This window comes from Chroococcidiopsis sp. CCALA 051 (genome assembly GCF_003015105.1).
GTDB lineage: Bacteria > Cyanobacteriota > Cyanobacteriia > Cyanobacteriales > Chroococcidiopsidaceae > Chroococcidiopsis > Chroococcidiopsis thermalis.
This window is the reverse complement of record NZ_PYCI01000041.1, coordinates 1-46,007: the sequence shown is the minus strand read 5'-3', so window position 1 is coordinate 46,007 and position 46,007 is coordinate 1. Positions and strand designations below refer to the sequence as shown.

The window sequence follows — 46,007 nt, the reverse complement described above, 5'->3', positions numbered from 1 at the left end:
CAACATTTCCTTAGCTAATTCTAGAGTTGCGATCGCTTGTTCGCGACTTACGCTAGGAAAGTGATCGAGAAATTCATCCAACGAGTCACCTGCCTCAAGATAATCGAGTAAGGTTTTAACTGGTACGCGAGTACCGATAAATACAGGTGTTCCTCCTAATATGTCGGGGTCGCTATGCATAACACGAAGTTTTGAAGACATAATTTTAAGATATTTAAATATAAGTTGTCCGTAGTTTCTCGATCCTAGCCGAGAATTACTCGAAATCAGTTTCAATAATTAAAATTGGGAGTGCGATCGTATTTCATAGATAATCTTTCATCATTTTCTCATCGATAATTCAGTAATTTAACGTTGCCCATCACCCGCCACTAACAGTCTCTCGGACTCAACCAGTAACCCTGATACGGTCGGGTTCACGGGCGTTGTTAGCTGGTGTTTCTATAATCGATTAAGCAGCAGATCGTATTCTGCATGAGAACCGACCCAGAACCAAATCACCGTATCATCTTCCAATTGACCAACAGCACGATAATCTTTGTCGATCCGTGCAGAATAGATGGGCAATTTTGGGTGAACTCTCTTGAATCGCAAGCCTGGATAGCTCGGATCTTGCTTAAATTGCCGATAAGCTTTGCGAGTCTGCTCTTGAATGGGTTCTGGAAGGTCAGCAAACAGTTCCCGAAATCGAGCAGTGGTACGGGATTTCACAATGTTTCCGGGTCTAATTCCTGAGTTCTACCTGCTCGATACTCTGTCATTGCTTCGGCTGCCAGTTTAGCCAACAAGTTTGGAGAACGGGCAAAGGATTCGTCCCATCGCTGTTCTTCTTCCAGTTCTTCCAAAATTAGGGTTGCGATCGCATCCTGCTCGTCCGTGGGCAAGGTTTTTAATCGCGCGATCGCCTGCTCAAGTCGCTCAGTCATATGAAAGATTTTTTACAAAGGACATTCTCATATTATTGCTTCTTCACCAGATCAAGTCGATCTTGCTCTGTCCATGTATCGCTTTGGTCAACAAGCTCGGCATCGTGTTGTACGAGATCGTTTAAAATCAGTGTTGCCAAGCGTAACCGCTCTGCTGGTGAAAAAGTACGAACAACCTGAGTATAAATTTCTTGAATGGTGGTTGACATATTAAATCTTCAATACCCCTCATCCTAATCTAAACTTGTAATCACTGCCTTACGGATACTCTTCAGGTCACTTGAGGCAGGCAAGCGACTATCTCCGAAGGCGAATTAGTCTACTCTCTCGTCTTTAATAAACTGCTTCAAGCGTCTTAGACCTTCGGGGAGATTAACTTCAAGGAATTTCCACAATTCAAACTTTTTAACTGATATCATATTGCCTACAAGTGCTTCCTTGTCATCTTTTTTTTGCTCGTTTTTTTGAATAGATTGAATCAAAATTTCTCCCGAATGTATGAGAGTCTGTTGCTGTTGAATAAATATGTCTTTTTACTGAATTATTGCACTGGCAAGTACTAATTGACCTCGTAAGTGATGAATATTAGCACTTAATCGCTGTTCTTCTATACTAGTCTCTAAAAATCCTGATGTGTTTAAAGTTGGGATGGAAGGGAGGCGTAAATACACTTCTAATGCTATTTTAATATTTTCTAGAGCTTTTTCTTTATCCCTTGGTATAACTGAGAACAGAACGCTATCCGCTTCTTCTTTAAGCTCGTCAGTAGCTTCTATTCCAACGTCGCGAAGAAATTGAGTAAAGTACGCCAGGTATTGTTTGCAAGCACTTTTAACTTCTTCGGGAAAATTGAATTGTACCGTGACAGTGTTAGAGTGCGCTTTTGAAGAGAGATTGAATAAGGTTTGCTCGTGAACTTTATTTAGAATTGATATAATTTCTTCAAGTTCAAATCTAAGGGGAGCAGATGAACTTTTAATATCAAAAAAGACTGAATATCCATTTAGAATTAGATCGTCTGCTCCTATCCTACATTCTGCATCTACTAAACTCTGAGTATCAAATACTAGTTTAAATTCTTTTCCATGCTCAACCATGCTCCAAGGTTGTTTCCAGTTGTCAAAATCAAACAAAAGTTCAATCTCTAATTTGTAGATATTATTAGTGTAATATATTGCAATGTAGTCTATATAAAAGTTATCGAATTCATGTTCCCAAAGGAAAGGATAGTAACAGCGAAATCTACTAAAATTGCTACTAAAAATTTCTGCGGGCGATAGTAATATCATGCGTTCGTATAATGCGGAAGTATTTAATACTGCACTACAACTTTCATCATCTGGAAAATAAAAAACATATCCTGCTTGAGGAGCTACAGCTACTTCGTCAAGAGTTAATATATATTCTCGACTATTTGTACGAATGTATCCAAACATTTTATTTTCTTAATGTGCTGCTCGCTTTATCTGAAGTATAGCTTAGAGAAACAAGATGACATCGATCTAATGGGACGGCGCACCCGATCGCTAAACTGTAGACAAGTATTAGGAATCGTACTTCAACTGTTTATTTATTAGTACGAGCGCATTCAATGCTAAGCGATTTTTATTGGTAGGTAAAGTTCGAGCGCAGGTGGAATTAAATCAATTAAAAAAGCGATCGCCCATCCTAAAAAAGACAGGCGATCGCATTTAAAATTTAGCTCAATTTTAGAAAGCTATAGCCTACACCGGAACCCCAATTCCTACTAACTTCTCGCTCAAATCCCACATTTTTCTTGCCTTTTCATCGTCGCGGGCTTGGGGCGAAACTTTTTGTACGAATGACTTGCCCTCTTTCTTCTGACGATTTCCCCAACTCCAATAAGCACCAGATTGCTTGTACTCAGGATCGATAACTACAGCAGCTACCCGTTCGCCAGCCAACTCCTGAGATACATATCCTCCCGTGATGTGTTTTTGAAACAATGGGAAGAGTTTTTGAAACAGCGGATAGTGGTTGCGGAACAGTGGTGTATCAGCAACGCAACCAGGATAAAGAGACGTAAAAGTAATTCCTGTAGAGTCATGATAGCGACGGTGTAGTTCCCGCATTGTCAACACGTTACACACTTTACTATCTTTGTAAGCTTTGACGGGTTCAAATTTCTTGCCGTCAATCATCGAAATTGGTGCTTTAAATCCAGCTGCAAAACCATCTAAATTCCCTAAATCTGGACGCGGTGGAATCTTCCCACCCAGTTCGTCTGGATTGTGGGTTACGGTTCCCAAAATGACAAGCCTTTTATCCGTAGCTGGCGAATTCTTCAAATCCTCTAACATGAGGTTGCATAGGAGAAAATGACCGAGGTGATTGGTAGCAACGTTTAACTCATATCCTTCTGGGCTGCGTAATGGCTCCTTGAGTAAGGGCATATAGATTGCTGCATTGCACACCAGAGCATCTAGGTGTCTGCCTGTTGCCCGAAAGTCTTTGACAAACTGTCGCACGCTCTCTAAACTAGCTAAGTCCAGATGGATGACCGTATAGCTATCTTCCGGTATGCTGACACTCTGAGCCGCAGCTTTTGTTTTGGGTATATCCCGACATCCCATAACGACATACCAACCTCGTTTAGCGAAGGCTTTTGCTGCATACAAACCAACACCCGAAGAAGTTCCTGTAATAACAACGGTCGATTGCTGTTGTGCCATTTTCTTAAATCATTATTAATCACGTTTTCTATTTTTTAGGATCTCATATCAGTGGATCGCTAGTGCTAATGTTTCTAAGTATTGCAATACGATCGCCACAAATATGAAAGCGATCGCCATACTTGTGAAAAATTGCTATTCTCTATTCATCCTGCCTAGTTGTTTTGGTTGAGCAACACGACTTTGTAGCTGCCAAAATTCTTTAAGATTTCTGTATGTGCCGTTAATTCTGTTAAAGCTGACTCCACAGCACTGTTATGAGAGTCACCTTCCAAGTCAATAAAATAGAGATATTCTCCTAGCGATCGCTTAGTCGGACGAGACTCAATCCGGCTGAGATTGATATTTCTTTGGGCAAATACCTGAAGTGGTTTTACCAATGCACCTGGAACGTTGGCGGGTAAACTAAAAGCTAGAGACGTGTGACTGCCTACGGTTGAGGACTGACGACTGAGTACCCAAAACCGCGTGCAATTATCAGGATAGTCAGAGATACCACTAGCTAACACGGGTAAGTTATAAAGTTTTGCTGCCCGTAGGGAAGATATTGCCCCCGCAGTTTTCTCCCGCTCTAAGTGCTGTAATGCTTCAGTTGTAGAATTTGTCGGAATCAATTGGACATGTGGCAAAAATTGTGTAAACCACAACTGACACTGTGCCAGTGCTTGAGGATGAGAATAGACGACTTGTAGCGTATCCAGACTTTGAGCGTGGGAAAGCAAAACATGGGCAATTGGCAAGACTAAAGCTAGTTGAATTTGTAGAGTATCCAACAGCCACATCATATCTAAGGTGACGGCAACACTGCCCTCAATCGAATTCTCGACTGGTACGACAGCAATCTGTGCTTCTCCTTGCGCCACAGCCTTGAGAGTTTGAGGAATGCTGGGGTAGGGATGCAAGACTGTCTCTTGTCCTTCCTGTTGCAATCGATTGCGATAGGCGATCGCAGCTTGTTCGGAATAAGTGCCACTGGGTCCCAAATGGGCGATCGATACGGTCATGTTCGCCTGCTAGCGCCGCTAAAAGTCATAACTCAATATAGCAGGGAGTAGGGAGCAGCTATCAGTGACCAGTGACCAGTGACCAGTGACCACGCACCACTGATAACTGACAACTGATTTGAGCAAAGAACTTCATAGTACTTTATAATCATTAACAAGTGTAAAGATTACCTTCATGATTCGTTCATCTTTTGGACTGAATTCCAGTAGGATGAACTCATGGGCTTAAAGAAACTATAAATTCTCTCTATAGGCAACATTGCAACCCATGTATACTCGGTTCACCGCCTCTCAGTCTGTAGAAATTGTTGTCCCAGAACAACCCGTACCGATCCAACACTACCTGCGTCAACCCCAACGTTTGGTAAAAGCTCTGGTAGACCCCAGCCGGATCGAGCAGTTAGATTGTGAAAGCTTTCGGTTGAAGATCCGTCCGCTCTCATTTATGACCCTGAACATTCAACCAACCGCAGACTTGAAAGTGTGGACGGAACCGAACGGTACGGTGAATTTGCGATCGGTTGCTTGTGAAATTTTAGGATTAGATTACATCAACCAACGTTTTGAATTAAATCTTCAAGGTCATTTATCTCCATATCAACATCAGAATATTACCCTACTGAAAGGTAAGGCGGATTTAGAGGTAAAGGTTGAACTGCCCTTTCCTTTGAATATGACACCCCAACCAATCGTAGAGACTACTGGCAATGGCTTACTCAAAAGCGTGTTGGTGACGATTAAGCAACGATTGCTACATCAACTTTTAACCGACTATCGCAGCTGGGTCAACGACAATCAGAATCAGTTACCAGTCACCAGTTACCAGTTACCAGTAAGCGAGGCTTAAAGCGAGTGGTGCGTGGGGAGAATTCGGAATTCCGAATTCGGAATTCGGAACTAATGCGTGAATTGCTCCTCTGCTCCTCTGTTCCCCTGCTCCCGACTCCCGACTTTCTTCAGTTGGCAGGGACGAAAAGTCAGCCGATGCAAGCGACAGGGACCGTGTTGTTGCAATCCCTCGATGTGTCGCTGAGTGCCGTATCCTTTATTTGTGACTAAATCGTACTGGGGATATTTGACTGCAAGGCGAGTAATTAGGGCATCGCGCCACACTTTAGCGACGATACTAGCAGAAGCGATCGCCAAAGATTGCTCGTCTCCTTTCACGATCGCCTGTTGCGGGATCAATAAATCTTTAATGGGTTGTCTGCCATCGACTAAGCATAGTTCGGGCTGAATTTTTAGTTTCAGGACTGCCCGTTTCATGGCTAGTAACGATGCTTGCAAGATATTAATGCGATCGATTTCGGCAGAGGTCGCAAAACCAATCCGCCAATCAAGTGCTACCTGACAAATATGGGCTGCTAATTTCAAACGGCGATCGCGCGATAGTTTTTTGCTATCTCTAATCTGGGCTGCTACTAATTCCTTCAAGGCTGATGGAGGTAAAACTACTGCCGCTGCTACCACTGGACCAAATAAAGCACCTCTGCCTACTTCATCCACTCCAGCTATGAGGATAGAGTATCGATCGCTTAACCCTGAGTCAAAGTCCTGGGTAATGCCATTTTGAATTTTAGATTTTTGAACTTTAGATTTCAGTTTTTGAATGGACGATGACTCAGGCATAATAGTCAATCGAAAAAAGTAGGTGGGCATCGCCCACCCTACACTATACACAAGCCCCCTTTTTAAGAGGGGTTGGAGAGATCTTTACACAGAATCTACTCGTCACCATCTGCCGAAGAACGACGGCGACGGCGACGGACTGGAGTTTTGCGATCGGTTTCGCTGTCTTCTAGCGCTGGTAGTTCCAATTCAGTGTTTTCAGAAATTGCAGCTATAACCGGAGGATCGGCAGCAGCCACGCTGTCAGTGTTAATGGTAGATACTTCTGAATCGGACGTTGTGCCATTTTCGCTTTGAGGCAAAGGAGGTGCTTGCCCGGGCAAAACGACTTGCACGATCGCAGATTTGGGATTTTTCACTTCCCTGTCTAAGCGTACTAGGGGCGATACGCCCATGACGGCGTAAATTTCCTGTTCCTCGGGTGTCATTTCCACCACAATTGTTTCTGGTGGATCGATCGCGACTTTGACGGGTTCCGGCTTTATGGGTTTAGACCGCTCTGGTTTTTCTACCCAGCCACGATGGTCGCGACTTAGCGTTCCGCCTGCAGCATCGCGGCGATCGCCATAGGAAACTTCAGTGGCAATTGCCCCTTCCGATTCTACATCTGGTTCTGTATCTCGGTCGTTGAGCAGGGTAAGCGAATTAGTCGCTGCCCGTGGATTTTCTTCTTTATAGCCCCCCTCGCCGATGCGCCGCCGCCGCCGCCGCCGATTATTTCCCGCGTCGCCAATTTCTTGATAATTAGGATGGTTGATCGGCATTAAGTCTTGGCGATCGCTATCGAAATCGTTACTAAAACTTTCTGCTTCCAATCCCCAACTACTACTACTACTAGTATTGCTTTCGCGGGGTTCTACTGACCGAGGGTTGGGCATGACGCGGTATGAGTCCCGCGCTGGCTGTGGGGCTGACCACTCGGGTTCTCGTGCTGCTGATGGCATTGATACTTCTCGTTCTTCCGATTCTCCTGGCAGGTGTACGACATGTCCTAAGCCGCCGCATGTAGGACAGGTGCGCCCAAAGAGTTCGTAAATATTTTGACCTTGGCGTTTGCGGGTCAGTTCGACTAAACCCAATTCTGACAGTTGGGCAATTTGCGGTCTGGCTTTGTCCGCTCTTAAGGCTTTATTAAAATGCTCTAAGACTTGTAACTGGTCGCGACGCGATTCCATATCAATGAAATCTACCACGATCACCCCTGCCAGGTTACGCAAGCGCAACTGTCGGGCAATTTCTGTTGCCGCTTCGCAGTTCGTCCACAGTACGGTTTCTCTTGCTGTAGCGGAACGAGTGAAGGAACCAGAGTTTACATCAATGACCGTTAATGCTTCCGTCGGTTGAATAATGATATAACCACCAGAGGGCAACTCAACTCGCGGTTTGAGGGCTTCGCGAATTGCGGCATTGATGCGGAAATATTCCAAAATGGGAATGCGATCGCGATGGTGGTCGATCAACAACCCTTGAGGCGGCTGTCCGCCACCCCAGTTCATCAAGTATTGCTTGACCCGCTTGAGTCCGGTAGCAGAGTCTACCACGATGCGATTTACGTCCGAGCCATACATATCTCGCAAGACGCGCTGAATAAAATCGTCATCGCGGTTAAGTAAAGAGGGAGCGCGGGTAGATTGCGCTTTCAATAACACCTCTTCCCACTGTTTTTGGATCGCCTCTAGGTCTTCAATAATTGCTTCTTCTGGCTTGCCTTCGGCTTCGGTACGAATTAACAAGCCCATGCCAGCAGGTTTAATTAAAATTGCTAAAGCCCGCAAGCGGTTGCGCTCGTTTTCATTTCTGATCCGTTGCGATAAGTTAACTCCCCGTCCAAACGGCATCAAAACTACGTAGCGACTGGGTAAAGTTATATTACCCGTGAGCCTGGGTCCTTTATTGCCCGTCGGCTCTTTCATAACCTGGACTAAGACTTTTTGCTGCGGTGCGAGTAGTTCTGTAATCGCTGCCGCAGTCCGTTTTAGCTTTAACGGTCCGAGATCGGTAACGTGGATAAAACCGTTTCGTTCTGAATCGCCAATGTTTACGAAAGCTGCATCTATACCTGGTAAAACGTTTTCTACGACACCGAGGTAAATATCACCAACTTGATGTCGTCCGGTAGCAACGACGAGTTCTTGAATTTGATCTTCTGAAAAAACAGCAGCAATGTGATGCTGCTCTGCTATGATAATTTGTTTTGGCATTCAATTCCCTCAAAAATTCGCAGCATCAGAAGCTTTGAGGTCTCCTCTCTCGCTTCGATTGACTGAAGGTAGGCGCTGCTGGAAATAATAGTGGCGCTCACCACGCTCGATCGCAACTAAATCTAAAGATGCTGGCAGTTTAAAAGCATAACAAAATGTTTTCAAAACTGCTGCATACATAAGTCTGCTCTGAGAACCGAGCATGTTTTGTAGTTTTAATCTTGTCTCCCTTCCTTGATTTGCGGACAGGAGCACAATATTAGTTCGCAGACACCTAATTCACAGACACCTAAAAAGCCTGTTTTGCCTGTCACTGGCTTCAAGAAACGCTCTTAGCGACTAATGAGACGACCACTCCGCTTCAAGTGCTATGCAAAAGAATCGTGGATGCTTCTCAATAATTCTCGCTAGTGTCCCATTTGGGAGAGCGAATCGGAAATCCAATGCAGCGCTAGAAAACTTCTGTTAGCTCAATTTTAACTCATGCTTGAGAAAAAGCAATTAATTAGAGAAGTCGTAAGTTGTAAGTCGTAATTCGTAAGTAACTGTTCCCTGTTCCCTGCTCCCTGATAACTGGTTACTGCTCACTGGTCACTGGTCACTGGAAAATGAGTTGCTGGCGATGGATGTGGAGCAGTTGGATTTCTTGGCGGGCAACTTGCTCTAGGATGAACGTGACGTGTTCTGGTTTCAGGTGATTGCCGTCTTGAGAGCAACTACCCGTATAGCGCAAGTTAAAGGTATTGTCTGGTTCTCCTGTATCTGGGTTGTGTGGTGGAACTAATTCTAATTCAAATAGGCGATCGCGCAAGTTCACCTGATAAGTTTTCTTAGATTTTGTTGTCTGCTCCCACCAAATTTCGGTTGAATTCTTAATAGTTTCTATCCATTCCTGCCGTTGTGTCGGTGTTGTCGTTTGAGTTGCCGCTATTGTCAGGATGTACTCTGCTCCCGTTAAAGTCTTCATTGCCGCAGGTGCTTTTAAATCGAGCGCGATCGCATCGTATATAGGTATGTCTATTGGTAACTGACTGCTCAGTTGTTGCCGAAAAACTGCTGGCTCGACGATTTGAGTTAGTTCAAAATCGACAATCTCTCCACTACTCGTTACGCCTAAAGGCAGAGCCAGCGCTACAGAAATCCTCGGGCTGGGACTAAATCCGGCTGTAAAGGATACGGGCAATGCGGCTCGTCGGACGGCGCGATCGAACAGGCGCATCAAGTCGAGATGGCTCACTAGCGCCATATCTCCCAGCTTGCCAAACCGGAGTCGCAGTCTTTGAACTTTGGTATTGTTAGGAACGTACTGTCCGGCAAATTGGGGAATTGGTGGTGGTTCGATGACAATGTTGTGACCGAAATCGATTCCACAAACGCCGCAGTGAGAACAACCATCAAAAGAGCAATCGGGGACGGTTGCAGCCTCCATAGCGCGTTGCAGATCTTCCTTGAGCCACTTTTTCTCGATCCCCGTGTCGATCCGATCCCAAGGTAAAGGACGATCTAGGGAGTCGGGAAAGAAAGTGGCTGGTGGCTGGTGGCTGGTGACTAGAATAGTTTCCTCGTCTCCCTCAGCCCCCTCAACTCCCTCAGCTCTCTTACCCTGCTCCCTTCTCCCTTGCATTAAATTCCACTCGCCTTGCTCGACTTGACGATACTTCCAGGTTAAGCCGGATTCGGCGATCGCTTGTCCCCAAGCGTTATACGCTCTCTCTACGCTGTCGTACCACGAGTCCATTCCCGCACCCAGTTCCCAAGCGCGACGTAATACAGCAGACAAACGGCGATCGCCTCGTCCGATGAAGTCTTCCATTGCCGAGATCCGCACGTCGGTAAAATTAACTTTGACTCCTCTCATGCGCCGAAACTCTTGGCGTAATAATTCTTGCTTGCGCTGGAATTCGCCTGTAGAAACAGAATGCCATTGAAACGGGGTGTGGGGTTTGGGTGTAAAGTTGGAAATTGTTAAGTTAAATGCTAAAGGTTTTCTACCTTGAGCGCGACATTCCCTTTGTAGCCATGCGACGGTTTCCGCGATCCCCAACACATCGATATCTGTTTCCCCAGGCAATCCAATCATGAAGTAGAGCTTGATTTTGTCCCAGCCTTGTTCCCAAGCTGTTTTTACGCCTCGCAATAATTCTTCATTCGTCAAGCCCTTATTTACGATATCTCGCATCCGTTGGGTTCCAGCTTCTGGGGCAAAGGTCAACCCGCTTTGGCGATAACCCCCCAAAATATTTGCGATATTTTCATCGAAACGGTCTACTCGCTGACTAGGAAGCGAAAGGGAAATATTTTCGTTTTGCAGGCGGTTTTTAATCTCCATTCCTACGGCAGGAAGAGATAAATAGTCGGAACAACTGAGGGAAAGTAGAGAAAATTCATTGTATCCCGTTGCCCTCATTCCCGTTTCGATCGCCTCGACAACCTGCTCCGGTTCTACGTCCCGTGCGGGACGGGTGAGCATTCCTGGTTGGCAAAAGCGACAGCCGCGAGTGCAACCGCGCCGAATTTCGATCGTCAGGCGATCGTGGACTGTCTCGACGTAGGGAACTAAGCCTGTAGAATACGCTGGGATGGGCGTAGCAACGCGCCGAATTATCTTCTCTGGAACGTCTGGACGATTGGGGTGAATGGAACCATCCATTGCCAGATCGTAAAATCGCGGCACGTAGACCCCTGGGATTTGCGCCAGATCTAGCAAAAGTTCTTCTCGATTTAACCCTGCTGCCTTGCCTTCTGCAACGACTAAACCAATTTCTGGTAACAGTTCTTCCCCGTCACCTAAAGCAATAAAATCGAAAAAATCAGCATAGGGTTCGGGGTTTGATGTTGCCGTCTGCCCGCCTGCAAAAATGAGTGGATAATTGGTAATTGGTAGTTGGTAATTGGTAATTGGTAATTGGTAGTTGGTATTTGAGTGGTGAGTGGCGCTTGGTTTTTCTCCCTCAGCTCCCCCAGCTTTCTTATCTCTCTTAGCTCCCTCAGCTCTTTCACGCCAAGTTAGAGGAATACCAGCTAAATCCAACATTTCTAAAATATTGGTAGCTCCTAACTCGTAACTGAGGCTGAAGCCTAAAATATCAAATTCTGTTAACGATCTTCTCGATTCAACAGCAAATAAGGGGGTGTGCGTCTCGCGTAGCTTTGCTGCTAGGTCGGGCGCTGGGAGGTAGGCGCGATCGCACATTTGGCGAGGCTGTGCATTCAAAATATTGTATAGAATGACGTGCCCTAGATTAGATGCACCAACTTCGTACAACTCAGGATATGTCAGTACCCAGCGTACATCTGCCGATTGCCAATTCTTCCGTATAGCTCCCAGCTCGTTACCTAGATAGCGAGCTGGACGTTGAATTTCAGCCGTTAGTAATGTTTCTACTGCAACTGCCACTTTGCGCCTCTCGTGCCAATCCCTGACTTATCACTCTAAAGCTAGCATCAATCGGCGATCGCGTCTGGAAGAACAGTACCTGCTGCTGCGAAACATCAGACAGTCATATATCAAATAGTCATAAATTGCTCGCACCTAGCTTCCCGCTAAGCTGCTGTAACCTCTATAGGTGTATCTAAAATTTCAAATACGCTATCTAGTTGAGTCAACTCAAAGATAATCCGAATTGAAGGTGCAACAGAGCAAAGGTGGAAACTTTTTCCGAGCGATTGTGCCACTCTCAAGCCATGAACTAATACCATCAAACCGGCACTATCCATCGACTCTACTTGTTCTAGGTTGACGACCACACAGTCGTGTGTTGCCTGTGTAACTTCTGCGGTCAGGTATTGCTGAAAGTCAGCGGCATTCGCTGCATTAAAGTGACCGTTAGGGCGAATTACTGTAGCTCTAGGAGCAGTCATTGTTTGCATCATTAACGCTTCCGTGCAAATTGGTGAAATCGAATGGGGTTAAATTGAATAGGATGAAATCGAAATTTAATGAAATCAAATGGGTCTATGATATGAAGTATTTTTCCTTTTGTCTTGCTTTTTCTATTTAGCTCTTTAGTTACTTAAATCTTAAATATTTATTAAATCATTCATTGTGATTCCAAGCTACCAGCGTTTATTCTAAAAAAAAAGTATTTAACTATACCAACGAGAACATCTTCATCAATTATTTACATAGTACTCGATTGATTCAAATTAGCGATTGAAATTCGTACCAACAGAATACCACTCAGCGGAATCATCCTACCGATCGACCAATTTCACGTGCAAAACAATCTTTTGCCAAGCGATCTCGTGCAGTAGGACTAACTTTTGCTGACTTTTTATTGAGGTCAATCTCTCGTACATAGCCAGGTTAAATGATTTCTAGATTCTACGCTACTGGCATGATACATCAACATCTACCAGATGGTAGAAACCGAGAAGAGCAAGCAGTTTGACTTGATTTTTCTAGTTTGTGTGACTGAGTATACAGTTGAGTCTAACTCACTAGATAGATAGCTTGAGATCCATAACGGTCAATTGTCAGTAGATACTAGTCTGAAGGTTAAATCCCCGCGACCGAAAAACAAGACAATTTGTTCCTCAAATACATATTAATTTTTGATAATTTCGATCCTGAAGCATCAGAATTCTGAATGTTATTAACCGTAAAGATCGCATTCTGATAATTCGATCTGATTTGCAAAAGACTTATGCAACAGCCGATCGCCAATTCTAAGCCATGAGAAATTAACGATAACAACCAAGTTCCCATCAATCGTTAGAAATTACTATAGATTGCATCAGAAATTCAAATGGAAATATCAGAAGTTTTTGAGCAGCAGGCAACGAGTGGCAACCAGCGATCGGTTTCCAACAACCAATAACTAACAACCTCTTCACTTCTCGTCAAGCAGCAAAGCCTGTTGAATGAATTGATGCAATCGTTTGAAGGCAACCGGATCGTGCTCTAATGGCGGTTCCCAAGCTGACAGTTGCATCAGCAACGGTATGACCTCAGTATCAATTGCCGGACGGAATAAAGAGGGAGGACAGAGAAGATCGGCTCCAGAACGGAGGTCGAGTAGTGTTGGTGAGATCGATAGCTGCTCATCGTCAAAAAATTCCACGAGTAGTAAAGGTCGAAACCACCCAATTTGGCGCGATTCCACTACTTGAATGACTTCAGCATATAGGTGAGTAGCTTGATGGGTTGTACAAACGATTTGTCGCGGTTGAAAGTCACATAAAGAGTTCGTCACAGCTCGCCTCCAGTTCTTCAGTCATGTGCGATCGCTACGGTCGTTGGATTTCGATGCTATAAATATTTAATAAGTTAATCAGTTTCAATCGAGATTTAAACCAAAAGTCGTTAGTCAGAACAAGAGGAGTAAGCAGTGTCCGTCGAAACCCTGGAGCAGCGTTCAACAGTTCGTAAACTCGCACCTCGGTATCGCGTGTTGCTTCATAATGATGACTTTAATCCTATGGAGCATGTGGTGCAGGTATTGATGCAGACTGTACCCAGCCTCACCCAGCCACAAGCAGTAGATATTATGATGGAAGCCCATACAAATGGCATCGCTTTAGTCATTACCTGCGCTCAAGAACACGCTGAGTTTTACTGTGAAACCCTCAAAAATCATGGTTTGACCAGTACGATTGAGCCAGATGAGTAAATAGGAAGTCATAAGTAGTAAGTCGTAAGTGTAGAATCTCTCACCACTTACTACTCCCCACTCACTACTCACTACTTGCTAATTGTTAAAATTCAATTTTGCCAGAATAGCCCTCTACCCAGCTCCCTTGAGGCTGGTCATTTTTATCTTAGTACTGCTGCTACTATGGTTGCCTGTAGCTGCACCGATTCATTGGTGGGTGGATGACAAAAACTTAGTGAATATTCTCACCTTGCCGTTCCTATATGGGATATTTATTATCCTGTTGCGGCTGTGGGGAAAGTCTATCTATCGTCAGCCACACGTGTTACAAGAATATGGTTTGGTTACAACTAGGCAGAATAGGCAAGAGCTACTGATAGGTTTGGGGCTTGGGGTCGCTAGTGTTTTGAGTTTATTTTTGCTAAAAGGATGGTTGGGTTTGCTATGGTGGCGACAACCCTCTATTTTTTTATGGCGATTTGTCGTTGAAGGGTTAATCGTTGCTCTAGCTTATGGTTTTGCGGAAGAGTTACTTTTCCGGGGATGGCTGTTAGATGAGTTACAGCGAGATTACCATCCTCGGACAGCACTCTGGGCGAATGCTTGCATATTTGCCGCACTGCACTTTATTAAACCACTAGCAGAAATTCGTCGAACCCTGCTGCAATTTCCAGCTTTGGTGTTGTTAGGCTTAACTCTTGTATGGGCAAGACGCTGTGGCAAAGGTCGTTTGGGTTTACCAATTGGTCTTCATGCTGGGTTAATTTGGGGTTATTACGCAATTAATGTCGGGCAAATGGTGCAATATAACGATCGCGTCCCAGAATGGTTAACTGGTATCGATCGCAATCCTCTCGCTGGTGGAATGGGAATGTTATTTTTAGGCGCGATCGCTTTGGGCATGAGAAGATTTAGCCACAAGTCGCGTTAATCGTTCTTCTCGTAGGCGCGAGCGCTTTTATATCTCTCGATCGAGCCCCAAGTTGTCTGGCATCAATCACGGCTTTTCTTTTGCTCGACTCGTTGTCTTTTTTCTAATAAACGTTGCTGAATTTCTTGACTAGCAAACAAGTTATTCACTTCGCGAAAAACTCGTTCGACGCGCTCATCATGTGTTGGTAAATTAAAGCAAGTTTGTAAATGTTGCTTTTGACTAGTCAGGATTCGAGGTTGTGGCGAGAATTCTGGAAACATAGGACGGTTCTGTATTTCTGTTTGAATACAGCATAAAGATTACACCCAATCACAACATTGCCACTACCTCCATAAGAATAAGAGTTTCTCTATCTAAAGAGTAGTTAGAGATAGTGGAATTCCGACTTACAACTTACAAGCAAGCGCTTAATTCTGAATTCTTATCCTAGTCCTTACTTTTTGGAAAATTGTTGTTGGCTGTCCGACTATGACCTCAAAATGAGCGCGCAAGCGGCGGGGAATGAGTAACAATAGGTAAGCCGCAATAAGTGTCATCACAGTTTGGCGTGGTGATTCTAGAACGATCCGCCAATAGGAAGCTATGGCTTGATGCATCAATTGAATCGCGATCGCGTCGGATTTCCAGCGAATCGCACTCCGAGCTAGATAGCGTAAGTGATACGCTCTCATCACCGCCTCCCAATTCCTATCTAGTTGGGTTGCGTAAGTATGAAATTTGGCAATTAATTGTTCTCCTGCTGCCAATTGTCGATCTAATTGAGCTGAGAGTCCGCTAGAGTGAACGCGATATAAAGTTAAAGCTTCGGGAATTCCTTCAATTTGCCATTTGGTTTGCAATAAGATTCGCAACCACAGATCGACATCGCCGCCAGAATAACGAAATTGTTCGTCAAAGTAGCAGTCTAATGAATATTGGCGAGGTGAAAATGCGATCGCGGCAAAGACTTCCCGTCTGACGACAGCAGCCGAACCGTTGCCTACAGGATTACACCGCATTAGATATGAGGGGGTAATTCCCTTAAGTTTCGGTGTTTGATACGAGCCTAAAAATTTACCTGCTTCGTCGATAAAAGCAGAACGGCTGAAACTAACTCCAACTTCTGTAGAATTAGCGAGATGATTGACGTGATGCTCTAATTTATCCCGTTGCCACAAGTCATCACCATCAATAAATGCTAAATAATCTCCTTTTGCTTGCCGAATACCTGCGTTTCTCGCTCCTGGCAAGCCGCGATTTTGTTGGCGAATAATTCTAATTCTTGGGTCGTTAAATTGCTGACAAATTTCTATACTTTTATCTGGAGAACCATCGTCAACCAGCAACACTTCAATATATTTATATGTCTGAGTCAACACGGATTCTAGTGTCGCAGCGATATATTTTTCGCTATCGTAAATTAAAACAATGACTGAAACTAGTTTCATTCATCCAGCAATCCTAGATTGGGTTGGTTGACAGCAAACGCTCCGCTACACTGCGCGAAGATGGTTAACAGTTGACAGTTGTTGGTTGAACGCTACTATGTGTCTTCCTTGTCCCTCGCTTGTGCCTCTCTTCTCACCCCTCATAGTGTCATGAGTCTGACTTGATGCTAGAACTTTTCTCACTGCTTGAATGACATCTAATTCATCTTGGCGAGTCAACTTTGCAGAAAGCGGCAGACTTACTGTCTGCCGCCCAATTCGCATTGCTTGAGGATAATCTTCTGGTTGCCAACCAAATCTTTGCTGATAGTAATCGTATTCTGGAATACTGAGATAGTGTACGCCCACGCCAATGTTTTCTGCTGTCATCGCATTGAGAAAAGTGTCGCGATCGCATCCAGTTTTCTGCTCGTCAATAAGTACCGGATAAAGATGATAGGCATGGCGAGTATGGGGTTCTGGTTTTGCTGGAAGTACCAAGGGGAGATCGGCAAAAGCGCAATTGTAGTGCTGCCAAATCTCTTGACGGCGCTGCCAGCGAGATTCTACTTGCTTCAGTTGATGGATGCCAAGGGCAGCTTGTAGATCCATCATGTTGTATTTAAATCCGCTTTCCAAAACTTGATAGTGTTTGTATCCTTCTTCGCCAAACCGCTTCCAAGCATCTTTACTAATGCCATGCAAGCTCAGCGCTCTGATTCGGGTGGCATCTTCGGAGTTACGCGCTAAAATCATGCCGCCTTCGCCCGTACAAATATTTTTGGTGGCATAAAAACTAAAACAGCCAAAATCGCCAAAAGTGCCTGTTTTTTTACCTTTATATTCTGTTTCAATCGCGTGGGCGCAATCCTCAATTATCTTCAAGCCGTAGCGCAAAGCAAGATTACATAAAGCATCCATATCACAGGGTCTACCTGCAAAGTGAACGGGTAGGATCGCCTTTGTTCTAGGGGTAATTTTTGCTTGAACTTGGACAGGATCGATATTCATCGTGACGGGATCGACATCTGCTAGCACGGGTGTCGCGCCCACATGAGTAATGGCGTTGATCGTGGCGCAAAACGTCAGGGGACTGGTAATGACTTCATCTCCTGGTTGTAAGGAAGCCGCGAGTAGGCTCAAGTGTAGTGCTGCGCCACAGGAATTCACGGCGATCGCATTATCTGCTCCTTTATATACCCCAAAATCTCGCTCAAACTGAGCTACCTTAGGTCCTGTTCCCAACCAGCCACTTTTGAGCGTTGCGATCGCTTCTTCTATTTCTGCTGCTTCAATAACAGGCGCGCCAAATACCAGAAACTCTTCTTGAGAACGAATAGGACTGTTTGTCATTCAATTTCTTCCATTTCCCAGATGAAATATGTTACTGATTCCTACAAACAAACGAATAAATCCTGCACGCATTGGCGATCGCTTTCTGTATCGACTCCTACTAAATAGGAGTCGTTTTGTTCGGGAACTTGTTCGGGAAATACTGCAATTCTGAATTGAATCAAATCCAGTCGGGCGATCGCTCATCCGAAAACGGCTGCTCGCCATTTCTATTTATTTTTTAAAAATATAAATCTATACTAGCAGCCATGCCAAGGCTACAGTACTAACACTGAAAAAGTCAATGCTTAATTGGTAAATAGTAATAGTTAGGTATCGGTTACTATTAGCTAGTCATCGATCGCTGGTCACTGATTACTGATAACTGGTTACTGTTTCACCACGGTTCCTAACAAGCAAGCACCAGCCAAATTAACTCCTACAAGATTAGTTCCTTCCAACTCCGCACACAGAAGATTAGCACCTGAAAGGTTAGCACCCGCCAAATTTGCTCCCCGCAAGTCCGCTTCTTCTAAATTAGCTTCATTTAACAAAGCGCCCTGTAAATCTGCCTGAGTGAGATTGGCTCCTTGTAAATTTGCATTAGAAAGATTGACACCCCGTAAGTCTGCACCCCTGAGATCTGCGCCTTGTAAGTTAGCACTCATCAGGTTTGCCCCACTCAAAAATGCTCCGGCGATCGCGCTTTGGGATAATTTCGCGCCCATCAAATTTGCGCCTCGGAGGTTACTGCCTCGCAGATCGGCACTTGTCATGTCAGCCTGCATCAAATTGGCTCCCAAAAAGTTAGCGCGTAAATCTGCACCGTACAGCTTGCTACCGAGAAGGTTAGCGCCTTCCAGACGCGATCGTTCTAACTTGGAGCCAGAAAAATCGGCTCCGACTAAATTAGCCCCCGCCAAATTCATTTCCGCCAGATTTAACCCTGCTAGATCTTCATCTTCTAAATTGGCTCCTGGTAATTGCTTAACTTTTCCTTCTCTAATTGCTGCAATCGAATCAATCATATTCAGTTATCAGTTATCAGTGAACGGAGAACGGCGGTGAGAAGTTTATTTAATTCCGAATTCCGAATTCCGAATTCCGAATTCCGAATTCTCTTCAATCAACCACATGCTGCTACTAATTTTTGTGGGGGAGACGGGTAAGGTTAAACCCTGTTGCATCCCGCGCACGAGTAATTCTAGGGTATCTACAAGTTTTGGTTCCCAAGCTTTGCCCTGTTCTTGCTGACATTGAGCGAAAGCAGTTGATAAAGCTTCCTCTCTGGTATGGGATTGGGATAGATGGGTAAAACGCTGCTGAAAATCTGTCACTAAGCCTAAAATTCGCGACTCTAACGGGATTGTCTCCCCAATTAAACCAGCTGGCTCTCCGCTACCATCCCAATGTTCTGAGAAATGGTTGATAATTTGAGCGATCGCGCTCAGGCGAGGCATGGTACGCAAAACTTGGGCGGCTGGGATGAGGGGACAACTGGGGGCTTCGCCATATTGCACGTTGACCGAATGGGGGGCGATGCGATGGAGTAGACTGGCTAGGCGCAGGCGCTTGACCTGCCAAGCAGGGAGATTGAGTAATTGCCCCATAATTTCGGCGATCGCGGCGACTTCTGCGGCGGCGAGGGGGTTGCCCGTATCGGCAAGATCGATCAGTTGTCCTAAGCGGAGGAAGGCTTGTAATTCGTTGGAAACTAAATTGCTATCTAATATCTGGTGATGTTCTATCTGCTTGATGCTATATTCGCTGGTTTGGAGGTAATCGACCACGCGAGAAACGATTGTATTCAAATCGTCCGGTTCTGCTTGGGAAGTCTCTTGAGCGATCGCCTGGACGTGAGATTTGAGCTGTTGGGCAAGTTCAGGGTTGTAACTATTAATGTGGGCGATCGCCAGTTCGACGGTTTTCTCTACCCTGGCTGGCTCAAACGTCCAAAATCCGTAAAATTTACGCTCCAGATCGGCTGTTGGTATACCTCCGACTCCGTAATCTGCTTCGGATAACTCTTGACAAAGTACCATTGCCGTGTAGCTAGGCGCAAGAATTATCAAATGCCATTCTTGCGCCACTGGGTCTTCAGGATTCAACGCTACTAAGTCTACATTTGGTAATTTGCTGGTAGGATGGTCGGCAAAGCCCGTATCTGGAGCTGCCATAATCGCCACATGGCGGGATTTTTGGGCTAAATCGTGGTATCGTTCTGCTTCTTGCAAATACCATTTACCCCGTTGAAAAGCCGTAATGACTAACGGTTGGCTACCAGAGACCAAAATGCAGTCTTCTAGGGCATGACACAGGGCGACCAAGGTGTTTTTATAGTAGACACCCAGGTTAAGGGGTCGATTCGTGTTTTCGAGTGCTGATTTGAGCTGTTGTAAGATGGAGCCTTTTAGCATGATTGGTCATTGGTCATTGGTCATTGGTCATCGGTCATTTGTCATTGGTAAAAGGTAATTTTGACTTCTAACTTTTGACTTTTGACTTTTTACGCTGTTACAAGTTGCTTTTTGTCAGTGGTTGTAATAGGAGCGGAAAGGGCTTCTTCGAGGGGGGCGCAGCCGAGGCGTTCCTCTAAGATTTTCATCACTTCCCGTCCGAAGTCGTTGGGATTTTGTCGCCATGCTTGTAGGCAAACTTCACCAAAGAAGGAACCGAGGGGTTCGGGGTTCCATAATAATTTTTGCACCGTCCAAGGTTTGAGATTCATCGGATCGTAGTCTGGTTTGAGTACGCCATTTTTAAAGGCGTATTCTTCTAAGTGGGTATGGGGTTGGAGTCCGATGAAGAAAATTGCTGGTTCCACTTTATCAGCACCGAAGATCCGTTCGAGTTCGCGGTGGTAGGCGATCGTTTGGCGAATGGTTTCGGGGCGTTCGTCAATGACGTTGAAGGAGTAATTGACGGAGACGAGATCGTTAAAACCTGCTGCTTTTAAGTCACGGCAGTTTTCCAACACCGTGCGCAGGTTATAGCCCATCCGCATTTTCCGTACGAGTTCCTGAGAACCGCTGGTAATGCCGATCTCGAAGTAATTCATCCCCGTTTTTACCATTAAGTCGCATAGTTCGGGGGTGAGGTTGTCGGCGCGGATGTATGCTGCCCAGTGGATATCAGTCATGCCTGAATCAACGATCTTTTGCAGCAATTCGATCGCATCATCGATGAATCTCCGGGCTGGGATAAACTGAGCATCGGTAAACCAGAAATTCCGAATGCCGCGATCGTATAGTTGTCGCATTTCGGCTACGACTTCATCGGCGGGGTTGATCCGTACCTGTTTGCCTTCTACTACGGTGTAAATGCAGTAGCAGCAATTGTGAGGACAGCCGCGCTTTGTTTGCACGCCGATATAAAAGTCGGAAGATTGCAGGTAATAGGAGAATTCCGCCCAAATCTTTTCAATATAGTCGTAGTTACAAGCAGATTTTTCTAGCGGTGTTGGCGCTTCGTGGATTAGGCGATCGCGTGGTTGAGTTTCGCCAACAACGTAGCAGCGTTCGTTGCTAAAATCTTCGTCTCGCAACAATTTTTCTAGCAGTGTTTCTCCTTCTCCGACAGAAACAACCGTTCCCTGGGGCAAATTATGCTGCAACTGCTCGTAAAATACACTAACTGCACCCCCACCAACTACGGCACGGGCATTTGGTTGGTGTTTCTGAGCGCGTTTTAACCCGCGTTTAATCAGTCCTTGATTGCGCCAGAGTTCCTTGTAATAGGAAACTGCCAATCGCAGCAATCCGGTTGCACCTCGAAATTTGACTAACGGATTGAAGGCGTAGAAAAACTCAAAGGAATGTTGCAAGGGATTACCACCCCTACCACCTACTGGGGCATAAATCTGAATATCTCGCCAAGAGAATACTAAAAGCGTCGGCTGAAATTCGTCGATACAAGTATCTAAGGCGGAATTAAAGTCGAGTGGTGGGACTGTCCCTAAGTCAAAAATTCGCTGTTCGATTTCGGGAAAAAGCTTGTGAACGTGATCTGCCAAGTAAACAACCCCAATCGGAAATATAGGGTTGCACGGAAGGCGAACGTAGAGAATACGGTTTTCCATCTCGATCGTTTGAGGTTAGAGTTTACCAAGGTTCGAGTAGCAGCGCTGCTGAGTGAAGCTGAGCCAACTCATGTCTAGATAGCTTCCAAGTTCGCCCTCACTCACGAGCCTAAGCGCCCCTATTAAAGAGATTTCTGAAAATAATTTTCATATAACTTTACGATAACATCGAGCTTGTCTTAGTGGTAGGTCGATCGGAGATAATGAGTTGTCGTAGCTAGAGGCGATCGCTGCCCGCTATAACGCGATCGCCTCTAGGATCGCTGGATTTGCGTTACCTCGGCACGATCCCTCAATTGCCGCTCGTGAATAAGTTGGTATTTTGCCCTAACGCATAAATCATTTACAGTCAACCAATTTTGTGCGGTAAAATGCAAAAATCAAATCAAAAATTTATCAGATAATTGGTTGCTAAATCGGAAAGCCAATAAGTTTAACTTCTACCAACTTCTATCTATAGATAGAGGCGACAACAAATTCGAGCTAAGTTATCAGTTGGTAGTAGGAGTTACAACACTCGGGGATCGCTAAGTGTTAGCTTATATGTGTAATCAAATAAAAGTGGCTTTCATGCCCTTAGCTGTTATGGCTCAAATATTAGATTCCCTACCACCCGAACAGTCCGACCGACTGCTTTGCTGCTATGTAAACGCAACTAGCAAGATTCAAATTGCTCGGATATCAAATATCCCTAACTGGTATTTTGAACGAGTTGTGTTTCCAGGTCAACGCCTTGTATTTGAAGCGCCACCTAAAGCAACACTAGAAATTCACACGGGCATGATGGCGAGTGCTATTTTGTCAGATCATATTCCTTGCGAACGCTTGTGCTTGTTAGAAGAAAGCAAAGCAGAAGCACAAATGGATCGTCCAGCAGCGCGATCGGTAGAACAAAAAGATAAACTAAGTCAAAGAAATTTTAAATCCCCTCTTTTAACGACTATTGATTAGATCATCGGTTTAACTAACATTGGAGTCGCTAACTTTAGCGGCTCTATTTTAATAAATGAAAAAATAGTGAATTGAAAAATAAACAAATTCTACCGAAAGGAAGAAAGTAAATCGCGCGATCGCTACATTTAGTAAGCTATTACTATGAATAGAATTGCTGCTATTGTATTGGGTCTAAAATAAATTGGATTTACCTTCTTTTTTGTGGTTGTGGAAAATAGCAGCCTGGTCGATGGGTCTGTCGCTACTAGCTTATCTGCTGTTGACCGTAACAGGCTGGCAGATGTTCCAGGCAAGAACAAATTTTCATCCCAGACCTAGTTGGCTGCATTTGCTGCACTATAGTATTGGTGGCAGCATGGTTTTGCTAGTGCTGCTGCTATTAGCAATTGGTGTTGTCGGTACGCTGGGTCATTTTGGTTCCCTGGGTCATTCCCAACACTTGACGGCAGGGCTAATCGTGGTAGCATTAACCCTAATATCGGCAGCTAGTGCAACTTTAATCAGTCCTAAGCGTCAGTGGGCGCGATCGCTCCACGTAGGCGCAAATGTAGTTTTATTCCTTGGTTTTCTCTGGGTGTCCCTCACGGGTTGGGTGGTGGTACAGAAGTATTTGCCATAGAAATTGTAGAGACGTTACATGTAACGTCTCTACACAAAATGTAGGTGCGATTATTGCCCTTGTAAGAAAGCTTCTATCGCCTCATTCACAAGTTGAGTCATCGGTTTACCTTGACTCTCAGCAGTAGCTTTTAGCTTTGCGTAGACTGGTTCGCGTAAAGTGATACGACGACGGGCTTTTGCCGCAGTTGCTGCATTAGCAGCTGCTTCCTGTTCGCCATTGCCATCATCTTGCAGGGCGATTTCTGGTTCCAGTGCGCCTTGAAACTCGTATTTGGAGGTAAACTCTCGTAAAGAGTCAAAGCCAATGCGATCGCAAAAATCGCCAAAGCTTTCATTAGGTTGCCGCGATTGTTTGAAGTAAACCAGCAATGGTTCTAATTCTGCCTCCAGGTTATCGAGAGGCAACTTCTCTATATACACTTGCGCCAGCCTCGTTTGGTTAGCATCTGCACCTAACCATAGTTGATACGTGCTAGGACCATTGCCGACAAACCCTAGTTCTGCCATGTAGGGTCTAGCACAACCGTTAGGACAACCCGTCATCCGCACGACGAAATGTTCTTGACTCAAGCCCAAGCGATTTAATAACACTTCAATTCGCTGGAGGACGCTTGGCATGATCCGTTCCGATTCAGTTGTTGCTAAGCCACATGTAGGCAAAGCCGGACAAGCCATAGAGTATCTAACTAACTGGCTGATGGCGTTGGGGTCAGGTTCTACACCGTGAGTTACGAGTAGATTTGCGATCGCCTGCTTTTGATCTGGGGCGATATCGCACAAAATAACATTATGGTGGGGTGTCAGTCGCATTGATAAGTTGTACTGCTGCACGATTTCCCGTAAAGCAGTCCTTAACCGAAACGAACCTTCATCCTTGATTCGACCGTTTTCGACCGAAATCCCCAAAAATAACTTCCCATCACCCTGTTCGTGCCAGCCGAGGAAATCTTCATATTTCCATTCTGGGAGAGGCTTGGAAGCTTCCAAAGGCTTGCCCAAATACTTTTCTACCATCGACCGGAATTTATCGACACCCCAGTCGTGTATCAGATATTTTAAGCGGGCGTGGCGGCGGTCGGTGCGATCGCCGTAATCGCGCTGAGTAGCTACAATTGCTTTGATAGCATCGTATACATCGGCTTTGGCTATATAACCAATTGGGTCGGCTAGTCGGGCAAAAGTTTCTTCCTTACCGTGCGTCCGTCCTAAGCCACCACCAGCATAGATGTTAAATCCTTCTACTTCTTGCTTGTCATTGGTTATGACTACCAAAGTTAAATCTTGAGAAAACAAATCTACGGAGTTATCACCAGGTACGGTGACGCTGCACTTAAACTTACGGGGCATATAGTGCGTGCCGTAGAGTGGTTCTTCGCTATCGTGAAACACCGTTCCCGTACCATTTTTCTGCCGTGCAGCTACAACTTCAGGGTTTTCTTCCGCACTAATGGCTTTTTCTCCATCTAGCCAGATTTCATAGTATGCCCCAGTTTGTGGTGAGAGCAACTGAGCGACATACTCGGAATATTGCCAAGCATGTTGGTATTCTGGCTTATTTTTAAACGGAGCCGGAGGAGCCATGACGTTACGATTAATGTCACCACAGGCTCCCAGCGTCGAACCCATACTTTTAATTATGGCTGCGATCGCGCTTTTGAGATTTCGCTTCAAAATGCCATGCATCTGAAAGCCTTGCCGCGTGGTGACGCGCAAAGTTTGATTGCCGTATTCTTCAGCCAGCTTGTCCAGAGTCAAATACAATTGAGCTGGTACGAACCCACCTGGGTTTTTTGTCCGTACCATAAATTGGTAGTCTTTCTCCTGACCTTTAATCCGGTTGTCGCGGTTATCTTGCTGATAAGAACCGTGAAACTTAAGAATCTGGATCGCTTCTTCGGTAAAATGAGTTGTATCTTGCAGAATTTCGGTCGCGACTGGTTCCCGCAAAAAATTGCTGCGTTCCTTAATCCCTTCAACTTTGGAAGGCTTGCGAGTTACGGGGGTGGGAGGAGTAGAAGATTTAACCATTAGAGTTGGATGCTGAGTTCACAAAAATATTTCACCGCCGCTCCGGTAAATTTTGATAACACCCCTACGGCTGTTTAATCTCCGGTAATTCCGTCGATTTTGTGATGAATAGATTAACTCTATAGATCCTATCACGATCGAAAAGCTGGGGCTGACTCCATTTATAAGAGTAAACAATCCCAGCTTTGACTTTGTAGGGGCGCACCACTGTGCGCCCCTACCTCAACTCATTAGTTAAAGCGGTAAGCCGCACCAGCTTGAATGCTGACAGCATCGGAATCGCTGTCTCTGTAGGAATCAATCCCCCACTTGGCATCACCGTAAACAACCACGTTGCTACCAACTTCAGATTCAGCACCAGCAGTTAGCACGATAGCATCTTTGTTACCTAGAGGCGAAGATTGACCTTCTTCAGTATTGAAGGAGTAACCGCCACCAAGGTAAAGGTTGGTGTTAGGAGCAACTGGAACATCATATGTTACCAACGGCATCAATGCGGTTGAATCGCCACCAAATAAGATTGCACCTCTGGCAGAAATAGGCGCGTTTGGAATCGCGAATCGTCCTTGAACGTTGCCACCAACTTTAGAATCATCATCGTATATGGGGCTATCACCATCGGTAACGCCTACGGAAATACCACCACCGAGATAGTTCGCATCCGTACCATTTGTGGTAAAAGTTTGAGCTGAGGCTTTTCCTACAGGAAGAAATGTAGGAATGATAGCCAATGCAGACACAGCAGAAAGAGCGAGGATAGACTTAATTGAGCGTTTCATAAGTAACTCTTGAGCCAACAAAAACTTGTGTATTGTGTGTCGTAAAGATGGCGTTTATGTATCAGACAATCAAATAACTTCTTTACCATTTATTACTGAGTTATTGGCTTGCCCGAAACCTTTGCCGTATCACCTTCACTACAACTAAGGTAGCGATCGCCAATCACAACTTGCAGTAGATGTAGACTGTTAATAAACTGTCATATTGTTTTTATAACAATTGTTCAAAATAAATTTTTTACGCTATAATACAGTCAAATAAGTATAGGCATGGGAACTTTTTGTCAAAGCTTTCGTCCCTGGTAGGGTACGTTATTTAACACACCCTACTATATAAATCCTAAAGCTCATCTCCAGGAATAATTAATTTGAGTATGTTGAAATAGCCAGATTCCTAAGGGGCGCACAGATGTGCGCCCCTACAAACATATTGCAGATGTATGGGCAACGCTACATTATTTAACAGAAGCAGAAATCCAGTCTAGATAAGATTGAGAACCTGCTAATATCGGAATGGCAATAATTTCAGGGACTTCGTAAGAGTGTAACTCGCGGATTTTAGCTTCTAAGTTAGAAAATTGAGCTAAATCTGTTTTAATTAATAATTGCCACTCTTGTTCTTTATTAATTTCTCCCTGCCACGTGTAAACCGATTGGATAGGGAGAATATTCACGCAAGCAGCTAGCTGAGATTCTACTAAAGAAGTGGCGATCGCCTCTGCTTCTTGTGGCGATCCGGCTGTGACCAAAACTAAACCGTAATTTGCTTTATTCATGATTCAGATCAAGATTAATTTTGGCGTAATTGCATTGCGATCGCAACGGACAAATTCCACAACTAGGATTTCTTGCCGTACAAACTCCCGCACCAAAATCTAATAATGTTAAATTCCACCGACTCACACTTGTTTTCGGAGCGACATATTCAGCCGCACTCCACAACAGCTTGCAACGAGACTTGACACGATTCCCCTGCAAACCAAAGAATCGCTCTAAAATTCGTGCCACATTAGTATCTAATATTGCTAGCGGCTGCGCAAAAGCATTGGCACAGATAGAGCGTGCCGTATATAATCCAATTCCAGGTAAAGAAAGCAACTGAGCCTCTGAGGCTGGAATTTTACCATCATATTGTTCGATAATTACTCGTACAGATTGATAAAGGCGATCGGCACGGAAATGCAAACCTAAAGGCTTTAGTAAAATCGCAATTTCTGCTACTGATGCCGTTGCCAAATATTCGAGGGTAGGATATCGAGTCAAAAAAGCTTCATAAATAGGAGCAACTGTATTAGCACCAGTTTTTTGCAGCAGAAACTCAGCAATGAAAATAGCATAAGCATCTGTTGTAGTGCGCCAAGGAAATTCTCGCAGATTGAGAGTAGCCCAACTAGTTAACTGACGACGAAACCACTTAATTTTGTTTGCAGCCAGAAGCAATGTAAAATTTTCTTGAGATTGAGCGATCGCACTCGTCACAACACTAGATTCCTCTCTTTCAAGCCGAGCCACTTAAACTTCTGCCATCCTTCCAAAAGAGAAACAATATTTCGCAACCAGCAGCCAATCGAAAACTAAACTAGGATGCGAAAATCCAAAACTACACTTTGCGCCTCTGCGCCTTTGCGCGACATAATAATTAACCCCTGTAAGTAGAGACACGACACAGCGCGCCTCTACAAAAATCTAACTAGACGATAAAGAATAGACTCGTCCATCAAATAGTAGACGTGTGATGCCTTTAGATTGAAGTTGAGAACGAGTTTTTTGCAACATGCGACTGTCAGGAACTTTAATCACGCGATCGCGTTTGCTGGAAAATCGCCGCGCTACCCGATGGTTGTCAAATATCGGTAGAGTTTTTTGTTGGACTTCTTGCACGGGAATTTGTCCCAAATCGCCAAAATCCCTCAGCGGTCGCGTAATTAATTCTGCCATGCGATCGATCACGATATAACATGTTCTCGGCAGCATTGCTTCTGACAACGGTAACACCCTGACGAAGCTTTCGACGGGCAATCGCCTTCTAATAACTGGTGTTGTCTCTTCCTCGAAATCGTCGTCTTCGTCTAGATCTTCTAAATCTTCTAAATCTTCTAGATCGTCATCCTCATCATCTTCGTCTTCATCTTCATCGAGCAATTCTTCTCCCACCATAATTGCTGCAATCTGGCTAGCCTCTGCGCTTACCTCCTCGCGCACTTCTTCTTCTACAGGTAGGGAAGGGTTACTGAGTAACTCTAATTGTTCTGCAAGCGGTTCGATTTCTGCTCCAGTCTTCGCTGTCGAACGCCGTTTTTTCACAGGTTTAGGGGTAGGGGCTTCAACAACTGGTTCGGGTTCAGATATTGTTTTTAGTATCGGTGCTTCTAGGGTGGGTGAGGGTACTTCTACCACAGGGGGAGCGATCGCTGCTACCTCTTCTCTCTCTGCTCCCCCAGGGGTCCGAGCCGCCCGTTTAGCTGCAATGAGCGTTTCATACTCATCTTCTGGCAAAGTCACTTTTAAGAAGCGACTAATCGTAGAGTTGCTCACTCCATAGCGATCTGCTAGCGTTGATGTTGTCTCTCCTGTATTGCGATACAAATCCAAAATTTCTGTTCTGTCAGCTTCCGTTAATTTTTTGACCGTCATACTCCAGTTTCCCCTCAGCCCGCTTCTCAACGCCAGAATTGGCGATTGCGGCTCGATATTCACTCTCGTCTCTACAGCACCAATGGCAAAAGTGGTTTTAGGTTAAGCCCGATCGAGCGCCCACCAATTCCAGCCAGAACACTGCTGCATTCAATTTTAGCGGTACTTTGTTTGTCATTGGTAATTGGTAATTGGTAATTGGTAGTTGCTCCCCTGCTCCCTATTCCCTGATAACTGATAACTGATAACTGATTTATAATTTTCCAGTAACTCTGAGGCTGTTGACTAGTGCTAGCCATTTATCCTGGTAGCTTCGATCCAATTACCTTGGGACATCTCGACATTATCGAACGCGGTTGTGAGCTATTCGATCGCTTAGTCGTTGCCGTGTTGCGCAATCCGAATAAAACACCTATGTTCACCGTGCAAGAACGGCTAGAACAAATTCGCCTCACCACTCGTCATTTACCTAATCTGGAAGTCGATAGTTTTGATGGTCTAACCGTCAATTACGCCCAAATGCGACAAGCTAAAGCTCTCATCCGTGGTTTACGAGCAATTTCAGACTTTGAAGCTGAATTACAGATGGCTCACATCAATAAAACGCTATCATCTGAAATTGAAACTGTTTTTTTGGCGACATCAAATGAGTACAGTTTTTTAAGTAGTAGTGTGGTGAAAGAGATCGCTAAATTTGGCGGTCCCATCGACCATCTAGTCCCACCGCACATTGCTCGGGATGTTTACCGATGCCAAGCCAAAACTCACCCAATCTAGAGCCTGAAGAGAATAGAGGCTTTCCGCCGCTAGCAGATGCTGCCGATCTAGGTAGCGGAGAAATTCAGCAGGAATTGGCTCGGCTAGAAGAAATAATTCTTTCTAGTCCCCATATTCCTCTGACGCGCAGAACACTAGTAGATGAGGAGCAGTTGCTAGATCGAATCGATCTGATTCGATCGCTCCTACCAACTGTGTTACAACAAGCACAAGCGATCGTCGCGCAAAGACAGAACATTCTCTTGCAGGCAGAACAAGAAGCCGATGAAATTATTCAGACGGCACAGACACAAGCAGCCCAGATTGTCGAGCGGACGACTATTGTACAACAAGCTGACCTCTCAGCTAGGCAACTCCAGCAGCAAGTTCAACAAGAGTGCTTATTAGCGCAAGAAGAAAATCTGCAACAAATCGATCGCCTGCGTCAAGAAGCAGAACGGCAAATCGAGCGGATGCGGCAAGAGGCAATTATGGAGGCAGAGGATATTCTACGCGGTGCGGATGATTATGCCGATGCTGTCCTTAATAGCTTGGAGCAGCAACTTACAGAAGCACTCCGCATCATCTACAACGGACGACGGCAGTTGCAACCAGATGAAACACAGCAGCGAAAATCCGCTTGAATCAGTTATCAGTTATCAGTTATCAGTTATCAGGGAGCAATTAATTCTGACTTACGACTTACGACTTACGACTTACCTATTGCTTTGCCTTCAGCTAATAATTTCGGTCGTAAATATAGGTTTTCTAATAGTACTGATGCTCCGGCAATCCAGGGTGGCACGATCACGGCTCCTAGAATACCAAGAACTTGAGTTCCCCCTAAAACCGCTAGTAGTTGATAGAGCGGATGGACTTGGACAGAGGAACCAACAAGTAGGGGATCGAGGACGTAGGTTTCTAGGTTCTGGACGACGATAAACAACAACAATACCCACAAAAACGTCCAGCCACCTTGGGAAATGGCGACAACTAAAGCCGGAATTACACCTAAGATGGGTCCGAGAAAAGGAATTAAATTGGTAAATCCAGCGATCGCTCCTAAAGCTAGGGCAAATTCTGATAAACCTAAAATACCCAAACCGATTGTAATGGCAACGGATAAAATTGCTGAAACCAAGACTCGACCTTGAATGTATCCTCCCATACGACGGGCAATCGGCTCGACTTGCTCGGCAAGGCGATCGTTCCACGGTTGGGGAAATAAATTGACTAAACCTGAAATTAAATTTTCCCTACCAGCAACCATATAGCCTGAAAGCAAGAACGCCAGAATTAAGTTAAATATTCCGCCTAAAATTCCGGTGGTGATGTCGTAGGAACTGACTAATAATTGTTGACCGGAGCGAATTATCCACCCCGTTAATGCTTGCAGGTCAAAAAACTGCTCGATTTCTGATTCAGTAATTCCCAATTTGAGCGCGAATTGTTCTACCAGTCCGACAAGATTGTCGATATAAAGCGGCAGTATTCTCACCAAAGTTTCAATCTGAGCGATCAGGGTAGGACCGACAAGTAAACCGACTCCAGTTAAGCCAGCCACTAAAGTGAGATACACGCCAATGACTGCCAGCCAACGAGGAAACCGCAATCTTTCTGCTATGTTGACAATAGGCGCGATCGCAGCTGCTAAAACAACAGCAATCATTAAAGTTACTAATAAGCCTCGGAGTTGCCACAACAAAATTGCCAAAAAGATAGTGGCAACGAGGAGCAGCAAGTTAGATACAGACAACAAAGGACGATTTAGTTGCGATGCCATCGCGTACCATCACGACTATCAATTACAGTGATTCCGCGAGCCTGTAGTTCGTCACGGATGCGGTCTGATTCGGCAAAATTTTTTGCTTTTCTAGCAGCTTGCCTTTGTTCGAGCATAGCTTCAATTTCTGGATCGCTTAAACCGTCATGAGTCGTAGTCTCAGCTTCTATGGTGGCGGTAAATCCTAAAACCTCAGCTAAAGTTACCAAAGTATGCCACTGGCGTTGTAATTCCTCCGGTGGAGTTTCTGTCTTGCCCTGATGTACCAATAGATTACCTTCCCGCGCCAATTCCTTTGCTAAGGGTTGCAACACAGCTAATCCATTCGGAAAGTTGAAATCGTCATTGACTGCCTCTTTAAACCTTTGTACTACTTCAGGGATGAAATTGTCTTCAATTCCGAATTCCGAATTCCGAATTCCGAATTCTAAATGTTTGCCATATTGATGTCCAAACAACAATCCCTCTCTGAGGGTATGCCAGCCATTGGTAGCCGCCGCGATCGCTTCGTCGGTAAAATCGATTGGTTTGCGGTAATGTGCTTGCAGGACGAATAACCTAACTGCCATCGGATCGGTGGGGCGATCGAGTAACTCGCGAATCGTGATAAAGTTACCCAGGGATTTAGACATTTTTTCCCCGTTAACCTTCACCATCCCGTTGTGCATCCAGTAGTGGGAGAGGGTTTTGCCCGTAACGGCTTCGCTTTGGGCAATTTCATTTTCGTGGTGAGGAAAAATTAAATCTGCTCCCCCTGCATGAATGTCGATCGTATCACCCAGGCGATCGCGTACCATTGCCGAACATTCAATGTGCCACCCAGGGCGACCCGCACCCCAAGGTGATTCCCACGCTGGTTCCCCTGGTTTAGCGGCTTTCCACAGAGCAAAATCAAATGGTTCTTGCTTTTTTCTTCCTTCTGGGTCTTCTGCGTCTACGCGCCCGCTAGCGCCTGCTTGCAAGTCTTCTAATTTGCGTCCCGACAACTTACCATATTCGGGAAACTGTTTGACAGCGTAGTAGACATCGCCGTCTGCGGGATAGGCATATCCTTTTTGTTCTAATTCAAAAATTAGCCGTTGAATGCCGTTCATCGTGTGCGTGGCGCGGGGATAGGCATCTGCTTCTTTGACATTCAGCCGCGTCATATCCTCAAAATATGCTTGGATATAGCGTTCGGCTACGGCTTCCATTGAGGAATTTTCTTGACGGGCGCGGTTGAGAATTTTATCGTCAATATCAGTAAAATTCTGAATGTACGTGACTTCGTACCCTAGAAATTGCAGGTAGCGCCGCACGACATCCCAGATAATACAAGCGCGTGCATGACCCAAATGGCAATAGTCGTATACTGTTACGCCACAGTAGTACATTTTGACTTTGCCTGGTTCGACAGTCTCAAATGGTTCTTGATGACGAGTGAGAGTGTTGTAGATTGTCAGGGTCATAACAGGGCAACTATGTTTTTAGCGATCGCGCTTTCTGCGTGATGGTCACTAAATCTCATGTTAAACCCTCAAGAGTCATTCATCTTCTGGTTTATGTATCCCATGCATTTACAAAATACCCTGTAAATTCAAAACGAACCCAGGTAGTACATCTTCTCCTGATAAGGTGGTGGGAGATAATAGCGCTTCTACTTCTCGTCCTTGACGATAAATCTCCACATATTGCTGTTTGGGGTCAATCAGCCAACCTAAGCGCACCCCATTTTCTATATACTCTCGCATCTTTGCCTGTAGGTCTTCGAGCAGATCGCTAGCCGACATCAGTTCGACAACAAAATCGGGGGCTAGAGGTAAAAACTTGTCTGGATTTGGATTTATTACTTCAATTCGATCTCGTCTCACCCATGCAGCGTCAGGAGAACGGATCGCTTTATTAGGTAGGATAAAACCTGTAGATGAGTCAAAGGCAATGCCTGTATTGTCACGTTCTGCCCAGATTTCTAGTCTTGTCGATATTTTAATATTACGGTTTCCAGTTCCCCAGCCCGTAGGTGGCATAATAATTATCTTTCCTGTTGCAGTGCGCTCAAACTTGAGATCCCGATTCTGTTGACAAAGCTGGAAAAATTGCTCGTCGGTCAAGTCGATTACTGAATGTAAGTCTAGGGCGATGGTATTCATATACACAATCTCGAAACAATAATCTATTGCAAAATTCTAAATTGCGATCGCATAGATCTGAGGGCGGGTTTGTCGATCGTTTTTGACTCCGACAAAGATTTCAGATAAAACCCGCCCCTACGATACATTTATCTGCATTCGCCTACATTTATTAGGCTGTTATACATTTTTGACTTTTAACTTTTAACTTTTGACTTGTTTAACTCAAATGCTGCCCCAACTCTAACCGCAAACGATACAAAATTGTATTTGGCTCGACTTGAGATAAGATTTCTTGAATGACGGTACTCGCACCAAATTGTCCCCAACTACAGCCTTTTTCTAAATACATTTGGGCGGCTTTTCCCACAGCATACGTACCGTAACCCGCAATTCCCCCTTGAGCGATCGCAGTTCCTGCAAATGCAGTAACATTAAACGGATTATCCCCAGAGGCGATCGCAGTCGCACTTTTACCCAATCCCATCAGCATTCCGCTACCTAATTCGCTCAATAGCAAACCACCGGAACTAAACAAAATTGTCCTCAACAATTTCGTAGCTTCAAACCCTGTCATTGGCAAATTATATAACTTAGCCAAAGCACGAATTAGAGCGAGATCGGCAACAAATCCGCCTAAAACGTCAAGTACAGCGATGGGGTTGAGTCCGACAGCTAAAGCTTTATATTTGGTATATTGCCAAATTAAATCTTCCGCCGCTTCATGAAGACGATCTAGAGTTTTACCTGCGATCGCCGCTTCTGCATCTTTGACTTGTAGTAAAGCATTTAAAGCAAGTAGCGATCGCCCTTCGCGATTGAGTACGTGTAAAATCTTTTGCTGTAACTCTGCAATTTGAGGTGGTGGTGTTTCCCACTCGTAAACAACTTGTCCATCGGGGTATTCTACTCGCACTTCTTCGGCTGCTGGTTCCGCCGCCACCATGACAATTTCATCGCTAGACAAAAGTTGCTGTAAGCGTCTTGCGGTTGGACTACCAGCCCCTAATTGTTGGAGATTTTTATAGATTGCTTCCCTGTCTGTTTCAGGATATAAATCAATTTTATTGAAGACTAAAATTAGCGGTTTTTGTGCTTGCCGTAGTTCGCAAAGTGCTTGATATTCAGTACGGGTAATATCGCCAGCGACGACAAATAAAATTAAGTCAGCTTGTCGCGCTACATCCTTTGCCATTTGCGCCCTAGCTTGACCTTCAATTTCATCCAATCCTGGTGTATCGATTAATTCAATCTGTACTTTTCCACCTGGATTCCAACGCACGGAACGGGGATATTGAGTCACACCGTGTAGGGGACCCGTGGGTAAAATTTTCTGCCCGACTAAGGCATTGAGAACCGCTGATTTGCCTCGACTCACCAATCCAAAAGCAGCGATACAAATGACATTCGTTTCTAATTTATTCAGCGTGGAAGTTAGGACTTCCAAATCTGGTTTAACCAGCCCAGCTAATTCAAGCTTTGCAGGTTGTGGATTGGGTTTACGCAGATGCCCATACCAAGATAGCGCTTGGCGGATACTTGCACGAGCGCGGTTGAGGTGAGATTCTTGGAGATCGATTCGCTTGGCTTGAGATTGAGTCAAGGTTGAGAGACTGCGGCAGGGTACAGATTTACTCTAGTGCGATCGCAGTTGGAATGGCAAATCGAACGGTTACACAAGGCGGATTTTGTCTGTTTGGTTCTGCATGAATCCTCAAACGGTCTGGGAGAACGTTGAGTTACTCACAATTTCCTCAAATTTGCTTGCTAAGTTAAACCTATAACCAAACAAGATATGGTTTAAACCAACCTGATGCTATAGCAATTCCCAAGGGTTCTTACATCTTGGATGTTAGCTGTTGACTGTTGATTGCTGAGTGTTAACTGTTAATCATTAACCGTTAACTCCTACTAGGTAGAAGGTAATTTGTATGAAAACATCAGTTAAGTACGACATCAATGCTATCAAAGACGAAGCTCGTCAACTCGTTGATAAAGGACTGGTTGACCGTCACCAACCAATTTATGCTTTGTGCAAATACATCCCAGGTCGTGAGTGGGTTTGTGTAGAAATTGAGCTAGAGGAAAATGATTTTTTGCTTAGGGATCGAATCATCGATTTATTAGGTCGTGAAGATTGGCAAGAAGACTAGAAAAGTCAAAAGTCAAAAGTTAAAAGTCGGTTCGATTAATACTTTTAGTATTAGTTTGAAAAGAGTTTGAATAGTTTTTTGAGATAGTTTAGAGACGAGTCGAATATAAAATCGACGTTGTAAACAGCAATAATTTATATTGCTAAAAAATAGTTAAGATTACCGAGCAAAATCATGAATGCTGCGAGGCGATCGCCATGTCTACAATATCCAATTTCTGGAACATTGAAGCAGCTGAATTTCCCCAATCTGGTACATATACAGAGCAGCTCAAGTTTCTTTTAAACTATGCATTGCTAGCTCCTTCTGGGCATAATACTCAACCTTGGAATTTTAAAATTCAAGATGAAGCGATCGCGCTCTATGCTGACCGGACTCGCGCTTTGCCTGTTGTCGATCCTCAAGACCGGGAATTAATTATCAGCTGCGGTACGGCATTACTTAATCTTCGGATTGCTCTACGTCACTTTGGTTATACGGGCAAAATCTCAACTTTTCCAGAACCCAGTCAACCAGACTTGTTGGCTACGATTCAGTTAGGCAAACCCACACAGGCTAGCGCTGACGAGCAAATGCTGTTTGAGGCAATTCCCCAAAGACACACAAATCGAAGGGATTATGAAAACCGGGATGTCCCCAAATCGATGCTGACATGGTTACAAGTAGATGCCGCTAGCGAAGGTGCGTGGTTGCACGTTGTGAAGGGAGATCTAACCCGTCAGGCGATCGCCGAATTAGTGGTACGAGGCGATCGCTGGCAAATGGCAAATCCCGACTTTCGCCGCGAATTAGCAGCTTGGATTCATCCAGGTAGCAGCTCCAGCCATGATGGTATACCTGGATATGCATATGGAGTGAATCAGTACTTAGATTTTGCTACACCTATTTTTGCTTGGGCAATGCGTACCCTCGATCTCGGAGATGCAATGGCTCATCATAACCGCCAACTCACAATCCAGTCTCCGGCAATTTTAGTGCTGGGTACAGAGCAAGATACTCCGAGAGATTGGCTGGCAGCGGGGCAAGCACTAGAGCGCGTACTGCTGCGAAGTCAAGCAGTAGGATTATCAGCATCCTTTTTAAATCAGCCGATTGAAGTGCCAACTTTGCGATCGCAACTGAGCAAATTAATCTACGCATCGGGCTATCCACAAATTCTGTTGCGTCTGGGTTTTGGTTCTGAGGTAAAACCAACAGCAAGGCGAAGAGTCGATGAAGTTTTGCTATAAGACAAAATGTCAATCCTAAAACAACGTTTACACGTAACTATTCGAGGTGCTGTACAGGGGGTAGGCTTTCGTCCGTTTATCTATAGACTGGCAACGGAATTAGGACTTGTAGGATGGGTGAATAATTCTGCCCAAGGGGTTTTGGTTGACGTAGAAGGCACTCAAGCGCAATTGCAGAATTTTTTATTACGCATCGAGCAACAAAAGCCACCTCGTTCGATAATTCAAAGTCTAGAATCGAAATTTCTCGCTCCCATAGGCTACCAGCAGTTTGAGATTCGCACCAGTACGGGTGGTGAGAAATCAGCAACAATATTACCCGACCTTGCCACTTGCTCGGATTGTCTGCGCGAAATTTTCAACAAAAGCGATCGCCGCTATGGTTATCCCTTCACCAACTGTACTAACTGCGGTCCCCGCTTTAGCATTATTGAGGCTTTGCCCTACGATCGCGCCAATACGACAATGAAAAAGTTTCAGATGTGCATTCATTGTCAGTCTGAGTATGAAAATCCATTAGATCGTCGCTTTCACGCCCAACCTAATGCCTGTCCTGAATGCGGACCCCAGCTGGAGTTATGGGAGCGAGATCGCAATGTTCTATCATTACATCATCAAGCATTGATTCAAGCTGCTGCATCGATTTGTCAAGGAAAGATCGTTGCTATCAAGGGTTTGGGCGGGTTTCATCTGGTAGTAGACGCACGTAACGAAGCAGCCGTGCAAAAACTGCGCCGTTGCAAGCAGCGAGAGGCAAAACCCCTAGCCCTGATGTATCCATCGCTGGAATCGATTCAAGTACACTGTCAAGTTTCAGAATTGGAAGCAAGCCTATTGCGATCGCCTCAAGCTCCAATTGTACTGCTGCAACGGAAGTTAGCATCTCATGCGATCGCCCCCTCAGTTGCTCCTGGCAATCCCTACTTGGGTGTGATGTTGCCTTACACTCCTCTACATCACCTACTCATGGCTGAGTTGGGTTTTCCGGTAGTTGCTACCAGTGGCAATTTAACAGATGAACCTATTTGTATTGATGAAAAAGAAGCACTGCAACGTCTGAGTAGCATTGCTGAAGTTTTCCTCGTCCATAACCGACCGATCGCCCGTCCTGTAGATGATTCTGTCGTGTGCGTGATGATGGGAAGAGAAATGGTTTTACGTCGCGCCCGTGGCTATGCACCTTTGTCGATTCAGGGAGCAGGGACGAGCTGGGATCTGGGAGCAGAGGAGCAACTACCAACTACCACACCCGACTCCCAACTCCTTAGTACGGGCGCACAGCAGTGCGCCCCTACCGACTCCCTTCTCGCAGTAGGGGCGCATCTCAAAAATACGATCGCGCTTTGTGTCAAAGAGCAAGTTTTTGTCAGTCAGCATATCGGAGATTTAGAAACAGTACCAGCTTTAAATGCTTTTGAACGGGCGATCGCGGATTTTCAACAACTTTATCAGACACAACCAGTGGCGATCGCCTGCGATCTTCATCCCGATTACCTCTCTACTCAATTTGCGCGTAATTCTGGGATGCCTGCGATTCCAGTACAACACCACTACGCTCACGTTCTCTCATGCATGGCTGAAAATAATTTAATTGGAATGCATGACTCTAAACCTGTCTTAGGTGTTGCTTGGGATGGCTCTGGTTATGGACTAGACGGTACAATTTGGGGCGGAGAATTTTTGCTCGTTACAAAAACATCATTTGAGCGAGTCGCCCATCTGCACACTTTTCGGCTGCCTGGGGGAGAAAAGGCGATTAAAGAGCCGAGACGAGTCGCAATTGGTTTGCTCTATGAGATTTTTGGAGACGAGGTGTTTGAGATGAAGCACCTAGTACCAGTACAAGCTTTTTGCGATCGCGAGTTGGGAATTTTGCAGACAATGCTGCAAAGAAATTTCAATACGCCAGTAACTTCTAGTATGGGACGGCTATTTGATGCGATCGCTTCAATTGTAGGATTGCGGCAACATACCCAGTTTGAAGGACAAGCAGCAATGGAACTAGAGTTTGCGATCGCCGGATTTGATCCTGACGAGTGCTATAGCTTTGAGATTTTGGCAACGTCATCGCCGGCGATCGTTGACTGGCTAACGATGGTGCGAGAAATCTTAGCAAATATCAGATGTGGTTTACCAGTCGGACAAATATCAGCCAAGTTTCACAATACGCTCGTTGAGGTCGTAGTTGCCATAGCAAAGTCTGTGGGTGAAGAAAACATTGTACTTACAGGCGGGTGTTTTCAAAATAAGTATTTAACTGAAAGAGCGATCGAACGATTGCAAGCAGAAAACTTTCGCCCTTACTGGCATCAACGCATTCCACCTAATGATGGGGGAATCGCGCTAGGACAAATTGTGGCAGCAACTTTTCATTAAGTAATAGGAAGGGACAGCCATGTGTTTAGCAGTTCCAGGAAAAATTATCAGTATTAATAACGAACAAGAACCATTGATGCAAACTGGAAAAGTTAGCTTTGGTGGAGTAATTAAAGAAGTCAGTCTTGCCTATGTTCCTGACGCAAAAGTAGATGACTATGTAATCGTTCATGTAGGTTTTGCTCTGAGCATTCTCGATCCACAAGAAGCAGAAAGTACGTTGAATTATTTACAAGAAATGCAAAATTGAGCGATCGTTGGTTCCCCTTCTATTCTCCTCACAGGTTCCTCAAGTTTTCCTTCTAACTTCAAGGTAGAGCCAAAACAGTCACTTGGTAATACTTTAGAAGCTTGCAAAGGTTGAAAAAATGAAAACAAAAACATTTGCAACCCTAGATGGTAATGAGGCAGTTGCTCAAGTTGCCTATCGCTTGAATGAAGTCATTGCCATTTACCCTATCACTCCCTCCTCGCCAATGGCTGAATGGGCTGATGCTTGGACAGCAGAAGGCAAAGCAAATATTTGGGGTAATGTTCCTGCCGTAGTCCAAATGCAGAGCGAGGGAGGTGTTGCTGGGGCGCTTCACGGTGCTTTACAGACAGGTTCGCTGACGACGACTTTCACAGCATCGCAGGGATTATTGTTGATGCTGCCAAATATGTACAAAATTGCCGGAGAACTGACACCGACAGTCTTTCACGTAGCAGCGCGATCGCTTGCCGCTCAAGCCCTCTCCATCTTCGGCGATCATAGTGATGTGATGGCAGCGCGGACAACAGGTTTTGCGATGTTGTGTGCCGCATCAGTCCAAGAAGCTCACGATTTTGCCCTCATCGCTACAAGAGCAACATTAGAATCGCGAATTCCTTTCCTACATTTCTTCGATGGCTTCCGCACCTCCCACGAAATTGCCAAAGTGGAAATGTTGACAGAAGATAACATGCGATCGCTCATCCCCGGCGAGCTAGTCTTTGCCCATCGCGATCGCGCTTTAACTCCCGATCGCCCAGTGATTCGGGGTACAGCCCAAAATCCCGACGTTTACTTTCAAGCTAGGGAAACTGTCAATCCTTACTATCTAGCTTGCCCAGACATTACCCAAAAGGTGATGGACGAGTTTGCCCACATGACGGGTAGACAATATCAATTATTTGAATACCACGGCGATCCAGCAGCAGAGAGAGTTATTGTCTTAATGGGTTCTGGTTGCGAAGCCGTCCACGAAACTGTAGATTACCTTAATGCTAGTGGCGAAAAAGTAGGAGTCGTCAAAGTCCGACTCTATCGCCCCTTTGATGCCAAAAGATTTGTAGAAGCGTTACCTGTAACAGTCAAAGCGATCGCAGTTTTAGACCGAACCAAAGAACCAGGCGCAGCAGGTGAGCCGTTGTATCAGGATGTTGTTACCACTGTGTGCGAGTATGCAGAGGGGCAGAGGAGACTAGGAGCAGACAAGGGAGACAAGGAAGCAATTCTAGCCACTAGTCACCAGCCACTAGCCACTTCCCCGACTCCCCAGATTATCGGTGGACGCTACGGCTTATCATCCAAAGAATTTACCCCAGCGATGGTTAAAGCAGTTTTCGATAACCTCGCGCTAGATCGACCTAAAAATCACTTTACCGTGGGCATCAACGATGATGTGACTCACACTAGTCTGCCATACGATCCTGAGTTTTCGATTGAATCAGAGCATGTAGTGCGAGCCATCTTTTATGGATTGGGTGCGGATGGAACTGTAGGAGCCAATAAGAATTCCATCAAAATTATTGGCGAACAGACAGAAAACTACGCTCAAGGCTATTTTGTCTACGATTCCAAAAAATCGGGTTCTGTGACAGTTTCTCATTTACGATTTGGAACGCAGCCGATTCGCTCCACGTATTTAGTCAATCGGGCTAACTTTGTTGCTTGTCATCAGTGGGAGTTTATCGAGAAATTCCCATTACTCAAAGAGATCGTCCCTGGTGGTACTTTCTTGCTCAACAGTCCCTACCCAGCAGATGAAGTTTGGAATTATTTACCGCGATCGCTCCAAGCTCAAATTATTCAAAAGCAGCTGAAATTTTATGTAATTAATGGCTACCAAGTTGCTCGCAACGCTGGAATGGGTGGCAGAATTAACACCGTTATGCAAGTTTGCTTCTTTGCTCTTTCTGGCGTGCTACCAAAAGATGAAGCGATCGCCCAAATTAAGCAATCTATCCGCAAAACCTACGGCAAGAAAGGCGATGAAATTGTCCAGATGAATATCCATGCAGTGGATGAAACCCTAGCACATCTCTATGAAGTTGATTATGGAGCGATGGTAAGAAGCAGTCAAGAAAACCAACTGCCAACTACCAACTACCAACTACCAATTCCCAATTCAGCCCCAGCTTTTGTCCGAGATGTTTTAGGAAAAATGATGGCGCGGGAGGGTGACGAGTTACCAGTGAGTGCCATGCCCGCAGACGGAACTTATCCCAGTGGAACATCGAAGTGGGAAAAACGCAATATTGCCCAGGAAATCCCAGTTTGGGATTCAGATTTATGCGTCCAGTGTGGTAAGTGCGTGATGGTGTGTCCCCACAGCGTAATTCGCAGTAAAGTTTACGAACCGCAGCAACTAGAAACTGCTCCAGCCACTTTTAAGAGTAGCAATGCTAGAGAGCATGATTGGCAAGGTTTAAAATTTACCATCCAAGTTGCACCGGAAGACTGTACGGGCTGTGGCATCTGCGTGGATGTTTGCCCAGCCAAAAACAAGTCACAACCAAAACTGAAAGCAATTAATATGCAGCCGCAGCAACCGTTGCGGGAAAAGGAAAGGGACAACTGGAATTTCTTTTTAAATCTTCCCAGTCCCGATCGCACTCAATTGAAACTGCATAAGATTAATCAGCAGCAAATGCAAGAGCCGTTATTTGAATTTTCTGGCGCTTGTGCGGGTTGCGGAGAAACACCCTATTTAAAACTAGTTAGTCAATTATTTGGCGATCGCGCCGTCATTGCCAACGCCACTGGTTGTTCTTCGATCTACGGTGGTAACTTACCCACTACACCTTGGACGCACAACGCCGAGGGGCGGGGTCCTGCTTGGTCTAATTCCTTATTTGAGGATAATGCCGAATTTGGCTTGGGTTTTCGCGTTGCGATCGACAAACACACAGAAATTGCTAGCGAATTACTCCGCCAGCTAGCACCAGCAGTAGGTGAAGAACTAGCAACAAGTATCCTCACTGCCGAACAACAGGATGAAGCAGATATCTACGAACAACGCCAAAGAGTTGAATTACTCAAACAAAAATTGGACGAATTATCAAATAGTCAGGGAACTGAGGGAGCTGAGGGAGCTGAGGGAGTTGAGGGAGCTGAGGAGGATGGGGGAGAAAATACCAATTACCAATTACCAACTACTAATTACCAATCTAAAATCCAAAATCTCAAATCACTTGCTGACTATTTAGTGAAAAAGAGCGTCTGGATTATTGGCGGTGATGGTTGGGCTTTTGATATTGGCTTTGGTGGACTCGACCACGTCCTGGCGAGCGGACGTAATGTGAATATCCTCGTTCTCGATACAGAGGTTTATTCCAACACTGGCGGGCAAATGTCTAAAGCTACCCCCAAGGGAGCAGTAGCTAAATTTGCTGCTGGTGGTAAACCCGCACCCAAAAAAGACTTGGGTTTAATTGCCATGACTTACGGAAATGTCTACGTTGCTAGCGTCGCAATGGGCGCAAGAGACGAGCATACACTTAGAGCCTTTTTAGAAGCTGAAGCTTACGAAGGTCCATCGTTGATTATTGCCTACAGCCATTGCATCGCCCACGGCATCAATATGGCAACAGCGATGCAAAATCAAAAGGCTGCGGTAGATTCAGGGCGCTGGCTGTTGTATCGTTTTAACCCTGACCGGATTCAGCAGGGAGAAAACCCGCTCCAACTTGATTCCCACGCTCCGAAACTCCCAGTAGAGCAATATATGTATCTGGAAAACCGCTTCAAGATGTTGACCAAGAGCAAGCCAGAAGCAGCTAAGCAGTTTCTAGCAGAGACACAGCAAGATGTCAATGCTCGTTGGCGCTTGTATGAATATCTAGCTGCGCGATCGCCTGAAACTATTGATTAGATCTCAAGTTCTTTTCCTAACTTCAAGGTTTTAGGAGGGAGACAAATGGACTTAACGACAACTTACATGGGGTTACAATTACGATCGCCCCTCGTACCTTCAGCCTCACCCCTTTCTGAAGATATCGACAATATCAAGCGAATGGAAGATGCGGGGGCGGCGGCTGTTGTGATGCATTCTCTATTTGAAGAACAATTACGCCAAGAGCGCTACGAACTGCACCATCACCTGACACATGGGACTGAAAGCTATCCTGAAGCTCTAACCTATTTCCCAGAATCGCACAGTTTTCGCGTCGGAGCGGAAGAATATCTAAACCATATTCAAAGGGCAAAGGAGAAAATCAATATTCCTCTCATTGCTAGCCTTAACGGTTCATCTGTCGGCGGTTGGACTAACTATGCCAGACAAATCCAGCAAGCAGGAGCAGACGGACTGGAATTGAATGTGTATTACGTCCCTACAGACATGGACTTGACAGGCGAACAGATCGAGCAAACCTACATTGAGATTTTGCAATCGGTCAAAGCCGCCGTGACAATTCCTGTAGCGATCAAACTCAGCCCGTATTTTACCAACATGGCAAATATGGCGCGACGTTTGGACAACGCAGGGGCAAATGCTCTCGTTTTGTTCAATCGCTTCTATCAGCCAGACATCAACCTCAAAACCCTAGAGGTTGAACCAAACGTGCTTTTAAGTACTCCGCAGTCCATGCGTTTACCGATGCGTTGGATTGCAATTCTCTACGATCGCATCAATGCTAGTTTGGCTGCAACGAGCGGCATCCACAAAGGGCAGGATGCCATCAAGTTGTTGATGGCAGGGGCTAACATCACGATGCTTTGTTCGGTGTTGCTACGGCACGGTATCGACCAGATCCGCGCGATCGAGCAGGAAATGCGTGAATGGATGATAGAACACGAGTATGAATCCGTGCGGCAACTACAAGGAAGCATGAGTCAGAAAAATTGCCCCGACAAGAGTGCCTTTGAACGCGCCCAATACATGCGATCGCTCCAAACCTACAAACCAGAATGGGAGCGAGTTTTCGATACATCTCATTATTTTGGATAAAGTCAAAAGTCAAAAGTCAAAAGTCAAAACTAATAACAACTATCCATCAATTACTACAAATGACAAATGAAAAATGACAAATGACGACCAACTACCAATTACCAACTACCAAAACCCTATGCAAAAACGAATTGGTATTTTGACCAGTGGCGGTGACTGCCCCGGGTTGAATTGTGCGATTCGGGCTGTTGTCAGCCATGCCAAGCTACAACACGATTGGGAAGTGCTAGGGATTCCTTACGCTACCCAAGGGTTATTGGAGCGCAAGACGACGTTACTCAATTTGCATGGCTTAGATTTACGCGGAATCGATCCTTTACTCAGTATGGGTGGCACGATTTTAGGATCGATTAATAAAGGAGACACGTTAGCTCATGCGAGTGAAATTATTGCTAGTTATCGGGCGTTGGCGTTAGATGCCTTAATTGCGATCGGTGGCGATGGTAGTCTCGCCATTCTCCACCAACTAGCTTGTCAAGGAAACTGGAATCTCATCGCGATTCCCAAGACAATCGATAACGATGTAGCACTTACGGAACGAGCAATCGGGTTTGATACGGCTGTTAATACGATTGTTGATGCTTTGAATCGTCTGACTTTTACAGCTGCCAGTCACGATCGCGTCATGGTTGTGGAAGTTATGGGACGGACAGCGGGACATTTGGCACTTCATGCTGGGATTGCAGGCGGAGCAGATTGTATTCTCATTCCCGAAATTCCTTACTCGATTGACGGAGTTTGCCATCAAATTAGCGAACTGCGCGATCGCTGGGGACGAAAATTTGCGATCGTTGTTGTTGCTGAAGGTGCTAAAACTGCTAACGATAGTTCTATTGCCGAAACACAAAATTTTGCCTCTCTAGAGTGCGGCATGGGACAGTACATTGCCAATCAAATCAAATCCCACAACACCCTTACCGATCGCCTTGACGTTCGGGTTTCGATCTTAGGGCATATTCAACGCGGTGGTATACCATCGGCTTTAGACCGCTTGAGTGCAACAGCTTTTGGTAAGGCAGCAGTAGATTTAATCGCGCGGGAACAATACGGTCAAATGGTGGCTTGGCAAAATGGACGAGTTGTAGATGTGCCGATCGCCGATGTTGTTGCTCGAAGTCCTTTGCCTGTAGCACCTGATAACTATCTCGTCCAAACCGCTCGCTGTATGGGGATTTACGTGGGGGATGGATGACAATGAAGTTCGTTGACGAATACCGAGATGCTGATGCTGCTGGGCAATACGCGCGGGCGATCGCTGCCATTACTACCCAAGCTTGGACAATTATGGAAATCTGCGGCGGTCAGACCCATTCTATTGTCAAATTTGGCATAGATGAACTTTTACCCCCAGAAATTACCTTAATTCACGGACCTGGTTGTCCCGTCTGCGTCACGCCTGTGGAATTCATCGATCGGGCGATCGCGATCGCAACGCAACCCGAAGTTATTTTCTGTTCGTTTGGAGATATGTTGCGTGTTCCAGGGAGCAGGGAGCAGGGAGCAGGGAGCAGAGGGGCAGAGGGGCAGGGGGGCAGAGGTGCAGGAGAGCAGGAACGAGACTTGCTGGCGGTTAAGGCAATGGGGGGAGATATTCGCA

At 45.3% G+C, this 46,007-nt stretch carries 44 protein-coding genes and 1 pseudogene; 15 read left to right on the top strand and 30 right to left on the bottom strand.

Translation table 11 applies throughout. The annotated features are described in order from the left end of the window. The 7 genes from C7Y66_RS12445 to pheA form a co-directional block, all read right to left on the bottom strand. The coding region (locus C7Y66_RS12445; RefSeq protein WP_106545815.1) for a DUF433 domain-containing protein at positions 1-201 on the bottom strand (201 nt) is incomplete at its 3' end. Positions 202-441: 240 nt separating this feature from the next. Next, the gene (locus tag C7Y66_RS12440) at positions 442-711 is read right to left on the bottom strand and encodes a type II toxin-antitoxin system RelE/ParE family toxin (RefSeq protein ID WP_106545811.1); all 270 of its coding nucleotides are present in this window, start codon (positions 709-711) and stop codon (positions 442-444) included. Continuing rightward, a complete protein-coding gene (locus C7Y66_RS12435; protein ID WP_106545810.1) occupies positions 708-926 on the bottom strand; it encodes a hypothetical protein in 219 nt (72 codons plus the stop codon). Before C7Y66_RS12435 ends, C7Y66_RS12440 begins: the two co-directional genes overlap by 4 nt. Before the next feature lie 32 nt (positions 927-958). Further along, the gene (locus C7Y66_RS31825) at positions 959-1,135 is read right to left on the bottom strand and encodes a hypothetical protein (RefSeq protein WP_199197405.1); all 177 of its coding nucleotides are present in this window, start codon (positions 1,133-1,135) and stop codon (positions 959-961) included. A gap of 324 nt (positions 1,136-1,459) precedes the next feature. Next, positions 1,460-2,362, bottom strand: coding sequence for a hypothetical protein (locus tag C7Y66_RS12430; RefSeq protein WP_106545809.1), 903 nt, complete (start codon positions 2,360-2,362; stop codon positions 1,460-1,462). A 288-nt stretch (positions 2,363-2,650) separates the two neighbouring features. After that, complete coding sequence (locus tag C7Y66_RS12425; protein ID WP_106545808.1) at positions 2,651-3,619, bottom strand: protochlorophyllide reductase; 969 nt, start codon at positions 3,617-3,619, stop codon at positions 2,651-2,653. 155 nt (positions 3,620-3,774) lie between these two features. Continuing rightward, positions 3,775-4,623, bottom strand: a complete 849-nt coding sequence (gene pheA / locus C7Y66_RS12420) for a prephenate dehydratase (RefSeq protein WP_106545807.1) — start codon at positions 4,621-4,623, stop codon at positions 3,775-3,777. A 268-nt stretch (positions 4,624-4,891) separates the two neighbouring features. Here pheA and C7Y66_RS12415 point away from each other — a divergent pair, with 268 nt between their 5' ends. Beyond that, positions 4,892-5,470 carry a DUF1997 domain-containing protein gene (locus C7Y66_RS12415; protein ID WP_106168807.1) on the top strand — a complete coding sequence of 193 codons (579 nt, stop codon included), beginning with the start codon at positions 4,892-4,894 and terminating at the stop codon, positions 5,468-5,470. Positions 5,471-5,520: 50 nt separating this feature from the next. On the opposite strand, the gene C7Y66_RS12410 is transcribed toward C7Y66_RS12415, so the two are convergent. The 6 genes from C7Y66_RS12410 to C7Y66_RS12390 form a co-directional block, all read right to left on the bottom strand. Continuing rightward, positions 5,521-6,252, bottom strand: a complete 732-nt coding sequence (locus C7Y66_RS12410) for a ribonuclease HII (protein WP_106168808.1) — start codon at positions 6,250-6,252, stop codon at positions 5,521-5,523. A gap of 95 nt (positions 6,253-6,347) precedes the next feature. Continuing rightward, positions 6,348-8,453, bottom strand: a complete 2,106-nt coding sequence (locus C7Y66_RS12405; protein ID WP_106545806.1) for an Rne/Rng family ribonuclease — start codon at positions 8,451-8,453, stop codon at positions 6,348-6,350. A gap of 9 nt (positions 8,454-8,462) precedes the next feature. After that, complete coding sequence (locus tag C7Y66_RS31045) at positions 8,463-8,633, bottom strand: hypothetical protein (RefSeq protein WP_015156311.1); 171 nt, start codon at positions 8,631-8,633, stop codon at positions 8,463-8,465. Positions 8,634-9,051: 418 nt separating this feature from the next. Continuing rightward, entirely contained in the window at positions 9,052-11,850 is a 2,799-nt protein-coding gene (locus C7Y66_RS12400) for a TIGR03936 family radical SAM-associated protein (protein ID WP_106545805.1), read from the bottom strand. Positions 11,851-11,996: 146 nt separating this feature from the next. After that, the gene (locus tag C7Y66_RS12395) at positions 11,997-12,326 is read right to left on the bottom strand and encodes an STAS domain-containing protein (protein WP_015156313.1); all 330 of its coding nucleotides are present in this window, start codon (positions 12,324-12,326) and stop codon (positions 11,997-11,999) included. 959 nt (positions 12,327-13,285) lie between these two features. After that, positions 13,286-13,648 (bottom strand): hypothetical protein, encoded by a 363-nt coding sequence (locus tag C7Y66_RS12390; RefSeq protein ID WP_015156314.1) that lies wholly within the window; start codon positions 13,646-13,648, stop codon positions 13,286-13,288. A 135-nt stretch (positions 13,649-13,783) separates the two neighbouring features. Here C7Y66_RS12390 and clpS point away from each other — a divergent pair, with 135 nt between their 5' ends. Both clpS and C7Y66_RS12380 read left to right on the top strand, forming a co-directional pair. Further along, positions 13,784-14,065, top strand: coding sequence for an ATP-dependent Clp protease adapter ClpS (gene clpS, locus C7Y66_RS12385; RefSeq protein WP_015156315.1), 282 nt, complete (start codon positions 13,784-13,786; stop codon positions 14,063-14,065). Positions 14,066-14,192: 127 nt separating this feature from the next. Next, positions 14,193-14,978 (top strand): CPBP family intramembrane glutamic endopeptidase, encoded by a 786-nt coding sequence (locus C7Y66_RS12380; RefSeq protein ID WP_233222651.1) that lies wholly within the window; start codon positions 14,193-14,195, stop codon positions 14,976-14,978. Between the two features lie 62 nt (positions 14,979-15,040). Here the strand turns inward: C7Y66_RS12380 and C7Y66_RS12375 are convergent, their stop codons facing one another. The 7 genes from C7Y66_RS12375 to C7Y66_RS12350 all read right to left on the bottom strand — a co-directional run bounded on the left by C7Y66_RS12375 (position 15,041) and on the right by C7Y66_RS12350 (position 21,797). Next, entirely contained in the window at positions 15,041-15,241 is a 201-nt protein-coding gene (locus tag C7Y66_RS12375; protein WP_106545803.1) for a hypothetical protein, read from the bottom strand. Positions 15,242-15,388: 147 nt separating this feature from the next. Beyond that, the gene (locus C7Y66_RS12370) at positions 15,389-16,408 is read right to left on the bottom strand and encodes a glycosyltransferase family 2 protein (protein ID WP_106545802.1); all 1,020 of its coding nucleotides are present in this window, start codon (positions 16,406-16,408) and stop codon (positions 15,389-15,391) included. Between the two features lie 45 nt (positions 16,409-16,453). After that, a complete protein-coding gene (locus tag C7Y66_RS12365; RefSeq protein WP_106545801.1) occupies positions 16,454-17,740 on the bottom strand; it encodes a DegT/DnrJ/EryC1/StrS aminotransferase family protein in 1,287 nt (428 codons plus the stop codon). Positions 17,741-17,781: 41 nt separating this feature from the next. Beyond that, the gene (locus C7Y66_RS32925) at positions 17,782-17,904 is read right to left on the bottom strand and encodes a hypothetical protein (protein WP_255409975.1); all 123 of its coding nucleotides are present in this window, start codon (positions 17,902-17,904) and stop codon (positions 17,782-17,784) included. Between the two features lie 204 nt (positions 17,905-18,108). After that, positions 18,109-18,747 carry a pentapeptide repeat-containing protein gene (locus C7Y66_RS12360; RefSeq protein ID WP_106545800.1) on the bottom strand — a complete coding sequence of 213 codons (639 nt, stop codon included), beginning with the start codon at positions 18,745-18,747 and terminating at the stop codon, positions 18,109-18,111. A 45-nt stretch (positions 18,748-18,792) separates the two neighbouring features. Then, the gene (locus tag C7Y66_RS12355) at positions 18,793-20,136 is read right to left on the bottom strand and encodes a DICT sensory domain-containing protein (protein WP_106545799.1); all 1,344 of its coding nucleotides are present in this window, start codon (positions 20,134-20,136) and stop codon (positions 18,793-18,795) included. Between the two features lie 89 nt (positions 20,137-20,225). Next, the gene (locus tag C7Y66_RS12350) at positions 20,226-21,797 is read right to left on the bottom strand and encodes a photosystem II high light acclimation radical SAM protein (protein WP_106545798.1); all 1,572 of its coding nucleotides are present in this window, start codon (positions 21,795-21,797) and stop codon (positions 20,226-20,228) included. A 585-nt stretch (positions 21,798-22,382) separates the two neighbouring features. Between C7Y66_RS12350 and C7Y66_RS12345 the strand changes: the two genes are divergently transcribed. Both C7Y66_RS12345 and C7Y66_RS12340 read left to right on the top strand, forming a co-directional pair. Further along, the gene (locus C7Y66_RS12345) at positions 22,383-22,748 is read left to right on the top strand and encodes a DUF1830 domain-containing protein (RefSeq protein ID WP_370143937.1); all 366 of its coding nucleotides are present in this window, start codon (positions 22,383-22,385) and stop codon (positions 22,746-22,748) included. Between the two features lie 184 nt (positions 22,749-22,932). Beyond that, complete coding sequence (locus C7Y66_RS12340) at positions 22,933-23,370, top strand: DUF4079 domain-containing protein (RefSeq protein WP_106545796.1); 438 nt, start codon at positions 22,933-22,935, stop codon at positions 23,368-23,370. A 50-nt stretch (positions 23,371-23,420) separates the two neighbouring features. Here C7Y66_RS12340 and sir read toward each other — a convergent pair whose 3' ends face one another. The 6 genes from sir to C7Y66_RS12310 all read right to left on the bottom strand — a co-directional run bounded on the left by sir (position 23,421) and on the right by C7Y66_RS12310 (position 29,112). Then, positions 23,421-25,400, bottom strand: coding sequence for a sulfite reductase, ferredoxin dependent (gene sir / locus C7Y66_RS12335; protein ID WP_106545795.1), 1,980 nt, complete (start codon positions 25,398-25,400; stop codon positions 23,421-23,423). A gap of 230 nt (positions 25,401-25,630) precedes the next feature. Further along, positions 25,631-26,179 (bottom strand): outer membrane beta-barrel protein, encoded by a 549-nt coding sequence (locus C7Y66_RS12330; protein WP_106217323.1) that lies wholly within the window; start codon positions 26,177-26,179, stop codon positions 25,631-25,633. Between the two features lie 455 nt (positions 26,180-26,634). After that, positions 26,635-26,955, bottom strand: a complete 321-nt coding sequence (gene cutA / locus C7Y66_RS12325; protein WP_106545794.1) for a divalent-cation tolerance protein CutA — start codon at positions 26,953-26,955, stop codon at positions 26,635-26,637. After that, complete coding sequence (locus C7Y66_RS12320; RefSeq protein WP_106545813.1) at positions 26,948-27,658, bottom strand: hypothetical protein; 711 nt, start codon at positions 27,656-27,658, stop codon at positions 26,948-26,950. Before C7Y66_RS12320 ends, cutA begins: the two co-directional genes overlap by 8 nt. 207 nt (positions 27,659-27,865) lie before the next feature. Further along, positions 27,866-28,813, bottom strand: coding sequence for a helix-turn-helix domain-containing protein (locus C7Y66_RS12315; RefSeq protein WP_106545793.1), 948 nt, complete (start codon positions 28,811-28,813; stop codon positions 27,866-27,868). Positions 28,814-28,884: 71 nt separating this feature from the next. Beyond that, complete coding sequence (locus C7Y66_RS12310; protein WP_106545792.1) at positions 28,885-29,112, bottom strand: hypothetical protein; 228 nt, start codon at positions 29,110-29,112, stop codon at positions 28,885-28,887. Between C7Y66_RS12310 and coaD the strand changes: the two genes are divergently transcribed. Both coaD and C7Y66_RS12300 read left to right on the top strand, forming a co-directional pair. Next, positions 29,102-29,590 carry a pantetheine-phosphate adenylyltransferase gene (coaD, locus tag C7Y66_RS12305; RefSeq protein WP_015156330.1) on the top strand — a complete coding sequence of 163 codons (489 nt, stop codon included), beginning with the start codon at positions 29,102-29,104 and terminating at the stop codon, positions 29,588-29,590. The genes C7Y66_RS12310 and coaD overlap by 11 nt on opposite strands. Beyond that, a complete protein-coding gene (locus tag C7Y66_RS12300) occupies positions 29,563-30,213 on the top strand; it encodes a hypothetical protein (protein ID WP_106545791.1) in 651 nt (216 codons plus the stop codon). Before coaD ends, C7Y66_RS12300 begins: the two co-directional genes overlap by 28 nt. Before the next feature lie 65 nt (positions 30,214-30,278). Here C7Y66_RS12300 and C7Y66_RS12295 read toward each other — a convergent pair whose 3' ends face one another. The 4 genes from C7Y66_RS12295 to C7Y66_RS12280 all read right to left on the bottom strand — a co-directional run bounded on the left by C7Y66_RS12295 (position 30,279) and on the right by C7Y66_RS12280 (position 35,063). Then, the gene (locus C7Y66_RS12295; protein WP_015156332.1) at positions 30,279-31,352 is read right to left on the bottom strand and encodes an AI-2E family transporter; all 1,074 of its coding nucleotides are present in this window, start codon (positions 31,350-31,352) and stop codon (positions 30,279-30,281) included. Then, positions 31,337-32,800, bottom strand: a complete 1,464-nt coding sequence (gene cysS, locus C7Y66_RS12290) for a cysteine--tRNA ligase (protein ID WP_106545790.1) — start codon at positions 32,798-32,800, stop codon at positions 31,337-31,339. The genes C7Y66_RS12295 and cysS overlap by 16 nt, the downstream gene beginning before the upstream one ends. Positions 32,801-32,908: 108 nt before the next feature. Continuing rightward, positions 32,909-33,481: a Uma2 family endonuclease gene (locus tag C7Y66_RS12285; protein WP_106545789.1), complete on the bottom strand. Its 573-nt coding sequence runs from the start codon at positions 33,479-33,481 to the stop codon at positions 32,909-32,911. Positions 33,482-33,680: 199 nt separating this feature from the next. Continuing rightward, positions 33,681-35,063, bottom strand: a complete 1,383-nt coding sequence (locus tag C7Y66_RS12280; RefSeq protein ID WP_106545788.1) for a GTP-binding protein — start codon at positions 35,061-35,063, stop codon at positions 33,681-33,683. Between the two features lie 328 nt (positions 35,064-35,391). On the opposite strand from C7Y66_RS12280, the gene C7Y66_RS12275 reads away from it, so the two are divergent. The 8 genes and pseudogenes from C7Y66_RS12275 to C7Y66_RS32920 form a co-directional block, all read left to right on the top strand. Further along, positions 35,392-35,613 carry a DUF4327 family protein gene (locus C7Y66_RS12275; RefSeq protein WP_015156335.1) on the top strand — a complete coding sequence of 74 codons (222 nt, stop codon included), beginning with the start codon at positions 35,392-35,394 and terminating at the stop codon, positions 35,611-35,613. A gap of 197 nt (positions 35,614-35,810) precedes the next feature. After that, a complete protein-coding gene (locus C7Y66_RS12270; protein ID WP_106545787.1) occupies positions 35,811-36,842 on the top strand; it encodes a nitroreductase in 1,032 nt (343 codons plus the stop codon). Between the two features lie 6 nt (positions 36,843-36,848). Then, the gene (gene hypF / locus C7Y66_RS12265; protein ID WP_106545786.1) at positions 36,849-39,218 is read left to right on the top strand and encodes a carbamoyltransferase HypF; all 2,370 of its coding nucleotides are present in this window, start codon (positions 36,849-36,851) and stop codon (positions 39,216-39,218) included. 19 nt (positions 39,219-39,237) lie between these two features. Further along, positions 39,238-39,468 (top strand): HypC/HybG/HupF family hydrogenase formation chaperone, encoded by a 231-nt coding sequence (locus C7Y66_RS12260; protein WP_106545785.1) that lies wholly within the window; start codon positions 39,238-39,240, stop codon positions 39,466-39,468. A gap of 118 nt (positions 39,469-39,586) precedes the next feature. Beyond that, entirely contained in the window at positions 39,587-43,333 is a 3,747-nt protein-coding gene (nifJ, locus tag C7Y66_RS12255; protein WP_106545784.1) for a pyruvate:ferredoxin (flavodoxin) oxidoreductase, read from the top strand. Positions 43,334-43,378: 45 nt separating this feature from the next. After that, the gene (locus C7Y66_RS12250) at positions 43,379-44,410 is read left to right on the top strand and encodes a dihydroorotate dehydrogenase-like protein (RefSeq protein WP_106545783.1); all 1,032 of its coding nucleotides are present in this window, start codon (positions 43,379-43,381) and stop codon (positions 44,408-44,410) included. 118 nt (positions 44,411-44,528) lie between these two features. Further along, a complete protein-coding gene (locus tag C7Y66_RS12245; protein WP_106545812.1) occupies positions 44,529-45,602 on the top strand; it encodes an ATP-dependent 6-phosphofructokinase in 1,074 nt (357 codons plus the stop codon). A 2-nt stretch (positions 45,603-45,604) separates the two neighbouring features. Next, positions 45,605-46,007 (top strand): annotated as a pseudogene (locus tag C7Y66_RS32920) (hydrogenase formation protein HypD); the annotation flags it as partial.

Bases quoted from the DNA above. Each gene is read 5' to 3' on its own strand.
- C7Y66_RS12395 (WP_015156313.1), bottom strand. From the start codon at position 12,326: ATGATGCAAACAATGACTGCTCCTAGAGCTACAGTAATTCGCCCTAAC.
- C7Y66_RS12350 (WP_106545798.1), bottom strand. From the start codon at position 21,797: ATGGAAAACCGTATTCTCTACGTTCGCCTTCCGTGCAACCCTATATTT.
- nifJ (WP_106545784.1), top strand. From the start codon at position 39,587: ATGAAAACAAAAACATTTGCAACCCTAGATGGTAATGAGGCAGTTGCT.
- C7Y66_RS12285 (WP_106545789.1), bottom strand. From the start codon at position 33,481: ATGAATACCATCGCCCTAGACTTACATTCAGTAATCGACTTGACCGAC.
- C7Y66_RS12370 (WP_106545802.1), bottom strand. From the start codon at position 16,408: ATGAAACTAGTTTCAGTCATTGTTTTAATTTACGATAGCGAAAAATAT.
- C7Y66_RS12330 (WP_106217323.1), bottom strand. From the start codon at position 26,179: ATGAAACGCTCAATTAAGTCTATCCTCGCTCTTTCTGCTGTGTCTGCA.
- C7Y66_RS12300 (WP_106545791.1), top strand. From the start codon at position 29,563: ATGCCAAGCCAAAACTCACCCAATCTAGAGCCTGAAGAGAATAGAGGC.
- C7Y66_RS12345 (WP_370143937.1), top strand. From the start codon at position 22,383: ATGGCTCAAATATTAGATTCCCTACCACCCGAACAGTCCGACCGACTG.
- C7Y66_RS12405 (WP_106545806.1), bottom strand. From the start codon at position 8,453: ATGCCAAAACAAATTATCATAGCAGAGCAGCATCACATTGCTGCTGTT.
- C7Y66_RS12275 (WP_015156335.1), top strand. From the start codon at position 35,392: ATGAAAACATCAGTTAAGTACGACATCAATGCTATCAAAGACGAAGCT.
- C7Y66_RS12295 (WP_015156332.1), bottom strand. From the start codon at position 31,352: ATGGCATCGCAACTAAATCGTCCTTTGTTGTCTGTATCTAACTTGCTG.
- sir (WP_106545795.1), bottom strand. From the start codon at position 25,400: ATGGTTAAATCTTCTACTCCTCCCACCCCCGTAACTCGCAAGCCTTCC.
- C7Y66_RS31825 (WP_199197405.1), bottom strand. From the start codon at position 1,135: ATGTCAACCACCATTCAAGAAATTTATACTCAGGTTGTTCGTACTTTT.
- C7Y66_RS12415 (WP_106168807.1), top strand. From the start codon at position 4,892: ATGTATACTCGGTTCACCGCCTCTCAGTCTGTAGAAATTGTTGTCCCA.
- C7Y66_RS12260 (WP_106545785.1), top strand. From the start codon at position 39,238: ATGTGTTTAGCAGTTCCAGGAAAAATTATCAGTATTAATAACGAACAA.
- C7Y66_RS12430 (WP_106545809.1), bottom strand. From the start codon at position 2,362: ATGTTTGGATACATTCGTACAAATAGTCGAGAATATATATTAACTCTT.
- C7Y66_RS12245 (WP_106545812.1), top strand. From the start codon at position 44,529: ATGCAAAAACGAATTGGTATTTTGACCAGTGGCGGTGACTGCCCCGGG.
- C7Y66_RS12410 (WP_106168808.1), bottom strand. From the start codon at position 6,252: ATGCCTGAGTCATCGTCCATTCAAAAACTGAAATCTAAAGTTCAAAAA.
- C7Y66_RS31045 (WP_015156311.1), bottom strand. From the start codon at position 8,633: ATGTATGCAGCAGTTTTGAAAACATTTTGTTATGCTTTTAAACTGCCA.
- cysS (WP_106545790.1), bottom strand. From the start codon at position 32,800: ATGACCCTGACAATCTACAACACTCTCACTCGTCATCAAGAACCATTT.
- hypF (WP_106545786.1), top strand. From the start codon at position 36,849: ATGTCAATCCTAAAACAACGTTTACACGTAACTATTCGAGGTGCTGTA.
- C7Y66_RS12425 (WP_106545808.1), bottom strand. From the start codon at position 3,619: ATGGCACAACAGCAATCGACCGTTGTTATTACAGGAACTTCTTCGGGT.
- C7Y66_RS12250 (WP_106545783.1), top strand. From the start codon at position 43,379: ATGGACTTAACGACAACTTACATGGGGTTACAATTACGATCGCCCCTC.
- C7Y66_RS12360 (WP_106545800.1), bottom strand. From the start codon at position 18,747: ATGATTGATTCGATTGCAGCAATTAGAGAAGGAAAAGTTAAGCAATTA.
- pheA (WP_106545807.1), bottom strand. From the start codon at position 4,623: ATGACCGTATCGATCGCCCATTTGGGACCCAGTGGCACTTATTCCGAA.
- C7Y66_RS12435 (WP_106545810.1), bottom strand. From the start codon at position 926: ATGACTGAGCGACTTGAGCAGGCGATCGCGCGATTAAAAACCTTGCCC.
- C7Y66_RS12270 (WP_106545787.1), top strand. From the start codon at position 35,811: ATGTCTACAATATCCAATTTCTGGAACATTGAAGCAGCTGAATTTCCC.
- C7Y66_RS12310 (WP_106545792.1), bottom strand. From the start codon at position 29,112: ATGGCTAGCACTAGTCAACAGCCTCAGAGTTACTGGAAAATTATAAAT.
- C7Y66_RS12365 (WP_106545801.1), bottom strand. From the start codon at position 17,740: ATGACAAACAGTCCTATTCGTTCTCAAGAAGAGTTTCTGGTATTTGGC.
- C7Y66_RS12315 (WP_106545793.1), bottom strand. From the start codon at position 28,813: ATGACGGTCAAAAAATTAACGGAAGCTGACAGAACAGAAATTTTGGAT.
- C7Y66_RS12375 (WP_106545803.1), bottom strand. From the start codon at position 15,241: ATGTTTCCAGAATTCTCGCCACAACCTCGAATCCTGACTAGTCAAAAG.
- C7Y66_RS12355 (WP_106545799.1), bottom strand. From the start codon at position 20,136: ATGCTAAAAGGCTCCATCTTACAACAGCTCAAATCAGCACTCGAAAAC.
- cutA (WP_106545794.1), bottom strand. From the start codon at position 26,955: ATGAATAAAGCAAATTACGGTTTAGTTTTGGTCACAGCCGGATCGCCA.